This window comes from Corallococcus sp. AB038B, from assembly GCF_003668955.1.
GTDB lineage: Bacteria > Myxococcota > Myxococcia > Myxococcales > Myxococcaceae > Corallococcus > Corallococcus exiguus.
Genome location: NZ_RAWO01000001.1, coordinates 1,909,437 through 1,963,607, shown reverse-complemented (window position 1 = coordinate 1,963,607; position 54,171 = coordinate 1,909,437). Strand labels below are relative to the sequence as shown.

Below are 54,171 nucleotides of genomic sequence, written 5' to 3'. Positions count from 1 at the left end.
TGCCGCGCATCGACTACACGCTCACCGTCACGCAGCACGGGCCGGATCCGCTGAACCGGGCCGTCATCACCGTGGCCCTGCCTCCGGGACTCCAGGCCAGCACCCGGGACTGCCTCATGTCCGCCGGCACGCTCCAGTGCGAGGTGGGACCGATGGCCGTGGGTGACACCGCCCTCCTGCGGTTCTCCGCGCCGCTGCCTCGCTCCAGCGTGGGCCTGTCCTACCGCATCACCGCCACGCGGACGCTCAGCGTCCCCGAGGACCCCCTCTCCGCCAACGATGCCGCAAGCCAGGACTACGTGTCCCTCGGCGGGCTCGCCGCGACGTGGTGGTAGCGGTCCAGCCGGAGCGCCTTCCCGGGAGTGCATCAGCCAACGACGTGGCGAGCCTGGACCGCGTGTCCCTGGGCAGGCTCGCCGCGACGTGGTGGTAGCAGCCCGGCCGGTGCGCCTTCCCTGGAGCGCTTCAGCGCGGGCGCTTCAGCTTGGACCACATGAGCCCGACGAAGGTGTCGGGGGCGGGCTCCGCGGTCATCAACTCTTCGTCTTCATGACCGCGCGCGGGCGGCGGCAGGGGCTTGGGAGCCACGGGAAACGGCAGGGGCTCCGAGGTGTTCAGGCCCTGTGCCTGGCGCTCCATCACCTCCGCGAAGGAGCGCTGGGGCGCGTTGCGCTCCGCCACCGGCGCGGCGCCCTCCACGCTCTGGAGGGCCCGGATGCGAAGGATGACGCTGGCGCCTTCCGCGCGCGAGATGCCCGTCACCCGCCCGATTGGACCTCGCGGCCCGCGTTCCCGGCTCATCGGTTCCCTCCCGGTCTTCGCTAGAACCGTACCGCCTCCGGCCCCCCGCCGGCCACTGCCCGGCCCTCCGGCGAGCCACGGAAAGGCCCGCCCGGCCGGCAGGTCATCGGGGCCCCGCTGTAACCGTTCACCGGTGTCGCGCGTAAGTTGGAATGGCGCCCCTTCTTCCGACGGCGCCCGGAGGCTTCGCGACCCATGTCGTCCGCCCGTGCAGTGCCGTCTCCCACCCCGCGGCCCGTGGCGCACCGGCTGTGGCCCGCCCTGCTGGTGCTGGCCGCCACCCTGAGCGCGTGCACCGAAGCGCGGGGTGCTCCGCCCGGCGAGAAGCCCGCGGCCACCGCGTACGCCCCGCCACAGGACGGCCGCGCGTACACGAAGCCGTCCGACGCGGAGCTGAAGCGCACCCTGTCCCCCCTGGCCTACAAGGTGACGCAGCACGAGGACACCGAGCCTCCCTTCCGCAACGCGTACTGGAACAACCACGACGAAGGGCTCTACGTCGACGTGGTCAGCGGCGAGCCGCTGTTCTCCTCGCGCGACAAGTTCGAGTCCGGCACCGGCTGGCCCAGCTTCACCCGCCCCCTGGACAAGGCCCAGGTGGTGGAGAAGCGCGACAGCACCCTGGGCATGGAGCGCGTGGAGGTTCGCTCGAAGGACGGCGACTCGCACCTGGGCCACCTCTTCGAGGACGGGCCCAAGCCCACGGGTTTGCGCTACTGCATCAACTCCGCGTCGCTGCGCTTCATCCCCGTGAATGAGCTGGCCGCGAAGGGCTATGGCAAGTGGCTGCCCTCCTTCGGCCGCACAGCCCCGAGCGAACCCCAGGGCGCGCTCGCCCCCGCCGCGGGTGCCGTCGTGCTGGCGAAGGCGGCGGTCCCCACGGAGGCCTCGCGCGAGACGGCGTACCTGGCGGGCGGGTGCTTCTGGGGCATGGAGGATATCCTCCGGAAGATCCCGGGCGTCATCGACACGGAGGCCGGCTACACGGGCGGCTCGAAGAAGGACGCCACCTACGAGGACGTGCACACCGGCAAGACGGGGCACGCGGAGGCCGTGCGCGTCGTCTTCAACCCGAAGCTGCTGACGTACGAGGCGCTGCTGGAGCAGTGGTTCTTCCGCATGCACGACCCGACGACGCTCAACCGCCAGGGCAATGACGTAGGCTCGCAGTACCGCTCCGCCATCTTCTACCTGTCGGACGAACAGCGCCGGACGGCGGAGGCGGTGAAGGCCCGCGTGGACAAGTCCGGTAAGTGGTCCCGGCCCGTCGTCACGCAAATCACCGCCGCCAGCGAGTGGGTGCCCGCCGAGGGCTACCACCAGGACTACCTGGTGAAGAACCCCGGCGGCTACACCTGCCACTACATGCGCGACTGAGAGCCCCGCCGCGCCCTCACGCGGCGCGGTCGTGCACTTCGAACGTCATGCCTGCCTTGCGCAGGCGCTCCACCAGCACCATGCCCATGGCGGACGCGGGGGTGAGCACACCGCCCCGCTTGGGGATGGTGTCGAAGGCGAGGCACAGCGCGGACTCCGCGAGCATGCGCGCCGTGGCCGCGTAGCCCGGGTCTCCCTTCGACGCGACCTTGCCCTCCACCTTCACGCGCTGGCCGCTCTTGGGCGAATGGCCCTCGCCCAGGAGCCGCACCTCGAAGAGGCCTCGCTCGCGCACGGTGGCGGACGGGCCCTCGCCCGGCGCGGGCAGCACGTGCTTCTCCAACAGCTCCCGCGCGGGGTCCACGTTCGACAGGAGCATGAAGCCGCCCAGCCCCGCGGTGGTCGCCGCGGCGAGCGCCAGCCCCTTGGGCCCGGGACCGAAGTCGGAGACCTCCGAGTAGAAGAAGTCTCGGCCCCACGGGTAGCCCAGCAGCGCGTTGGAGCGCCGCACGACGCGCGTGTTGACGGAGGCCATCACGAAGGGCGCGGTCCACGTGCCCGTGTCCGGGCTCTTCTTCACCGTGGCCAGGTCGCGCTCCTCCTTCGTGCCTCGGGAGGGCTCCGGGTCCAGCGCGTGGGCGCTGGTCAGCACCTTCTTGAGGGCCGGCTCCGCCTTCACCGCCGCCAGGGTGTCCATCATGCTGGCGATGGTGCCGCCGCTGAAGCCACCGCGCATGCGCGTCAGGTGGAAGCGCACCTGGTCGCAGTGGCCGCCGTGCTTCTCCCGCATGTAGTCCTGGACCATCAGCGTGCCCAGGTCGGAGGGGATGGAGTCGAAGCCGCAGGTGTGCACGATGCGGGCGCCCGTCTCGCGCGCCCGTGCGTCGTGGGCGTCGATGGTCCTGCGCATGAACTGCACCTCGCCCGTCAGGTCGCAGTAGTCCGTGCCGGCGCGGACGCAGGCGTCGACCAGCTCGTTGCCGTAGCGGGCGTAGGGGCCCACGGTGGAGATGATGACGCGTGTGCGCGCCACCATCGCGTCCAGCGAGGCCGCGTCCTTCGCGTCCGCAATCACCACCGGCAGGTCCGCGAACTCCGGCTTCACCTTCGCCAGCTCCGAGCGGACCTGATCCAACTTGCCTTCGTCGCGCCCGGCGATGGCCCACTTCGCGCGGTGCGTCTCCTGATTGCGAGCCAGGTACTCCGCCACCAGGCGGCCGGTGAATCCCGTGGCGCCCCACAGGATGATGTCGAACGCGGGCTTCTTGTCGTGGGCCATGGGGCGGCGCGTAGCCGGACCCTCCATGTGAGCGCAAGCGCGATTCCACGGCCCGTGAACGCCCTGTGCGGGGCACCACATCAGGCGCGCAGGCGCAACCGGATGGGCCCGCGCGCGGTGGAGGGCTCCACCACCCTGCCCCCCTGGACGATGTCCAGCACGCCGCGAGCGACGAGCCTGCGCGCCGCCTCGCGCACGGGCTCTATGCACGCACGCCAGTCCTCGCCGCCGGACGCGCGGGCGACTTCAGAGGGGCACACGGTGGCTCCGCCTGCCCGCTGGGAGAGCAACTCCAGGATGCGCGCCTCCCACGGGGAATCCCGCGCCTGGGTCCGCTTCCCCCGGCACGCCTCCGAGCAGTACCGCACCTGTTCCCAGTCGCGCGCCCACTTGCGGCGCCAGGTGATGGCGCGGCCGCAGACAGCGCAGGGCTTGGGAGGCGGAGGGGACGTCATGCACTCCCATCGATGCGTCCCGCCACGCCGGGTTTCAACCCCTGCCGACGTCGATGACCGGGATGCGTCAGCCCAGCGCCGCCTCCACCTCCACGGCGCGGTGCGCGTACGTGTGCTCGGCCAGCACGCGCTGGAGCGCGGCCTGTCCCATGCGCCGCGCGTCTTCCGGGGTGAGGCGCTTCACGTGCTCGGCGACCTCTTCACCGGAGCGGGCCACCAGGACCTCGCGGCCGGGCTCCAGGAATTGCTCCACGCCCTCGAAGGCATCGGTGATGAGGCAGGCTCCCGCGCCCGCGGCCTCGAACACGCGCGGGGACGGTGAGAAGCCGAAGCGCGCCATGCTGTCGCGGTGCAGGTTGAGCACCGCGCGCGCCGAGCTGTTCAGCGCGTTGTGGTCCTGCGTGTAGACATGGCCCAGGCGCCCGACGTTGGCGGGCACGACGCGCTCCTCCCAACCGTTGCCGCCCAGGAGCATGCGCGAGCGGGGCAGCGACTCCGCGACCTTGAAGAAGCAGGCCTCCACGCGCGCCTCGCGGTCCGGCAACCGGTTGCCCAGGAAGGCCAGGTCACAGGCGAAGCGCGACTCAGGCGCCACGGGGTGGTGCGTGTCCGGATCCACCGCGGGGTGGATGGCCACGCAATGCTTCGCGCCCAGCTCGCGGTACGCGTTCACCACCGGTGCGCCGCCGCCGGACGTGAGGATGTGGTCGAAGCGCGGGATGAGCTGACGGAAGAGGTGGTGGGTGTCCTTCGCCACGTGCTCCAGCGTGGCGGGCGCGCTCATGTCCCAGAACACCACCTGCGTGCCGGAGCGGCGCAGCTCCAGCACTCGCGCATCCAGATACGCGTCGAGGGCCCCCACACCACTGGCCTTCACCACCACGTCCACACCGAAGGCGTCGTCCAGGCACTCGTCCACCGAGCCCAGGTTGTTGGAATAGACGACGACGCGTGCCTGGTCCGGAGCCTGGAGGTCGCGATGCTCCTGCCGGCCGGAGGCATCCGGTTCATAGAAGGTGACCTGGTGTCCGCGCGCGTGCAGGGCGCGGAGCAGGCCCCGGTAGTAGGTGGCCGAGCCGTTCCACCAGGTGGACACGAGGCTGGAACCGAAGAAGGCGAAGCGCAGGCCGCCGCTCATGCGAGGACTCTTTCCGAGGACAGCGGATGGAGGGATTCGCCAGACATCCCCAACTCCTGACAGATGACGAGCAGCGCCTCCACCCGGTGCGCGCAGGTGTGGCGCGACAGTACCGTGCGCAGGCCGGCTTCCGCGAAGGCGTGCCGCATCTCCGCGTCCGCGACCAGCGCGGACAGGTGGCGCCGCATCTGCGCCCCGTCCCGGGCGACGAGGTAGTCCTTCCCCGCGGTGAAGAGCCCGTCCGAGTCCTCCCACGGAGCGGAGACCAGCGGGATGCCGCACGCCAGCGCCTCGAAGGGGCGGATGGTGGGGACGCCGGGCAGCAGCGTGGCGTAGGGCCGCCGGGGGATGTGCACGGTGACGCGTGCCTGGGAGAAGGCCAGGGGCACGCGATGGTTGGGCAGCCAGCCGGCGTACTCGATGCCGGCGTCGAAGAGGGCTCGCAGGGCGGAGACCGGGTAGCGCACGCCATGCACTCGCGCGGTGAGGCCCAGCTCGTGCACCGGCTCCACGAGGAACTCCTGCAGCTCCTTCGTGCGCTCGTCGTCTCCCCAGTTGCCAACCCAGACCAGGTCCCGCACCTCGCGGTTGCGCGGGTGCGGGTGGAACACGCGCACGTCGGCGGCCTCGTGCCAGGTCCACGCCCGCCGCGCCCAGCCCCGCTCCAGGTAGAGGTCCCGGAGCACGTCTCCGGAGGCGAGCACCCCGTCGTACCGGGACAGCTCGTAGCCGGCCATCACCTCCGGCGCGCTTACGCACCGGTGCCAGGTGTCGTGGAAGAGGAGGCGGAAGCGGCCGCCGTCACGCCGGTGCGCTCCGAGGCGGCGCACCAGGTCCGGCGGCGTCCAGGCGTGCACCAGCACCAGGTCCGCGCCATCGAGCACGGCCTCCAGGTCCAGCGTGTCGGGCGCGTACCGCTCCGGACGCACGTGCGGATAGAGGGCACGGACCTCGTTGAGCGCGGCCACACCGTGGGGCTCCTCCAAGAGGCACTGGAAGCTCCCTGAGTCCTCGGGTTCGAACACGCGCACGGAGTGGCCTCGCGCGGCCAGCTCCGTCACCACCCCGCGCAGGAAGTGGGCGTCACCATGGTTCCAGTCCGACAGCAGGGAATGACAGAAGAGGATGACACGCATCGATGGACGACTCCTCGGGCTCCCCGCCGCGTGGCCATGGCCCGGTCGGGAAAACGGTAAACACCCCGCCGTCCGGTTCACCCCTCCCTGATGGCTTGTCTGGGCGTCAGCCCTCGGGGACGCCCTTTCCCCTCCCTCCAGGGTCCCTTGTCCGCGAAGTACGAAAGGCTTCGTTGACACCTACGAAATCGTTCGTATAACTATGCGTAGGAAGCGGTGAGGAGAGAGGAAGCCATGAGCCGAGGAAAGCTGCCGCGCCCCACGGATGCCGAGCTGGCCATCCTGCGGGTGCTGTGGGACGGGGGCACGCGCACGGTGCGCGAGGTCCACGAGACGCTCCAGGATGGGAGCGGCTACACGACCGTCCTGAAGACGATGCAGATCATGACGGAGAAGGGGCTGGTGACGCGCGACGAGTCCCAGCGCGCGCACGTCTACAGCGCCCGGCTCCCTCGGGAGAGCACCCAGCAGCAGCTGGTCACCGACCTGATGGACCGCGTGTTCGGCGGCTCCCCGGCGCGGCTCGCCCTGCAGGCCCTGTCCACGAAGAAGACATCCCCGGAGGAGCTGGCGGAGCTGCGCCAGCTGCTGGATTCGCTCGAGAAGGAGTCGGAGTCATGAACGGTCTCATCCTGGAAGCGGTGGGTTGGGCGCTCGTGCACCTGGTGTGGCAGGGCGCGCTCGTGGCGGTGGCCCTGGCGCTGGCGCTCCGGTGGGTGGGGCGGCGTTCCGCGAACCTGCGCTACGCGCTGGCGTGCGGCGCGCTGGGCATCATGCTGGCGCTGCCGGTGGCCACCGCGTGGCGGCATGCCTCGCGCGCTGTGGAGTCCCGTCCCGTGGTGAGCACGGCGTCCGTCCCTCGGACCGTTGAGCCCATGGCGGCACCGGTGTCCGTTGCACTGACGCAGCTGCCCGCTCCGCGTCACCTGAAGGAGGCCGCGACGCTGCCCCGGCTGGACGGCGTGTTCCAGCAGGTGGGCGAGCACCTGCCCTGGCTGGTGCTGGCGTGGGGCCTGGGCGTGGCGGCATCGTCGCTGCGGCTGCTCAAGGGCTGGATGGGATTGCGCCGACAGGTGGACGAGGCGGTGCACGCGTCGTGGGAATGGCAGCAGCGGCTGGAGGTGCTGGCGCGGCGGCTGAACCTCACGCGTCCGGTGCGCCTGCTGGTGTCGTCGAAGCTGGATGTGCCGTCCACGCTGGGCTGGCTGAAGCCGGTGGTGCTGGTCCCCACCGCCACGCTCACCGGGCTGGCCGTGCGGGAGCTGGAGCTGGTGCTGGCCCACGAGCTGGCCCACATCCGCCGTCACGACTTCGCGGTGAACATGGTGCAGACGCTGGTGGAGACGTTGCTCTTCTACCACCCGGCCGTGTGGTGGATGTCCCAGGTCATCCGCGTGGAGCGCGAGAACTGCTGTGACGACCTCGCGGTGCGCCATGGCCCCGGCGCCCTCCCCTACGCCCGAGCGCTCACCGCGCTGGAAGCGCTGCGGTTGCAGGGCATGGACGCCAGCGGGCCCGCGCTGTCCGCGCTGGGCGGTTCGCTGAAGGACCGCGTGCGGCGGTTGGTGGTGGCGCCCACGTCGCGGTGCTCGTCGCGCTGGGCGGCGGGAGTGTCCATCGTCACGCTGGTCAGCAGCCTGGCGCTGGCGGTGCCGCTGACGGCGCTCGCCGTGCAGCCCATGAAGGCGCCGGAGACGAAGGCCCTGGCGTCTCCTGTCGTCAGCGTTACGCCCCGTCCCCACGTCTCCGTGTCCGCGCCGGTCGCGGTTCCGGTGCTCGCGGTCGTCGCGGCGCCCCCTGCTCCGAACCCCGCTCCCGCGCCGGTCGTCGCGCCGGCTCCGAACCCCGCGCCCTCCGCGAAGGAGAAGGCCCGCGCTGCGAAGAAGGACTCCGATGATGCCGACGAGAAGACCCGCGTGGGCGTGGATCCGCTGAGCGTGGACCAGCTGGTCGCTCTGAAGATCGCGGGCGTCACACCGGAGGTCGTCGACCGCATCACCGCCATGGGCTACGAGCCCACGGTGGACACGCTGGTGGGCTTCCAGCACGCAGGCGTCACGCCGGACTACGCGAAGTCCATGACGGACCGCTTCGGCCGCTCCATCCCCGCCGAGCAGCTGGTGGCCATGAAGCACCTGGGCGTCACGCCGGAGTGGCTGGGACAGATGGCCGCCCTGGGCTTCGACAAGGAGGACTCCGACGACCTGCTGTCCGCGAAGGCGCTGGGCATCAACGCCGCGTGGATCAACGAACTGAAGGCCGCGGGTTTCGGGAAGCTGAGCCTGGATGAAGCCGTGCAGCTCCGTGCACTGGGCGTCGACTCCAGCTACCTGCGCGAACTGGAAGCCGCGGGCGTGAAGCCCGCCACCGTGGATGAATTGGTGCGCCTGCGCGCCGGCGGCGTGGACGCGGACTTCATCCGCCGCATGCAGAAGTCCCGGAAGTAACCCCTCCCTTCCTCTCCCAAGCAGCCCCACCGCGCGCTCCATCCCGAGCGCGCGGAAGGGCCGCGCCTTGCCGAAAAAGGAGTCGCCGTCATGACGTCGCGCCTGTCTCCGTGGCTCACCCTGGTCGTGATGCTCTTCACCCTTCCCGTCCTCGCCGCCGAGGCCCAGCGCACCGGCACGTGGGGCGCGTACGTGAAGGAGCAGCAGTTGCAGCTGTCATTGCAGCCCAAGGACCGTCCTGATTCGCACCACGGCTTCTCCGCGCCGCTCGCCGATTTCCAGGGGCTGTCCACGGCGGAAGGAAGCAGCGCCCCCTTCAAGCTGGTGCGTGAAGCGGGCACGTTCGACTTCGAGGGCCGCTTCAAGGACGGACAGGGCGTGGGCACCTGGCGCTTCACTCCGGACGCAAGCTTCACGAAGAAGCTGGCGGAGCTGGGCATTCCCAAGCCGGACGCGGACGAGCAATTCCTGCTGGCCAGCGTGAACGTCGGCCCGCAGCGCGTCCAGGCGCTCGCGGCGGCGGGCCAGAAGGTGACCACCGTGGAGGAGCTGGTCCAGGTGGGCATCTTCAACGTCACTCCGGAATACGTCCGTGCGATGGCGGCCGAGGGCTACCCGAAGCTGACCCTCGAGCAACTGGTGAGCTGCCGCATCCACAACGTCACGCCGGAGCGCATCCAGGGCCTCGCGGCGCTGGGGTTCAAGGGTCTGTCCCTCGACTCACTCCTGGCCATGAGCATCCACGGCGTGACGCCGGACTTCGTCCGCGAGATGCGCAGCCTGGGCTTCAAGGACCTGAGCGCGGATGACCTGGTGGCCATGCGCATCCACGGCGTCACGCCCGCGTTCGTGAAGGAGATGCGCGACGCGGGCTACGAGAACGCCACCGCGGAAGACTTCGTCTCCATGCGCATCCACGGCATCGACTCCATCTTCGTCCGCTCCATGTCCAAGAAGCGCAAGTAGTCAGACACGGTGTCGTAGGTTTCCCCTACGTCATCCGGCCTACCCCGCTTGTCATGCGAACGCGGCCATGCCGCAATCCGCCAGTGCAAGGCATTGCCGCCTTGCACCGACCGGAGCGTTGCCCATGCGCAGCATGATTCGAGCGTTGTTCGTGATGAGCCTCACCCTGGGCGTCGTCACCGCCTGTGGCCCTGCCACGGGGGCTGACGAAGCCGTCATCCCCAGCGGCGAGGCCCAGGTGGAGCAGGAGATTGGCACGGATCCCAACTGTCCCACCTCGCAGATGCAGTCGATGATCACCTGGCAGGCCGCGTGCCGCACGTCCTGCTCGAACTCCGCCGGGTACGATGAGCCGAACACCACGTACGGCGGCTACGGGTTGCCCGGCACCAAGTACAAGCGCTGCTGCCCCCCGGGCGGCAGCTGTACGACCTGGAAGCTCATCGGCCCGGTCTGCCAGGTCTGCGAGCTCAATTAGCCCACAGCCAGGGCCCCGTCCGACCGAACGCACGGCCGGGCGGGGCCTTGACGTTTGGAGCGCCAGGCCTTAACACTGAACCAAATGGTTCAGTCTCAAGCCGCCCTCGACCGTACGTTCGCGGCGCTGTCGGACCCGACGCGCCGGGCCATCCTCCTGCGACTGGGAGGAGGGACCGGCACGTCCATCGGCAGCCTGTCCGAACACTTCGAGATGACGCTCACGGGCTTCCAGAAGCACGTGCGCATCCTGGAGGAGGCGGGGCTCGTCACGACGGAGAAGGTCGGACGGATCCGTCATTGCAGGCTCGGGCCGAAGCGGCTGGAGGACGTGGCGAAGTGGATGGCCACGTACCGGACCATGTTCGAGCAGCGCCTGGACAACCTCGAGGACTTCCTCGAGCGCACGAAAGGAACGCCATGACGACCCAAGTCGCGAGTGCATCCCCCAAGGCCATCGTCACCCAGACCGCGGAGCGGGAGCTGCGCATCGAGCGCATCTTCAACGCGCCTCGCGAGCGGGTGTGGAAGGCGATGACGGACCCCGCGCTCGTCTCCCAGTGGTGGGGCCGGGGCAACAAGGTGGTCGTCGAGCGCATGGACGTTCAGCGCGGCGGCCACTGGCGCTTCGTCGAACACTCGCCCGAAGGCAGCCACGGCTTCGAGGGCCGCTACCGCGAGGTGAAACCCATGGAGCGCATCGAGCAGACCTTCGAGTGGGACGGCATGCCGGGCCACGTGACGGTGGAGACGATGACGCTGGAGGACCTGGGCGACGGCCGCACCAAGCTCGTCAACATCTCCCTGTTCCACACCGTGGAGGACCTCCAGGGCATGGTCGGCTCCGGCATGGAGCAGGGCCTCAACGAGAGCTACGCGGCGCTGGACAAGCTGCTCGCGCGGCCCAACTGAGGCAGGGCCCAGGACGGGAGGCTCCGGGCCTCCCGCTCCCCGGAGTCCAGCAGGAGCCCCGTCGGATTCCGCACCCGCAAAGGTCCGCTGCCGGATGCTCCGGCGGCGCGGAGTGGTGCGCGCCGCACATCCCTCCCACCCTTCAATCCGTCGTACCTTCCACCCGCTTTTCGGTGTATCCCTGGCTCCCCCTTCAACGGGCTTCCCCCCTGCCCGGCCCATCAGGAGCGAGCCATGCATCACAGCCGACTCAGCACGTTCGTCATCGACTGCAAGGTCGAGGACTTCGACGCCGCCACACGGTTCTGGAGCGCGGCGCTGGGGCGGGCGGTGAAGCCGGTGGATCCGGACTCGCCCACCTACCGCGAGCTGGAGGCGAAGGACACCGAGCCCATGCTCCTCCTCCAGCAGGTGGAGCACGAGAGCCGCATCCACCTGGACATCGAGTCGGATGACCTGGACGCGGAGCTGGAGCGGCTGGAGGCCCTGGGCGCGAAGCGCGTCGCCTACGTGCAGCGTTGGTGGGTGATGGAGGCCCCCACCGGCCAGCGCTTCTGCATCGTCCGTCCGCAGCGCGGTCCCCTGGCGGGCCGCGCCAACGTGTGGGACGGCGAGGGTCGCTGAAGCGCGCCCTACCCCGGGCCCAGCGCGGCCTGGAGCAGGTCCAAGAGCCCCGGCCACTCCTCCGCGGACAGCCACAGCCCTTCCGGCGCGTGCTCCGCGGTCATCCGCAGGGAGGAGGACTCGAAGAGGCGGGCCGCCAGGGCGCCCTCCTTCGGCAGCGCTCCCTCCACCCGGAGCACCTGTCCGTCCCAGGCCAGTCCCGGCGGCAACAGCTTGCGCGCCAGGGCCTGGAGCGCGGCCCTCCCGGCCCCCGTGCGCAGCGCGCCCATCAACAGGGATGACGCGCCGGGGGACTCCTCCAGCTCCACCCGTCCGGGAGTGGCCAGCCACAGCGTGTAGCGCCCCCCGGCCAGCTCCACGCGCTGGGGGGTGGTCTCCACCCGCAGCTTCCAGCCCCGCACGTCCAGCCGCAGGTCGTACACGGACGGAGTGATGTCCCAGGAGCGCAGGGTGAGCCCCTTCACGCGGCCCAGCACGCCCCGCGAAAGCGCCTCCACCCGCGCGTGCGACAGCCGCACCCGCCGGCCGCTCACGTCCACCGCCACCTGGTTGGACAGCCCCGCCGGCAGGGCCTTGGCCCACGCGACCACCCCGTCCAGCATCTCCGTCCACGGCTGCCCCGCCATCACGCGTCACTCCCTGGGGGCCCGTCCGGGGCACCCGTCGGGTGCACAATGGGGGACGCGGGCCCCCCGTGCAAAGCACCCGCGCGGTGCTACGGTGCGCCCCGTGCCCCAGAGCGAGTCCCTGTCAGAGCGGGTGGAGCGGTTGGAGCTGCCCTTCAACGAATACGGTGTCGACCCCTACGGCATCTCCAAGAAGCACCTGAAGCTGGCGCTGGAGTTCTTCGCCTTCCTCTACCGGAACTACTTCCGGGTGCGTTGCACCGGCGTGCAGCACATCCCGAAGAAGGGCCGCGGCATGCTGGTGGGCAACCACTCCGGCGGCGTCGCGGTGGACGGGATGATGGTGCTCACCTCCACGATGCTGGAGATGGATCCGCCCCGCCTGGCGCAGGGCATGGTGGAGCGCTTCATCCACAAGTTCCCCGTGGCCTCGCTGTGGGCCAGCCGCACCGGCCAGTTCACCGGCCTGCCCGAGCACGCCGTGCGACTGCTGGAGGACGACCGGCTGCTGATGATTTTTCCGGAGGGCGCCCGCGGCACCGCGAAGCTCTACCCGGACCGCTACTCGCTGGTGGACTTCGGCACGGGGTTCATCCGGCTGGCGCTCCAGACGCGCTCGCCCATCATCCCCTTCGCCTTCCTGGGCGGCGGCGCGGCCATCCCCACGGTCACCAACGCGTACGCGCTGGGCAAGCTCCTGGGCGTCCCGTACGTGCCGCTGACGCCGTACCTGCTGCCGCTGCCCCTGCCTGTTGGCCTGGAAATCCATTACGGCGAGCCGCTCGTCTTCGAAGGCACGGGTGACGAGGAGGACCACGTCATCCAGGGCTACGTGGACCAGGTGAAGGCGAGCATCCAGCGGCTCATCGAAGACAACCGCGCCGAGCGCAACCTGCGCCGGGCCCGGAGGCTGTTGCCATGAGGGTGTTGATTGCGGGCATCTCCGGCGGCATCGCGCGGAGGCTGGCGCTCAAGCTGCGCGACAGCGGCCATGAAGTCGCGGGCATCGACATCCGCCCGTGGAGGGACGCGCCCAAGGGCATCGAGGTCCACCCGGTGGACATCCGCAAGCGCGCCGCCGAGGACCTCTTCCGGCGCTGGAAGCCGGAGGCCGTGATTCACATGGCCACGGTGACGGCGTTCACCGTGCAGGGCCACGAGCGCGGCCGCATCAACCTGGACGGCACCAAGGCGCTGTTCGACCACTGCGCGGCGCACGGTGTGAAGCAGGTGCTCTTCGTGGGGCGTCACACGTTCTACGGCGCGGCGCCGGACTCGCCGCTGTACCACTCCGAGGACGAGCCCCCGCGCGCGCTGGAGGCCATCCCGGAGCTGGCGGACCTGGTGGCCGCGGACCTGTACGCGGCCACGGCGCTGTGGCGCATGCCGGACGTCAAGACCGCGGTGCTGCGGCTCGTCTACACGCTGGGCACGCCGGGCACCGGCACGCTCGCGAACCTGCTGCGCGGCAAGCGCGTGCCCATGGTGCTGGGCTACGACCCGCTCTTCCACGTGCTCCAGGAGGAGGACGTGGTGACGGCGCTGCAATTGGCGCTGGAGAAGCAGGTGCGCGGCATCTTCAACGTGGCGGGGCCCGCGCCGGTGCCGCTGTCCGTCATCATCAAGGGCACGGGCCGCACGCCGGTGCCGCTGCCGTCGCCGCTGTTCTCCGTGCTGATGGGGCGCGCGGGCTTCCCCCGGCTGTCCGTGGGGGCCACGGACCACCTGCGCTACCCCATCGTGGTGGACAACAAGCGCTTCCTGGAGGCCACGGGCTTCCAGGCCACCTACGACGAGGGCCGCATCCTGCGTGCCTACGCGGACGCGCTGCCGGTGGACCGGACGGGCAATGGTGGCTGACAGCGTGGGTGCCTCGTCCGCCGCCACTCCGGGCCTGCTGCGCCGGGTGGAGGCGGTGGTGTTCTTCACCGTGTTCCTGGACCTGGTGGGCTTCGGCATCGTCATCCCGATGCTGCCCTTCTACGTGCAGTCCATGGGCGGCTCGGCGCGCACGGTGGGCATCCTGTTGGGGTGCTTCAGCTTCACGCAGCTCTTGGCCACTCCGCTGCTCGGGCGCTATTCGGACCGGCATGGGCGGCGGGCGGTCATCCTCCTGAGCCTGCTGGCGAACGCGGTGGCCATGGCGCTGTTCGCGTTGGCCAGCCACCAGCTGATGCTGCCGCTGCTGTTCGCGTCGCGCATCCTGGCGGGGGCGACGTCCGGCAACATCGCCGCGTGTCAGGCGGCGCTCGCGGACGTGACGACGAAGGAGACGCGCGCCCGGGCCATGGGCCGCATTGGCGCGGGCATTGGCCTGGGCATGGTGCTGGGGCCCACGCTGGGCGGCCTGTTCTCCGGCCTGGGCCCGTGGGTGCCGCCGCTGCTCGCCGGAGGCCTGGCGCTGGTGGGCTTCGTGGCCGCGTTCTTCGCGATGCCGGAGACGCACCCGGTGGAGAAGCGCGTGGCGGCGAAATCCCAGACGCGCTGGTCCGCGTTGCAGGACCCGTCCCGGCGCAAGGCATTGGGGATGGTGCTGGGCTTGTTCTTCGCGGTGTTCCTGTCCATGACCACGCTCCAGGTGGCGTTCGCGCTGCTGGTGCAGGCGCGGCTGGGCTGGGGCTCCAAGGAGGTGGGCTACACCTTCGCGGTGGTGGGTGGCCTGGGCATGGTCATCCAGGGCGGGCTGATTGGTCCGCTGTCTCGCGCGGCGGGTGAGTTCAAGCTGCTCATCTGCGGAGCGCTCCTGCTCGCGGGCGGCATGGCGGGGCTCGCGGTGTCGTGGCAGGCGATTCCCATGATGCTCTCCGTGGTGCTGGTGGGCGTGGGGATGGGCTTCCTGCAGCCGTTGATTTCAAGCCAGGCCTCGCAGGTCGCCCCGCCGTCGCAGCAGGGCGCCGTGCTGGGTCTGGCGCAGTCGTGCGGTGGACTGGCCCGCACGGTAGGTCCGGTGGCGAGCGGCTGGATGTATGCGTCATGGAGCACCCAGGCCCCCTTCCTGACGGGCATGGTCTCAGCGCTCGCGGCGGCCGGATTGGGCGTGCTTCTCCATCGGGAAACCGGCGACGACGCAGGGCGGTAAAGCCTTTCAGACCCACCCGGGTCCCTTCCTTCCCGGAATGCCATACCTCCTTTGGGGGGCTTGTCTTCACCCAACCCGTGGGAGCAGTCTTTTGCTCACGAGGGGGCGGTGAAGCCATCACTCCCGGGGGGTAGTGCTTGCCATTGGCGGGTGACGTCGCGCTGCTGGATGCGTTGGACCGCCAGGCCCGGCGCCGGGCGGAAGGCATCGCGACCCTGAGCGTGTTGGAGGGACCGGAGGCCCTGGGAGGGACGCTCTGGAGCCAGTGGGCCGCGAGGCACGGGCTGACGGTGGTGGAGGTCTCCGGGGAGGACCCGCACGAGGCGGCACTGGATTGGGCACGGGCGCTGGCGGCGACCCGGGACCTGGGGGCGGACGCGGAGGCGCTGGCGACGTTCAGCCTGACCGCGGCGAATCCCAGACACACGCCGCGGTTCCAGGGAAAGACAGCACATGAGCGGCGCGTGTTGCTGGAGGCGCTGCCGCCGCCCGTGATGTTGGCGGACGCCACGTGGGCGCTGTGCCGGGAGCTGGTGATTGGCCGTGAGTCGGTGGAGCCCGGAGTGCTCCCGGATGCCGTGCGCACGGCGTTCGCGAAGAACCTGGGCGCGGGGCTGCGTGCGGTGCACGCGCTGGTGCCGCCCGGGCAGGCCCCAGTGGTGCGAATGGCGGTGGGGGAGGCGCCATCGTGCCGGGGGCTCCAGGTGGCGGGGGTGTTGAGCAGCGCGGTGCCAGCGCTCGCGGTGGCGTGCGTGGTGTCCAGCGAGGCGCTGGGGGCGTTCCTGGCGGGCGGGGAGACGCGGCTGAAGGCGTTGGTGCGCGAGGGCGTGGTGGAGGTGCCGGCGGAGCCGTCCGAGACCGCGAGCGCGGTGGCGACGCTCCGGAAGCTGGAGCGCACGGGCGCGTCCGAGAAGCAGCGGGTGAGCGCCGCCGAGGTGGCGCTGGCGGTGCTGACGGGCGCGGGCGAGGCGGGCGCGGACCGGGCGCGGAGCAAGGCGGAGGCGTACCTGCGCGACCGGCTGGAGGAGCACCGGAGCACGGCGGGCCGCTTCGAGCTCAACGCCCGGCTGCACCCCGAGGACAAGCGCAGCTGGGAGGTGGACCTGCTGTGCCGCCCGCTGCGCATCGCGGTGGAGATCGACGGCTATCACCACTTCCAGGATCCGGAGCGGTTCCGCCGCGACCGGCGCAAGGACCTGGACCTGCAGCGCGAGGGCTACTGGGTGTACCGGCTGCTCGCGACGGACGTGCTGTCCCAGCTGGAACACATCCTCCACACCCTCGACACGTTGATTGAAGCCCGCGGGCGCGAGCCTGGCGGGCGGGAGCCACGACATGGACACCGACACTCCTGACACCCGGCTCCAGGGCCTGGCATTGGCCTGGTTGGCGACGCGCTCGGAGAAGAAGGCCGGCACGCGCAACGAATTGGCGAAGACGCTGCACTCGTTCGTGGAACACCGCTGGAGCCGGGGCGAATGGACCGGCCGGTTCGACTCGCTGTTGACGGAGCTGCTGGAGGAGAAGCGGGTGGAGGCCCGGGGCCGTTCTGGGCTGGCGTTGACGGGAGCGGGCCGGCAGCAGGCGTTGAAGTTCCTGCGCGTGGATTCCCCCAAGGGGCTCACCTGGAAGCGCGTGAAGCAGCAGCACCTGCTGGCGAAGGGGCTGGGCCTGCCGGGTTCCAAGTCCGCGCTGGGGCGCTTATCGGACGCGGACGGCGTGCGGGCGCTGGTGCTCAAGCGGGCGCACAAGCTGGAGGGGCCGGAGACGCCGACGCTGGCGCAGGTGCGCGACCGGCTGCTGTGGCGGCAGCTGGGCGTGGAGACGGACGAGGCGTTCACGCTGCGCGCGGTGCAGGCGCACCTGTTGGGCAAGCTGCTGGACCAGGAGGTCCGCGACCCGAAGCGCGGCTTGGAGCAGCTGGCCGCCCGCGCGGTGGGGGCGCCGCGAGTGGACGCGGAGGTGGTGCGGATGGCGGCGATGCGGGAGTGGGTGCTGGCGGAGGCGGACAAGGTTTCCGCGCCCAAGCCGAAGCTCGTGGAGGCGGCCGTGAAGGTTGCCCCCAAGACGCCGCCCACGGACACGGTGTCTTTCGCCCGGCGGGTGCTGGACGCGGCGGGGGCCGTGCCCCCCACGGGCCGCTTCGGTGACAACAAGGTCTTCATCTCCCACGTGTGGAAGGCGCTGCAGCCTGAGTGGGCGGACCGCCCGGCGTTCAACGAGGCGCTGCTCGCGGCCAACCGCGCGCATCAGCTGTCCCTGGGCCGGGCCGACCTGCTGGCGGCCATGAACCCCCGGGACATCACCGAATCCGAAGTGCGTGCCGCCGGCGCCAGCTTCCACTTCGTCGTCCTCTAAGCGGAACCCGTTCGCAGGAGCCTCCCCATGTCCCATGACGCCCGTCTGAAAGCGTTCCTGTCCGATGGCCCCGAGATCTTCAACAGCGTCCAGCAGGGGCAGACGCTGTGGAAGCGGGATCCGTTCGACGTGCCCTCCATCAATGCACCCGCGCGCGCGGCGTTCGAGCGGCTCGTGAAGCGCGCCACCGCGCAGACGCCGCCGGAGGACGGGAGGATCCTCCTCTTGAAGGGGGACTCCGGCAGCGGCAAGACGCACCTGGTGCGAGCCTTCCGCAACAGCGTGCACGAGAGCGGCAAGGGCTACGTCGGCTATCTGCCCATGACCGTCGATGTGACGCACTACGACCGTTACATCCTGTCGGAGGTCATCGACTCGCTGGAGAAGCCGTACGACCACGGACATGTCGAGGACACGGGGTTGATGTTGCTGTCCGAGGCCGTGCTCAAGCGCTGCAAGAACATCTTCGCGGCCCACATCCCGGACGAGGACGTGCTGGAAGACGAGGAGTTGCACGGCAACATCCGCGCGGTCGCGGACGACCTGCACGCGGACCCTGCGTTCCGCAACATCGACGTCAACCTGCTGCGCGCCCTGCTCTGCCTCCAGCGCCGCGAGGCCCGCTTCCACCACCGCATCGTCCAGTGGCTGCGCTGCGAGGAGATGTCACCCGAGGACCGGGCCATCATCGGCAACCTGGTGCCTCGCAACACCGAGGAGTCGCCCAGCCGGATTCTCATCCAGTTGGGTCAGCTCATGGGCATCTTCGGCAAGGCGATGGTCCTCTGCGTCGACCAGGTGGAGGACATGCTCGACTTCGAGCAGAAGCCCCAGATGGAGCCTTCGTTCCGCCGCGCGATGAGCACGCTGGTGGCGCTGGCGGCCCAGGTGCCCTCGGCCATCGTGGTGGTCTGCTGCCTCTCTGACTTCTGGGTCGCGACGCGTTCGCACCTCAACCGCGCGATGCTCGACCGCATCGAGCGCAACCCCGAACCCGTGGACCTGGAGCTCAACGTCACCGCGCAGACGGGGCGCGACATCGCGGCCCGCCGGTTGAAGTCCCTGTACGAACAGCAGGGCATCGTCTTCAACCCGGCCCAGCCCACCTACCCCATTCCGGCCCAGGGCTTCGAGCTGCTGAGCGGACAGCGGACGCGAGACATCCTGAACGCCTGCCACCGCTACCGGGAACAGGCCATCCAGGACGGCAAGCTGCCAGCGGCGTTCCCCCTGCCGGAGAAGAAGCAGCAGACGCCCACGACGGGGGCCACCGTCCTCCCCAAGCCGCCTCCGGCGCCGGACCTGGACCAGGCCTGGACGGACTTCAAGGCCAACTTCAAGACAAGGGTGCCGGAAGGAGACGCGGACATCACCGCGTTGCTCGCCTGGGGCATCAAGGCGAGCGCGGAGGAACTGGGCGACCCCAACCGCTTCAAGGTGAAGACCCGCGATGAAGGGGACTCTCTCGACGTCACGGCCCAGCCCGGCGACGCACAACTGCATGTCGCGCTCTGCAACAACACGCCCAAGGGAGGCTCCCTGGGCAAGCAGATGACCCAGGCCATCAAGACCGCGGCCAGGAAACTCCCCGTGCTGGTGCGCACCACGGAGTTCCCCGGCAGCCTGGGCACGATGGTCGCGGAGCAGACCGCCGTGCTCCAGCGCAAGGGCGGTCGGCGCGCGGTGGTGGCCCCTAGCGACCTGCGGGAGCTGCTCGCGTTGCAGACCTTCCGCAAACAGCAGGTGGAGTCCGTGTTCCTCGGGTGGAGCCGCGTGGCCCATCCGGTGACGCGGCTCCAGGGCATCACGGACCTGCTGGCCCTGGAGAAGCACGCTCCCGCCGCCGTCACGCCTCCTTCGCCCGTGGGGGTCAAGCCCGCCGCCGTGAGTGAATCCGCCGTGTCCGACGGCGAGACCGAGTGGGAGGTGACGCCGGCCAGCCAGATTCTGCCGGTCAAGCCGGACAAGTCCCCCGCCCCTGTCAGCAGGTCGAAGAAGGACGAAGGCCCCAAGGGCCAGATGCGCGTGGGTGTCTCCGAAGGCGTCTTCTCCAACACCGTCTACATCCAGCCGGATGAACTGAAGCAGCACAGCGCCTTCCTCGGAGGGCCCGGCAGCGGCAAGACGACGCTCGCGCTGAACCTGGTCGAGCAGCTGTTGATTCAAGGCATCCCCGCCATCCTCGTGGACCGCAAGGGCGACCTCGCCGCCTACGCGAACGACACAGCGTGGGAGGAGGCATTGGACGACCCGATGATGCTCGAACGCCGCAAGCTGCTGCGGGAGCGCGTGGACGTAGCGCTCTACACGCCGGGCCGCTCGGACGGACGCCCGCTGTCGATTCCGGTGGTGCCCCGAGGGCTCGACAAGCTCTCGCCCGAGGAGCGCGACCAGATCCTCCAACAGGCCGCGGACGCCCTCTCCACCATGCTGGAGTACAGGAGTGGTGCCCGGGACAGGGCCGCGAAGGCCCTGCTGGCCCTGGCGCTGCGGCTGCTGGTGCAGCGTCCGTCCGGCAAGGAGATCACCCTGGACCTCATCCAGCGCTTCGTCGCCGCGCAGGACATGGCGCTCGTCCAGGAGGCGCATGGGCTGGATGACAAGGTCTTCACCAAGCTGGCGCAGGACCTGGCGACGCTGCGACTCAACGCGCAGACCCTGCTCTCCAACAACGGCGAGAAGCTCGACATGAACGAGCTGCTGGGCCTGGGCACCGCGAGGGTGCCGGGCAAGACGCGGCTCACCATCATCAGCACCAAGTTCCTGGGCGGACTGCACAGTTCGCTGTTCTGGGTGTCACAGCTGCTGGTGGAGGCCAATCGCTGGGCCAGCCAGAACCCCTCCCCGAAGCTCCAGGCCGTGCTGCTCTTCGACGAGGCGGACATCTACCTGCCCGCCATGAGCGTCCCCGCCACGAAGCAGCCCATGGAGAACCTGCTCCGGCGGGCGCGTTCGGCTGGCGTTGGCGTGATGCTCGCGACGCAGAGCCCGGGCGACCTGGACTACAAGTGCCGCGACAACGTGCGCGCCTGGTTCGCGGGCCGCGTGAAGGAAGAGGTGGCGCTCAAGAAGCTCAAGCCGATGTTCTCGGAAGCGCGCGTGGACCCCTCGGTGCGGCTGCCTCCACAGAAGACAGGCCAGTTCCACGTCCTGCGTGAAGGCCAGGTGGAACAGCTCAAGGCGGACCGGAACATCATCAAGACGGAGCAACTGTCGGAGGAGGAGATCCTCCAACTGGCGCACCGCTCCGGTGAGCAAGGCATCCGCCACGCGGGGTGAGCCCGGCCTGCGACTCTCGCGAGCAGGACACCTGACGTCCGCCTCACTGGCTCCCCTTCCCCGCGGGCTTCCAGGCCCGCGGGCAGGGGGGCGCTCCCCTTTCGTGGTCGGGACTGGCCCACGAGCGGGGAGTCGTCCTCGCGCGGCTTCGCGCGGCCGCGACTCCCATACTTCCTTCTGGTGATTTTCATGAGGGGGAGTGGAGGAATGGCCGTGCGACAGGGCCACGAACGGACCTCGCTTGAGCGCCCGGCGTCCGAGGCTCCCTCATCCATCCAGGCCCTCGACGCCCTGGAGCGCATCTCGGACGCGGTCTTCGCGCTCGACCGCTCCTGGTGCTTCACCTACCTCAACACGAGCAGCGAGTGGCTGCTGCGCCGCCCGCGTGCGGAGCTCCTCGGGCGCAACGTGTGGGACGAGTTCCCCGAGGCGCGCGGCTCCGTGTTCGAGCAGGAGTACCAACGGGCGGTCACGGAGCAGGTCCATGTCGCGTTCGAGTCCTATTACGAACCCCTCGATGCCTGGCTGGACGTGCGCGCGTACCCCTCCTCGGGAGGCCTCACCGTCAGCTTCCGCGATGTCAGCCCCCGCAAGCGCGCTGAACATGCGCTGCATGCGTCGGAGAAGTTCCTGCGCTCCACGCTCGACTCGCTGTCCACGCACATCGCCATCCTGGATGGCCGGGGTGCCATCATCGCCGTCAACGCCGCGTGGAAGCGCTTCGCGCAAGACAACGGCTGCTCGGACGGAGATGAGCGCTGTGGCGTGGGCGCGAACTACCTGGAGGTGACCGAGAACGCACGGGGCGAGTACGCCGAGGAAGCCGCCGCCGTGGCGCAAGGCATCCGCGACATCCTCGCCGGTCGCAGCGAGTCATTCCTCCTGGACTACCCGTGCCACGAGCCCGCAGGAGGCAAACGGCGCTGGTTCCTGCTGCGCGCCACGCGCTTCGTCGGGTCGGGCCCGCTGCGCGTGGTGATGGCCCACGAGGACGTCACCGCCCGCTACGAAGCCGCCGAGGCACGCAACCGGCTGGCCCGGGAAGAGGCCGCCCGCGAGGAGGCGGAGGCCGCGCGCGAGCGGATGAACGCGGTGCTCGAGCGCATCGCCGACGGCTTCGCCGCGTTCGACCGGGACGGACGCTTCACCTATGTGAACCGGCCCGCGGAGTCCCACTTCGGCCTCAGGCGCGAGGTGCTGCTGGGCCGGCGGCTGGAGGAGGTCTTCTCCGGAGACCACGGCCCGGCCATGGCGGCCCTGGTGCGACGGGCGACGGCGACGCAGCTCCCCGTGGAGGAGGAACAACCCTCGCTCGTGGACAACCGCTGGCTGCGCGTCGTGGCGTACCCGTCCCCGGAGGGACTCTCCGTCTACTTCCGGGACATCACCGAAAAGCGGCGCGTCGAATTGTGGGGCCGCTTCCTCTCCGACATGGGCACCGCCAGCACGCGCTCGCTGGACTGCGGAGAAGTGGTCCGCACCGTGGTGACGCTCGCGGTGCCCACGCTCGCGGACGGCTGCGCCATCTCCACGCGGAGCGGCTGCCTGGATGAGGAGGTCTCCACCGAGGTCGCCGCCGTGACACACGGATTGGCGGACGCGCTGCGAGCGGCGTGCACCCCCGGAGCCGAATCCGCGTTGGCGCGGACCGTGGCGCAGGCGCTGCGCACGGAGTCGGGAGTGCTCCTGCCGGGGCCCTCCGCGGACAGCCCCGGAGTGGAGTCCGCGGTGGCCGTGCCGCTGGCCCTCCAGGACCATTCCCTGGGGGTGATGCTGCTGGTGTCCGCGCACACGGGCCTGCGTTACGGCGTGGAGAGTCTTCCCCTGGTGGAGGAGCTGGCGCGGCGGACCGCGCTGGCGCTGGAGAATGCGCGGCTGTACCGCACCGCGAAGCAGGCCGTCGCCGAGCGCGACGAGACGCTGGGCATCGTCTCCCATGACCTGCGCGCGCCGCTGAACACCATCACCCTCCTGTCCCGCTCCGCGGAGCGCAGCCTGGTCCGGACGCACGAGGAAGCGCATGCCACGGAGGCCCTGCGCAAGGTCCGCCTCGTGGTGGGCAACATGGAGGGGCTCATCGACGACCTGCTGGAGGTGGCGCGCGTGGAGTCGGGGCGCACGATGCTGGACGTGGAGCCGCTGGACGTGCCCCGGCTGCTCCACCAGGTGCAGGCCTTGAATGAGTTGTTGGCGGCGGACAAGGCGCTGCGGCTCGAAGTGGAGTCCGGGCCGGACCTCCCCCAGGTGCGCGCGGACCGGGCGCGCATGGTGCGCGTCTTCCAGAACCTGGTGGGCAACGCCATCCGCTTCACCCCGGCCGGGGGCCACATCCTCCTGAAGGCCGAGCGCCGGGGAGAGCACGTGTGCTTCCGCGTGGTGGACTCGGGGCCGGGCATCGACGCGCAGTCGCTGCCCCACGTGTTCGACCGCTTCTGGCAGGCCATCCACACGCGCAAGGCGGGCGCCGGATTGGGGCTCGCCATCGTCAAGGGGCTGGTGGAGGCCCACGGCGGCCGCGTCTGGGTGGAGAGCCAGCCGGGCCACGGCGCCGCGTTCTTCTTCACGCTACCCGGCATCCCTGCCGCCTCCGCGAGCCTCCAGCTCGGCGACGCAGCCAGCCCGTGACGCCTGGCGCTGGCCTAGAATGCGGCCATGCACCCGCAGCCCGCTTTTCATCTGCCGCCGTGGCTCTTCTTCGTCATGTTCCCGGTGATATTCGTGCTCGTCTCGTACGTCCTCGCCGCGATGGGAGGCTGGCGGCGGCTCGCGCGGGACTACCGTCTGGACAAGGGCGGAGGCTTTCCGTGCAGATCCTTCGTCTCCGGCGAGGTGGGCGGGGTGTCGTACGGCAACTGCCTCACCCTGGGCGGCGACGCGCGGGGGCTCTACCTCGCGGCGTTCTTCCTCTTTCGCCTGGGCCATCCGCCGCTGTGCATTCCCTGGGCGGACGTCCATGACCGCGTTCGCGAGCGGCGATTGTTCCTCTTCTCCTGGGACACCTTCAGCGTGGGACCCGACCGGGTGAAGCTGCGCATCCCGAGCAGCGACACGGCACCGCTCGACAGCTACCTGCCCGCCATCCGCCAGGCCTGATCATGTTCTCCACCGTCTCCGTCGATGGCGTCGTCCAGCGCTGGGAGGACCTGCGCCTGCACGACTTCTCCCAGGGTTTCTTCTTCGGCGCGGGCTTCTTCACCACCTTCCGCATCGACGCCGGACAGCCGAGGTTCCTCGCACGGCACCTGTCCCGCCTGCGAGGAAGCCTGGACGCATTCTCCACGGCGGTGCGCGCTCCGGCGCCCGCGATCCTCCGCGAGGACGCCGTGCGGGAAGCCCTGCGCCGCTGTCTCACCGCGGACGCGGCGATGGGGCCCCGCTTCACCGGCGTGGGCAAGCTCGCTGTCAGCGACGGTCACGTGCTGTGCACCTTCCGGCCCTTCCCCACGGAGCTCGAAGCCCTGCACCGGCAGGGTCGCGAACTGGAAGGCGTGGAGGCCGGGGCCTACCGGCGCGCGGAACGCACGGTGAACCACAAGGGCCTGGCGTACTTCCGCCAGCACGCGCTGCTGCCGTGGATGCCCATCCTCACCAACGAGGCGGCGGAGGTCTGCGAGCTGCCCACCGCCAACCTCTTCGTGCAGCTGGACGGCGCGCTCGTCACCCCGCCGCTGTCCGCGCCGTGCCTGCCGGGCATCGCGCGCGCGGTGCTGCTGGCCATGGCGTCCGTGGACGGCCTGCCGGTGGTGGAGCGCGTGCTGCCGCTCGCGGACCTGTCGCGGGCGCAGGCGTGCTTCTACAGCAACGCGGTGGCGCTGGCCGTGGGCGTTCCCAGGCTGCTGGGCCGGGAGCTTCCCGACAGCCTCCGGCTCGCGGAGCGGGCCCGTGCCGCGCTCGAGGCCCGGGCCATTCGCGAGGGCTGAGTCCGTGTCCCACCCCCACCCCCTGGAGTGCCGCGGGGCACAAGGCGCTTTCGTGGAGGCCGGGAGCCATTAACCTGGGGCGCATGTCCGCACCCTTCGTCTCCCGCGTCCCCTTTGAAACGGTCCACCCGAAGACCCTGGCCGTGTACTGCTCGGACGGGCGCTTCACCGAGGCCGTGGAGGACCTGGCCCGGCACCTGGGTCACCCGCGCATCGACACGCTCACCATTCCTGGCGGCCCCGCGCTCCTCAACCGCTGGGCGTCGGACTACCTGGAGAGCGAGGGCTTCACGAAGGCCGCCCGCTTCCTCATCGAAGGCCATCACATCGAGGACGTGCTGCTGCTGGCGCACGCGGGGTGCGGCTACTACCACGCGAAGCACAGCGCGCTGGGTCCGGACATCGCCGTGGAGCAGCAGCTGAAGGACCTGCACTTCGGCGCGAAGGAGCTCCAGACGGCATACCCGCACCTGCGCATCCACCTCTATTACGTGCGCCCCCACGGGAAGACGATCGAGTTCGAGCCCATCCCCCGCGAGGGATGATCAGCGCTGGACGAGCTCGACGCCCGCGAGCGCGAGCTCCCGTGCGAACCCGGCGGGGGCCGGGGCGTCCGTCACCAGCCGGTCGATGAGGGAGAGCGGTCCGACGACATAGGGAGCCGTCGTGCACAGCTTCTCCCCCGCCGCGACGACGATGACCTCCGTGGCCGCGGCCACCATGGCGCGCTTCACCTCCGCGTCCTCGTGGCTGAACACGCCCAACCCCAGCTCCGGGTGCACGCTCGCGGTCCCGAGCACGCAGAGGTCCGCGCGGAACTTGCGATACCCCTCCACGGTCTCGGGCCCGGCCAGGGAGAGGGAATCCTTCAGCAGCCGCCCTCCGAGCAGGATGACATCCACCAGCGGGTGCTCGGCGAGCACGGAGGCGACGGGAAGGCTGTGCGTGACGACCGTCAGCTTCAGGTCCGCCGGCAGCTGGGACGCGACCGCCGTGGCCGTCGTCCCCGCGTCCAGGAAGATGAGCTGTCCGGGGCGGAGCAGGCCCGCCACGGTGGCGGCGATGGCGCCCTTGGCCGCCACGGACTCCTCCCGCCTTCCCGCGTAGGTGGGCGAGATGGGAGTGCGGGGGACCGCCCCGCCATAGACGCGACGGAGCAGCCCCTCTTCGGCCAGCTCCCGCAAGTCACGGCGGATGGTGTCCTCGGAGACGCTGAACTCCTCGGCCAACGCGGACGCGGCAACACGTTGGTCCCGGGCCAGGAGCTCGAGGATCCGCTTGTGCCGCTCCTGGGTGACCATGCGTCCTGCCTCCATGCCTGATTCGGCGCCGGGATACCGACTCCGGCTCGCTTTATTGCAAACGCGAGCCTGATTCGGCAGATACATGCCGAATCGTGCAGATTTCATTCACGGAAGACAAAGTCCAGGGCGGCAACCCATGAAGCAGCAAGACGTAGGAAGGGCGCTCCTGGCGCTGTCCCTGGGTGGCTTCGGCATCGGGACAACCGAGTTCGCCACCATGGGCATCCTCCCGCAGATCGCGAGCGGGCTGGGGACGACGATTCCCCGGAGCGGGCATGTCATCGCCGCCTATGCGCTGGGCGTGGTCGTGGGAGCGCCGCTGGTCGCCATCGTGACGGCGCGGATGTCGCGTCGGGCGTTGCTGCTGCTGTTGATGGTGGCGTTCACCCTGGGCAACACGGCCTCGGCGCTGGCGCCGACCCTCGACTCGCTCGTCGTGGCCCGGTTCATGGCGGGCCTGCCGCACGGCGCCTACTTCGGGGTGGCCTCCGTCGTGGGAGCCGAGCTGTTGGGAGCCGGGCGCAAGGGACGCGCGGTGGCGTTGATCATGGCCGGACTCACCGTCGCCAACATCATCGGCGTCCCGGTGGCGACGTTCCTGGGGCAGCAGCTGGGCTGGCGGAGCACGTTCCTGCTGGTCGGTGCCATCGGGCTGTTGACGCTCGCAGCCCTGTGGCTGTGGGTGCCGCACGTGGCATCACTGGGAGGAAGCAGCATCCGTCAGGAGTTGTCCGCGCTGAAGCAGCCGCAGGTGTGGTGGACGTCGCTGGTGGGCGCGGTGGGCTTCGGAGGGCTGTTCGCGGTCTACAGCTACATCGCGCCGACGCTGACGTTCGCGTCGGGCTTGCCCGAGTCGGCGCTACCGTGGGTGCTCGCCCTCTTTGGCGTGGGCATGACGGTGGGGGCGATGATGGGAGGCCGTCTGACGGACCATTCGGTGTCGCTCGCGATGTGGGTGGGGTTTGGCGCGACAACGCTGGTGATGGCCCTGTTCGCGCTCACGGCGACGTCGCCCTGGGCGGCTGTCCCGCTCGTGTTCCTCATCGGCATCTCGGCGCAGTTCCTCGCGCCCGCGGTGCAGGTGCGGCTCATGGAGGCTTCGCCCGGTGCGCCTTCGCTGGCCGCCTCGATGTCGCACTCCGCCCTGAACATCGCCAACGCCGCGGGAGCATGGCTGGGCGGCGTGGTCATCGCGGCCGGGTATGGATACCTCGCGCCGGCCTGGGCCGCCGTCGCGCTCACACTGGTCGGAGCTGGGATCTTCGCGGTCTCGAACCGTGTCGGCGGCCGTCCCGCGCCGGCACAAGTCGAGCACGCGTAGCCATCCGAGGCAGCGCGGCCGTCGCGAGGACAGCAGCGCTCAGCGCGTCCCGCCCTCACGGGATGCCGCGTCCTGGAGCCCGCTCCGGAGCGCGTCCAGCAGCGATGGCGGGTCACCCATGCGGAAGGCCTGGAGCCCCGCGTCGAAGTCCGCGCGAGCGCCCGTGACATCGCCACGCTGAAGCCTGAGCACGCCCCGCTCGTGCAGCAGTTCGGGATCCACCGCGTCACCGACCTGGGACGCGAGTGCTTCAGTGAGGTCCGCTTCCGCGGCATCCATCCGCCCCGCGCGGGCGCGGCTCTGGGCCCGCTGCTGGAGCAGCCACGGATTGCCCCGGTCCTCCGCCAGGGCCGCCGTCCAGTCCGCCTCCGCCTCCGTCAACCGCCCCAGCACGCCGAGCGACTCCGCGCGCTTCATGTGCAGCACCAGCGCCTTGCGGAACCCCGCGGCCTCCACCTGCGCGAACTCCTCCACCGCCTCCGCGTGCCTGCCCAGCCGAGCGAGCGTGAGCGCCCGGTGGTAGCGCGTGGCCACGTGGCCAGGTGCCAGCTCAAGCACGCGGTCGAACCAGGGCAGCGCCTCCGACGGCTGGCCGCCCCACACCCCCAGCGTCAGCCCCACCTCCACCAGCACCCGCACCTGCGTCGGATGCGCCTCCGCCAGCGTCCGCGCCAGCGCGAGCGCCGACGTGTAGCGGCCTCCCCGGCGCAGGCGGTCCACCTCGCGCAAGGGCTCGGAGAGCTCCGGGGGCCACGCCTGTCGTCCGTTGCGTTCCATGGGGTGGGGGCGGTCGTCCGCATTTCGCAGGCACGTCCCGGGGTGTCAAGGCGGCGACTTGACCCGGAGGCCCGGTCGCGCGAAGAGCGCTGGCATGAAGCCCTGGGAAACAGTGGAGCGAGCGCAGTTGCCGGATGTGGGCGAGGTCGTGCTCGCCAAGCGGGACGATGAGTACGTGCTGCGCGTGCGCGGCCAGACGTTGATGTCCAGCCGCCAGCATGGCTCTGAGATGGCCATGGCCGACGCCGGCTGCGCGAACTTCGCGGCGGACGCGCCCGCCCGGGTGCTCGTGGGCGGGCTGGGCTTCGGATTCACGGTCCGCGCGGTGCTCGACCGCCTGGGACCGGGTGCCCGCATCGTTGTCGCGGAGCTGATGTCCCCGGTCGTGGAGTGGAACCGGGGTGTGCTCGCGCCGCTGGCGAACGCGCCGCTGGAGGACCCGCGCGTCACCGTGGTGGAGGGTGACGTGGGCAAGGTGATGCGCAGGCAGCAGGGCGCCTTCGACGCCATCCTGCTCGACGTGGACAACGGCCCGAAGGCCCTGACCCACCCGGACAACGACAGCCTCTACGACCTCACCGGCGTATCGCACGCCTTCAACTCCCTGCGCTCCAACGGAACGCTGGTGGTGTGGAGCGCCGGGCCCTCGCCCGCGTACGTGAAGCTGCTGGAAGAGGTGGGCTTCACCGTCAACCTCCTCCACCCCACGGCGCACGGCACCAAGGGGCCGAGGCACACCCTCTTCGTCGCCCGGCGCGTGCCCAAGGCGAAGTCGTCGTCCTCGTCGTCCCGTTCGCCGTCCCGGCGCTGAAGCACCCGAGCATTCATCCCTTCCAGAGGTGGCAGCCCATGCGGTGTGTCCGTCTGTTCCTGCTCGCCGTCGTCCTTGTCAGCGGCGTGGCCCATGCCGCTGAAACGGAGCCGATGCCTCCGCACGCGACGTTCACGCTGCCGTCGAAGAAGCTCCGGGAAACGCGGCGCATCAACGTCTACACGCCACCCGGCTATGACGCGGCGAAGGGCGTGCGCTACCCCGTCCTCTACATGCCCGACGGCGGCGAACAGGAGGACTTCCCGCACGTCGCCACCATGGTGGACACCGCCATCCGCGCTGGGGAGATGCGGCCCGTCATCCTGGTAGGCATCGAGAACACCGAACGGCGCCGGGACATGACCGGCCCCACGCAGGTCGCGAAGGACAAGGAGATCGCCCCACGCGTGGGTGGCTCGGCGGCGTTCCGCGCATTCCTGCGCGACGAGCTGATGCCCCACGTCCGCCGCAAGTACCGCGCCACCGACGAGACGGCCATCATCGGCGAGTCGCTCGCGGGGCTGTTCATCATGGAGACGTTCTTCCTCCAGCCCGGGATGTTCGGCACATCCATCGCGCTGAGCCCCAGCCTCTGGTGGAACAACGAGGAATGGGTACGCAAGGCCGGCGACCAGCTCAAGGCAAGGCCGGGCCTGAAGGCCACGCTGTACATGGCGTCCGCCGGCGACGACGTAGCGGCCGAAGCCGGACGCCTGGCCGAAGCGTTCCGCGCGAACGCGCCCACGGGACTGAAGTGGAAGTACGAACCCCATCCCGACCTGCTCCACGCCAACATCTACCGTTCGCTGGAGGCGAAGGTACTGCGAGAGGCCTTCGCGCCCGCCACCACCAAGGCCGTCCCTTGAGCAGCTAGCCAGACGCAAATCGCCCCAGGAACACCAGAGGACGCAGGGGCTGTCGCCACTCACGAAGCAGGCAGCCCCAGGGTCACGGCAATGAATCGCCAGAGGCGAGCAGCCCACCGGCCCAGGGGCCCCCGGCCACCGTGAAGCGGACCGGTGTCCGTGTGCACCGCCCCCTGAGAGAAACCGCGAGAGCCACTGGGCGAAGTCCCGGGCAAGAGTCGCGCCTCCACGCCCAAGGAGGCAGGACCTGTCCGACAACAGGACACGTTGCCCAAGGCCGCGCTCACCGAATCCCCGGCACACGCCCCACCTGGCTCACAGGGTACGAGCCCGATGGCGGCTGAAGACAGTAGCGGCCCGCTGGTCTGCTCCACGCGGAAGCCGTGCTCCTGGCCGAGCCCCTCACTGCTCTCGACTGCTGGGGCGGGACAGTCAAGGCCACGCTCCTCCACGCCGGGGCATGCTTCCGTTGCATTGACCTGCGCGGCGGCTGACGCAGGGGCAGGGGGGATTTCCTCCTGCGCGCGGTCGTCCTGAGAAGATGGGCGCCCCTGCGAGATTGGGGCGAAGGCGTCCAGCACGTGCTCATCGCGAGCCTTCAGCAGTGCTGGTAGCTCATGCTGAAGTGCCTGCACGTCGCGCTCGCGCAGAATCGCCATCACGCGGAAGGCCCACTCGCGCAGCGCCTCTCCGCCCATGAGCGGCAGCAGTTGGGCGGCTCCTCCCAGGAATGCCCGCTGCAGGGACTGAACGAGGAGCACGTGCCCCGGACGTGCCGCCACCCGCGCCGCATGCCGCAGCAACTCGAATTCCGCCTGCGCGCAGACTTCCCCCGACTCCCAGCGCGCCGCGTCCTGGAGCTGGAAGCACGTGCTCCCCAGCCGGTCCAGGTCGAGGTCCGAGGCCCTCGCGCAGCAGTCGGCCAGAAGCTCCACCAGCACCTGCCGCTTGAGGCTGAAGTAGCCCTCCAGAAGCCACCGGGCATCCGGGTTGCTCGCGTCATGCAGCGCCAGCCCCAGGTTCTCCAGCGTCAGCGATTCATCCAGCGGCACCGCGCGCGTCTTGCGTCCGGGGCGCTGAACCACCAAGCCACGTGCGGCCAGCCGCCGCAGCGCCTCGCGGATGGTTCCCCGGCACACCTCATAGCGGCGCGCCAGCTTCGCTTCGGAGCCGAATTGCCCGCTCGGATGCAGCAGCCCCAGCGCGATATCGCGCTCGATTTGCGCCTCCACATAAGCCACGAGTCCTCGCCGTTCCATCCCCATCCCCCTCCTCGTCCCAGCATCGCCATCCAACCACAGGGGTCTGACATGGACGTGCGGGCCCACCCTCCTCATTGCCAGCCAGGGGGCCACTCTCCGGGCCCGGTCGGAGAAAAACCTGTCCGACTGTCGGACAAGTTCGCGGGCCGCATGCGGCGAATCCCTGTCCGACTGTCGGACAGGTTTTGAGGCAACCGGCCCCGGGCGGGGGCCGCTGTCCGTGCCCCACCATCGGTGCCGCGCACGGCCCACGACCGTGGCCCACCACCGAGGTTGGGGCTTCATGCGGCGCATCCCTGTCCGACTGTCGGACAGGTTTTGAGGCAACCGGCCCCGGGCGGGGGACCTCTGTCCGTGCCCCACCTTCGTGTCCGCGTATCGCCACGACCGCGGCTCACCATCGAGGTGGGGCTTCATGCGGCGCATCCCTGTCCGACTGTCGGACAGGTTTTCGGAAAGCGTGCCCGGTGGGCGGCGCTGTGCTCCTCGCGGAGAACTTCAGGCCGTGGGATTGGCCAACCCCTGTGCAAGTCGCTGCACGTCCGGGCGCAGGAAGGACGGGTGCTGGAGTTCGTGACGGCTGAGGGCGCCATCGACACGGCGCACTGGCTCAACCGGCCTTGATGGCCTTCCGTGGTGGCTTCAGCCCTTCGGAGCTGGCGGGCTTCGTTCGTCTTCACTGGCGAGTGGGTCCCGCGCAGCGAGGCCTTCTTCCAGCTCACCGACGCGCAGCTCGCCTCGGCCCTGGACTCATCCACGCCGCCAGTGCCGAAGCGGCGTCCGGCATCCTGAGCCTGCGCGTCCCCGCTACGGCGCGAGCCGCGTGGTGCCCGTGCCTACCGCCCCTGGAGGCCGCATCATCCCGGCCGCCACGCGCAGGCCCAGCCAGCGCGGCGTGAAGCGCGTCAGGTTCGCCTGCATCCAGTTGCGCCACCCCGGCACCACCGACGCGCGGCCCTGGTCCAGGGCCTTGAGGGCGTGCAGCACCACCTCCTCCGCCGTCGCCATGGGGCCGACCGCAGCCTGCTGGGTGCCCACCACATCGAAGAAGGCCGTCTTCACGGGGCCCGGGCAGAGGGCGAGCACGCGCACGCCGCGCTCGCGCGTCTCCTCCGACAGCGCCTCCGTGAAGGACAACACGAACGCCTTGCTGGCCGCGTAGATGGCCATGTACGGCACCGGCTGGAAGCCCGCGATGGACGCCACGTTGAAGATGCCGCCCACGCCGCGCGCGAGCATGTCCGGCAGGAACAAGTGGCTGGTGTCCGCCAGCAACGTGACGTTGAGCATCACCTGCTCGTGCTGCCGCGCGAACGGCGCCGCGTCGAAGGCCCCGTGCGTGCCGAAGCCCGCGTTGTTCACCAGCAGGTCCACCCGCAGGCCCTTCTCCTGGCAGCCCGCGTACAGCTCGCGGCCCGCGCCCTCGCGGCCCAGGTCCAACGCGATGACCTCCGCCTGGATGTGGTGGACCTCCTTCAGCTCCGCCGCCAGCGCGCGCATCCGGTCCTCGGAGCGGGCCACCAATATGAGGTCCATCCCTCGCGCCGCCAGCTCGCGGGCGAACACCACCCCCAGGCCGGACGACGCGCCCGTCACGAGCGCGCGGCGGCCTGCGTAGGGGAAGGCCTTGCCCCTCGGGGCGGACGGCGAGACAGACGAACGAACAGGGGACTGGGACGAGGTCGTTTGCATGGGGTTAGAATGTGAGCGGTCGCTCACGTTCTCAACTCGCGTGGTGCTCACATTCCCTCGAGGAGGCCTCATGCCCCGCCGTCCCCCTCCCTCCCGTCGCAGGGCGCCCCGCCAGGAGCGGGCGCAGGCCACGGTTGACGCCATCCTCACCGCGACTGCTCGCGTTCTGCTCAGGGACGGCTACGAGGCCGCGAGCACCAACCGCATCGCCCAGGAGGCGGGGGTGAGCGTGGGCTCGCTCTACCAATACTTTCCCAGCAAGGAGGGGCTGGTGACGGCGCTGATGGAGCAGCACCGCGCGCGGTCGCTGGCGGACTTCGAGTCCGGGCTGGTGCCGCTCGCCGGGCAGCCGCTTCCGGTGGCGATGCGCGCCATCATCCGGCAGGTGCTCGCGGTGAAGCGGGAGAACCCTCGCCTGCAGCAGGTGCTTCACGAGCTGATGCCGCGGATGCGGCAGTGGGGCCTGTCGGATGCGTACTCGCAGCGGCTGCACCGGCTGGTGCGTGCGTTCCTCGCGCCCCGCTTCGAGGACCTGCGCCCCCGGAACCTGGACATGGCGGTCTTCATCCTGGTGAACACCGTGGAGGCGCTGTGCCACACGGCGCTGACGGACCGGCCGGACTACGTGGAGGACGATGCGTTCGTGGATGAAATCGCCGCGCTCGCGGTCGGCTACCTGCGTCCGGAGCCGGCCCAGGCGCGTCCAAGGCGCGCGACACGGGAGCGCGTGGCCCGCGTGTGAAGGGCACAACGTCCTTCCGCGAGGAGGGTCCAACGCGTGGCCTTGGAGGGGCGTTCTCGCGCGTGGACACCCTCCTCGCGGGAGGAAGGCCGTGTGTCAGGGCGGCGCGGGTGCGCGGCCCAGGGGAATCACCAGCGGCCCGGGCAGGTCCGGCCGCGACACCACCTCCACCTGCAACCCGAAGGTGCCCGCGATGAGGCCTGGCGTCAGCACGCCCGAAGGCGTGCCCGTCTCCACGCACCGGCCCTGGTCCAACACCGCGATGCGGTCCGCGTACCGCGCGGCCAGGTTCAGGTCATGCAACACCGCGAGCACCGCGCCGCCGTCCTGCGCGAAGGCGCGGGCACGCTCCAGCACCAGGTGCTGGTGGGACAGGTCCAGGCTCGCCGTCGGCTCGTCCAGCAGCAGGTAACGGTGGCCGTGCGCGGGCGGCGTCCACAGCTGGGCCAGCACGCGGGCCAGTTGCACGCGTTGCCGCTCGCCACCGGAGAGCGTGGTGTACGCGCGCGACGCCAGGTGCTGCGTGTCCGTGGCATCCAGCGCCGCGCGGGCGATGTCCAGGTCGGACGCGTCACCGCCACGCCGGGCATGCGGGCTGCGGCCCAAGGCCGCCACTTCCAGCGAGGTGAAGCCGAAGCCCAGTGAGGACTCCTGCGGCAGCACGCCCAGCCGCTGCGCTCGCTCCAGGTAGGGCCACTGATGCAGCGCTCGGCCCTCCAGGTACACGTCGCCCGTCTTGCAGCGCAGCTCGCCCGACAGCGCCGCGACCAGGGACGACTTGCCCGCGCCATTGGGGCCCACCACGGCCAACACCTCGCCGGGCTGGACCTCCAGCGACAGTGGGCCGGCCACCCTGCCCCGCCCGCGCCACACCTCGATGCCGCGAGCTTCCAGGCTCATGCCGCCCCCTTGCGCGCGAGCAGCCCGATGAAGGCGGGCACGCCCAGCACCGATGTGAGCGCGCCCACCGGCAGCTCCGACGGGGAGGACAGCGTGCGCGCGAGCAGGTCCGCCGCGAGCAGCAGCGAAGCCCCCGACAGCGCTGACGCGGCCAGCAGCCTGCGGTGGTCCGGACCGAGCGCGATGCGCAGCAGCGCCGGCACCAGCAGGCCCACGAAGCCAATCATCCCGCAGAACGACACCGCGGCTCCCACGCCCAGCGCGGCGGCAAGGATGAGCTTGCGCTTGAGCCGCTCCACGTCCACGCCCAGGTGCCACGCCTCACGCTCGCCCAGGAGCATCAGGTTGAGCGCCCGGGCCTCGCTCAAGAGCAAACCCAGCGTCACGACCAGCGGAATCGCCGCGGCGCCCACGGTCTCCCACGACGCGCCGCCCAGGCTGCCCAGGCTCCAGAAGGTGATGGTGCGCAGCTGCGCGTCCGACGCGGCGTGCGTGAGCAGGCCCATGCCCGCGAACGCGCCCGCGCTCACCGCCACGCCCGCCAGCAGCACGCGCGGCGTGTCCGTACGCCCACCTCCCGTGCCCAGCCGCAGGGCGAGCACCGTCGCCGCCAGCGCGCCCAGGAAGGCCGCCCCCGGCACCACCAGCATCCGGAGGGGCCCCACGTGCGCGGCCAGCGTCACGTCCAGCACGATGGCCAGCACCGCGCCCAGCGCCGCCCCGCTGGAGGTGCCCAGCAGGCCGGGCTCCACCAGCGGATTGCGGAAGAGGGCCTGGAGCGCGGCGCCCGTCGTCGCCAGCACCCCGCCCACCATCACGGCCATCAGCACGCGCGGCAGGCGCAAGGTGAACAGCACCGCGCGCTGCATGGAGTCCATCCGGTGGGAGGCCTCGCCCAGGCCCAGCGCCTCCCAGAGACTTCCGAGGATGGCGGACGGCGGCACCGTCATGGAGCCCACCGCCAGCGACACCAGGACCATCAACGCCAGCAGCAGTCCCAGCGTCACCCAGGGCCCCGCGCCCAGCAGCCGTGAAGGCACCGGACGGGACGCGGGCACGGGCATGGCCTCCGAGGCGCTCATTTGCCGCTGCCCTTCGCCGGAGCCTGGGCCGGAGCCGAGGCCGAAGCTGGGGCCAACGCGTCCTGCACGCGGGCGACCGCCTGGCCCAGGTTGGGCCCCAGGCCCATGAAGTCCACGTCCTCCACGGTGACGAGCTTCCAGCCCTTCACCTGCGACAGCCCGGGCAGCTTCGCCAGCCCCTCCGCGCCGCCCACGGACGGCACCGAGCTCGCGGGCAGCAGAACGAATTCCGGCGCCGCCGCCACCACGGCCTCCGCGCCCAGCGGCTTGTAGCCCGGCAGCGAGTCCGCCGCGTTCATCCCGCCCGTCAGGCGGATGAGCGTGTCCGCCACGGTGCCCGAGCCCGCCACCATCATCGTGCCCGCGCCACGCGCGTAGATGGCGAGGATGCGCGGCGGCTTCGTGCCCTTCACCTGCGTCGCGCGGTCCGCCGCCTTCTTCAGGTCCGCGTCCAGCTTCGCCACCAGCGCCTTGCCCTGCTCCGGCGTGCCCAGCCGCTCCGCGATGCCCTGGATGCGAGCGCGCGCGCCCTCCACCGTGGGCTCGTTGGCGAACGTCTCCACCTTCATGCCCGCCTGCTTGAGCTGCTCCAGCACCGGCGGAGGCCCGGCCTCCGCGGAGCCCAGCAGCAGGCCCGCGCCCAGCGACAGCACGCCTTCCGCGGACAGCGCGCGCTGGTAGCCCACCGTGCGCACCTTGGATGCCTCCGGCAACGCCGCGCTGGAGTCGTCCACGCCCACCACCCGGTCGCCCGCGCCCAGCGCGAACACCGTCTGAGTGATGGCGGGTCCAATGGTGATGAGCTTCGGCGCCGGTGCGGGCTTGGGTGCGGGAGGCGCCGCGTGCGCCGCCAGCGCGAACAGGGCCGTGGCGAGGCCCCACCTCCAGGCCGTCCGCCTCATGACGCCACCTCCACCGCGGGCAGCGTCCGGACCAGTTCCTCCATCAACGTCCGCCACGCGGGGGACTCCAGCTCGCCCGGCTTCCGCTTGCCGAACAGCAGCGCGATGTTCTCTCCCGCCTTGTCGAACAGCTCCAGCGAGGTGACGTCACCGTCGCGCGTGGGCTTGCGCACCACCCAGGCGGTGTGGACGTGGTCCGCGCGGACGTGCAGGTTGAAGCCCGGGTCCATCACGTTCATCCACGGCCCCATGGGCCGCACCGTGCGCACCGGGCCGGTGTGGATTTGAATCGCGCCCGGGTTGCCCACGAACACCATGATGGGCAGCTCGCTCGCCGCGGCGCGCTCCAGCGTCCAGCCCAGCGAGTCCGGCGTCACCGGCTTCGCGAACTCCGTCCCCGCGAGCCTCAGCGCCTGCGTGCGCGCCACCTTGAACTTGCCGAGCAGCGCGAAGAACTCGTGCGTGTCCTGAAGCGCGCGCCAGCCGGCCTTGAGCCCCAGCGCGTCGATCTCCGAATCCGGCCGCGGCTCGGCGGGAGGAGACACCGGCACCACGTCCAGCACGTGGCGCTGGTCCTCGTGCTGGAGCTCGCGCACCAGCCCCTCGAAGGCGGCGACGTTCGCGTCGTCCTGGAGGTAGATTTTGTGCACCGCCGTGCCGGCGGCGTCGAACACCTGGAAGCTGCGGCGCACCGTGCCGGAGAGGTCCTCGCGCAGCGCGAAGACGAAGCACCAGCGCGACAGGAACAGCCGCAGGTCGATGTCCTCGTCCAGCACCAGCGCCCGGGCGCCGTGCAGCTCCACCTTGCGGTAGATGCCCTTCTTCTCGTGCACCGCGGACGCGTTGCGCGTGAGCGCCATCACCCGGCCCAGCGACTCCAGGCGGGGCAGCAGCACGTCCAGGCGCGGCTCCAGCCGCACCAGCTCGCCGTTCAAGCCGGTGGCGAGCAACTCCGCCTCGCTCACGCCAAGCTTGTCCGCCGCGTCGCGGATGCGCATGCGCGGCTCGGACTCACGCAGGGCCACCCAGCGCTCTCGCAGCGCGGCGAGCGGGCTCCCCTCCTCCGTGCGGCCCATCACGGCTGCCCCCCGGCCGGCGCGGCCACCTGCGCCCAGAGCAGCTTCATCATCGCGGGCGTGCCGGCGGCGTCGTAGTACGACTGCACCTGCACCTTGAAGTACGTCCCGGAATCCGAGCGCACGACATAGAGCTGCTCACGCGGCGAGAGCGTGTGGGTCGGCAGGTCGTAGACGTACCAGCCGTCCCCCAGGTTGAAGACGGTGTCCGGGCTGTCGCCGGTGTCCGGGCCGTCCGCCGCGTCCGTCATGTAGCCGGACGCGGGCGCCTGGGTGAGCGCCGCGAACGTCGTGCCCGGCACGATGGCCACCTGCACATTGCCCGTGCCGCTGACGCCGCCGCGCGCCTTCACCGTGTAGCGCTGGAAGGCCAGGTCCCAGACCGCGTCCTCGGTCGCGCTCACCTGCTTGCCCGTGTCCAGATCCACGCCCACCCACGCTTCCGCGTTGGTCGCGTCGACGACGGAGGTGAATGACCCGTCGCCGTTGTCGTGGTGCTTCAGGTTCGCGCCGTCCTGCGGCGTGACGACGGGGTTCTCGTCCTCAGGCCCTGGCGTGGGCTGGAGGTCGTCACCGCATGCGGTGCCCAGACCCGCGATGAGCAGCGCCGCGCAGGCGCGGCCCAGGAAGCCGGGACGGAAGGGAATGAGGAACATGCGGACTCCTTCAGTGTGCAGGTGTGAAGAATCAGAACCGGGTGGAGACACCGGCCTGGAGGGTGCGGGGTGGGATGGGCAGGTCCGTCGGATTGCCCGCACCGGTGAGGTTGCTGCCCACTACGAAAAGCTGGAGCCCGCCCGCTGGCATCAGCCAGGCGACTCGGGCATCCAGGGAGACGGTGGGGCTGGCACGGTAGGAATCCGCCACACCGTCTCCGTTGGTATCGGGATAGAAAGGACGCTCGCCCGTGAGCGCGCCGCGCAGGTTGGCCTCCAGGCCCCACTCGCGGTGGCGCCACGTGGCCTGCGCGGTGAGCCGGTGCCGCGCCTGACCTTCCAGCGCGCGGTCCAGTTCCTGGTCGGTGCCGTCGGTGAGCGTGTAGCCCAGCTCCACCTGGATACGGCCGGGCAGCGTCTGGCGCAGGCCCAGCTCGCCGCCGCGCACACGCGCCCGAGCGATGTTGATGTACGAGTAGCGCAGGAAGTCGCCCTCGGACTGCAGCGACGCGGAAATCATGTCGCGCAGCGAGTGCTGGAACAGGCCCACCCACACCACGGAGTCGCGCGTGGGGCGCGTCTCCACGTTGAAGCTGAAGCTGCGCGAGCGCTCCGGCTTCAGGTCCGGGTTGCCGCGCACGGTGTAACCCACGGAGGGGTTCTCGAAGTCGATGAGCAGGTCCTGGAAGCTGGGCGCGCGGTAGCCCCAGCCGTAGCTGCCGCGCACGGTGAGCCACGACAGGGGGTCCATCTTCAGCGCGAAGCGGGGCGTGAGCGCGAGCCCGAACTGCGAATCCACATCCACCCGTCCGCCGCGCATCGCCACCAGCCCCTTGCGCTCCCACAGCGTCCAGCTGTCCTGCGCGTACAGGGAGCCACGGCCGCGCCGGCCGCGTCCGCCGTCCAGCCGGTCCGACTGCAGCCATTCACCCAGGTACTCGGTGCCGATGACCAGCGCGTGGCCGCCGCCGGGACGCGCGTCCATCTGCGCACCCACGCGGGCCTGCTGGTCGCGCGTGTCCTCCACGGTGTCCAGCGCGGAGGCGTTGCGCTGGTCGCGCAGGTAGCGCCGCTCGTAGTGCCCATAGGACACGTCCGCGCGCAGGTTCACCTTCTCCCCCAGCCGCCAGGACGGGGACAGGCGCGAGGCGAAGGTGTTGTCGCGAGTGGCCCGGTCGAACACCGCTCCCGCGGCGCCCTGGTCCACGCCGCGCTGGATGCGGTGTGAATAGGAAGCGGTGCCCTCCAGCGACATCGCCTCCGAGCCACGCCAGTCACCGCGCGCGGACAGGTCGTAGCCACTCAGCGTGCTGCCCGTGGTGCCGATGTCCGTGGTGTCCAGGTCGTAGGCGTCGCGCCGCTGGAGTCCGGCGCTCATGCGCAGGCCCCACGCGTCGCCGCGCGTCTCACCGGTGGCGTCCAGGTCCAGACGCCCGAGCGTGCCGTACGCGGCGCGCAGGTCCGCGCCCAGGGTGCGCTGCGCTCGGCGGGTGATGAAGTTCACCACGCCCGCCACCGCGTCGCTGCCGTAGAGCACGGACCCGGGGCCCTTCACGATTTCGACCTGCTCGATGTCCTCCAGCGACAGGCGCGACAGGTCGATGTTGCCGTCCACCTTGCCGGTGACGCGCTCGCCGTCCACCAGCACCAGCACGTACTCCGGGGCCAGGCCCTGCATGGACAGCCCGGAGCCCGAGAAGCCCTGCTGCACCACGAAGCCCGGGCGCGCGTTCAACAACTCCGACGCGTCTCGCGCGCCGCTGGCGACAATCTCCGAACGGGTGATGACCTCGGTGGCCACCGGCGTCTCGCGCAGACGCTCCTGCGTGCGAGAGCTCGTCACCACCGTCTGGAGCGCGGGAGGCTCCTCCACCGGAGGCGTGGCCTCCACCGCCTGAACGGGCTTCGCGGGCACGGCCTCCGCGGACACGGAGGCAGCGCCCTGCTCCGACGAGGCCGCAGGCTCCGATGACGTGGCGGCCTCCGCGGACACGGAGGCAGCGCCCTGCTCCGACGAGGCCGCGGGCTCCGCTGACGTGGCGGCCTCCGCGGCTGGCGCGGACTCCTGCCCCGGCGTCTCCGGCGCGGGCTCCGCGTCAGATGGCGACGCGGACTGCGCCACGCCTCCGTTCGCGGACGACGCGGACTCCGCCCTGGCCAGGCCGGACACGGCACTCCACAGCAGCGCGCACAGCCACCAACGCCCGGACATCCTACGTCCTCCCGGCACGAAAGCCGGGGGCCTCCGCTCACGGGAAGCCTGTCGGGCGCTGGGCTCAAGGGCCTCGGGCCTCAGGAAACACACTGCCGCGAGCCCCTCAGGAGGCCCGTTCCGTCAAAGCGTCTCAGCCGCCATTGCCTCGGGGAGCACCGCCGCCCCGTGGCTCCGCCGACGAACCCGGCTCCAGCGGCACCACCTGCGTCCGGTGACACCGGCGGCACTTCAACTCCACGCCGCCCGGCACCAGTCGCGCCAGCAGGCTGCCGCACATGCAGCGCAGCTCTCCGGCACTTCCCTGTGGCCCGCATCCCTCGTGCATCGCGGCTCCCTGCGTTTGATGGGGCCGGACGATATTGATACTGACTATCAAAGTCAAAAGACTTCCAGTGAACGCTCCAGGTAGGCGTCTGGAGGAGGACCGTCTACTTCGTCCCCGTCTTCGCCTCGGGGCGCGGGGCGGGCGCGGCCTTCGGAGCAGGGAGCAGGGGCACCCGGCCTTCCGGGTAGAGCGCGGTGAGGCGGTCGCCGCGCAGCTCCAGCGCGGCCAGGTGGCGGCCGTAGTGGGTGCTGAGGCCGGTGTCGATGACGATGACGCGGCCGCCGAAGCGGACGGAGAGCCGGCCATCCTTCGACGGTGTGTGGCCCATCACCATGCGGCGTGCGCCGAAGCGCTCCAGCACCTGGGTGAGGCCCGCGTCCCACTTCGCCTCGTCGTCGATGGCGTAGCCGCGGAACCACACCGGGCCCTGCGGATCCACGCCGCCGCCCGGTGCCTGCCCCGGCGTCAGGTCCTGCCACACCCAGCGGTTCACCTCCTCCAACGTGGTGCCGGGGACGGTGGGCGCCAGGCCGCCGTGGAGGAAGAGCGTGTCGTTGATGCGGATGACGGCGGGGTGCGAACGCAGCCACTTCCCGTAGCGACCGTCCGCGGCGTAGGCAGCGGCGTGGCCGTGAAGACCCTTGGGCTCGCCCGGGCCGTCAGCGACGGAGGACTGGTCCGCGAAGGAGGCGAACTCGCCGGGCGTGACGTAGCGCAGGTCTCCGCGCATGTTCATCAGCTCGTGGTTGCCCAGCAGAGGGTGCACGCGGCCGCCGGCCTTGCGCGCCTCGGTCTCCAGGCGCATCAGCAGTTCGAAGGCGTCGCGGGTGTGGTCGCCCCGGTCCGGCAGGTCCCCGGTCTGCACCAGGTGCGCCTTGCCTCCAATCCAGCGGTCCTTCGCGTCGATGAGGCCCGCGAGCCGCAAGACTTCCTTCAGCGCGTCCACGTCGCCGTGCACGTCCGCCACGGCGACGATGCGCTCCACGCCCGTGAAGACGAAGGAGTCCTGGGCCTTGGGGGCGGCGGCACCCGCGAGCGCGGGCAGGAGCAACAGGGACAGGAGAACGGGACGCACGGGCTTCCTTCCTTCGAAGAGGGAGGAAGCCTAACGCACGTCCCGCCTGGGCCTACGCGTTCGCGGCGGCGTAGATGTCCAGCAACGTGATGCCCGCGACAGCGCCGGTGGCGGCGAGCAGGCGGCCCTTGCGCACGCCGGGCTCGCGCAGGCCCTTGCCCATGGTGGCCAGGTCCAGCGCGTCACCGGCCACGCGCGCCCACAGCCACGGACGCTTGTTCGCGGGGCTCAGCAACGCCACACCGGCGGCGAGCTCCCGGGCGCCGTAGGCCCGCACCCACCTGTCGCCGCGCGAGATGCCGAAGAACCGGAGCAGGTTCCACGCACCCAACAACTCCGTGACGCCCAGGCCCACGCTGAACCACCCCAGCGCGCGCGGCAGCTTGCTCATCGCCTTCGCCATGTCCCCGTCTCCTCGAGCAGAAAGGTCCGGTGGAAAGCTGAGGGTGTCCCCGGCGCGCGCCAAGGCCATTGGCTGTCCGGGCGCTGACGCATGCTGGAAGGCAGGCAGGCGACGGAGCCCCTGCCCTATGGGGAATTGCCGCGGAAGCGGGCCGGAATGGCGCGCAGGAACTGCGGATCCTTCCAGTCCCAGACGCGCTCCGTCGCGAAGTCCACGTCCACCGGCACGGAGTTCCACGCGTGCACGTCGTAGGAGGTGGAGGCACGCCAGTGGAAGACGACGCTGAACGCGGCCGTCGCGGCGAGCACGCCCGCCAGAACGCGATGCTGGCGGGGCGCATCCACCGCGAGCTGCACGGGATACGCGAGGAAGACGACGAGATAGGGAAGCACGTCCGTGAAGAACCGCGGCCCCACGGAGTGCCCCGCCCACCAGATGGGGAACGCGGAGATGGCCACCCAGTGCAGGAGCACGATGACGGCGAAGGCCTTCTCGGAGGGCGTCAAATCCCTGCTCCGCCACCGCTGGACGAACCCCACCCCGGCGAGCACCAGGAACGGCGAATAGAGGAGCAGCCCACGCGACGGGCTCACCAGGTTCGCGGCCAGCGCCATCACGAACCGCGAACCCATCACGTCCAGCGGATGCGTGTAGTACGGCGACAAAATCGAGCCGTAGAGGTGCAGGTTGTACCCGCAGAACGGCAGCGCCACGAGCGCCGCGCCGGCGAAGTACGCGAGCAGCAGCCGGTGGAAGCGCAGGACGAAGTACGCGGTGACGACGACCACGGAGATGGAGTGCGTGGGCCGGCACACATACGCGAGCGCCACCGCGAGCCCGGCGAGGAACGCGGTGCGCCGCGTCTGCTCGGGCCTCGCCAGCAGCAGCACGACACAGGCGATGGCGAGCAGCCCGGGGCCGTGCTGCCAGAGGACGCGGCTGGCGGTGGAGTACGCCGTCGTCCCCAGCCCGAAGAGCAGAACGGTGACGAGCGCGGCGCGAGCGGACACGCGCCTTCGCAGCGCGACGAGCAGCACGCCCGCGGCGGCGCACACGTAGAACGACCCGATGAGCTGTTCGGTGCGGTGGAAGGAGCCCAGGTCCACCTTGCCAGTGCTCCGGAACAACTCCAGCCACGCCAGCGCATCCGCGCCGGGAGTCCCCAAGTGCGCGAGCACCGGCCGGCCCAGCGAGAACAGCCCCTCCGCGGCCGCCAGGAACGGGAGCGCGGCGACCATCACCCCGGGCGGATACTCGTAATAGGTGCGGCCGCCGTAGACGCCTCGCGCGTACGCGGTCGCCGGGGTGAACGACGGCGCGTACTCGTCCAGGTCGGCGTTGCCCTCGTGGAGGATGCTGGCCGCGGAGGGGATGGACCACAGCGAGTCCGTCTGCATCTGCACCTGGCTCGCGGTGTAGACCGCGAACAAACCCAGACACAGCAGCCAGGCCGCGAGGGTCGAGGCCGCGAAGTCGCGAGGGGACGGAGAGGACGCCGGAAGCATGACGCCGCTTCTAGCGAATCCCCGCCCGGAGCGCGCGGACTGACGTCACTCAGCCTCTCCTTGCAACGGAGAGGGGGCTCAGGGCAGCGACGAAAGAACGGGGGCGCAGGATTGCTGGCGGTTGCGCCAGTACGGCGCTCCAGGCCAGCGGCGCTCCAGGCGGTAGTAGCCCTCGCGGATGCGCAGGTGCTCCTGGAACTCGTGCCGCGTTCGCACCTCGTGGAGGCGCAGCGCGGCGGAGTCACCCCGGAGGTAGCGGCTCACCACGTCGGCGGCCTGATTCGCGGTGCGCAGGGCCTGGGACGTGCCCTGCGAGGACAGCGGATCCAACATGCACGCGGCGTCGCCCACCGCGAGCCAGTCCTCGCCGTGCAGCCGGTCCAGGCAGGCGACGTTCGCGGACACCACGCGCAGGGGTTCGCCGGTGAAGACACATGCCTCCAGGCGGCGGCGCGTCTCGGGCGCGCGCTCCATCCGCGCACGCCATGCCTCGGCGTCCTCCGGCATCAACCCCTGGAGCGAATCCTTGTCGCCCATCAGCCCGAAGACGACCTGGTCGCCGGGCATCCGCGCGGAGTACCACCAGCCGTCCTCGCACGACTCCACCAGCGTGAGCGCGTCCACGGTGCGGCCGGGCTGGAGCGCGAACGTGCCGCACAGGCCGAAGGCGCGGTCCACCGTGTGACGCCGGGCCCCCTGCGACGTGGCGAAGACGGCGCTCCGGCCCGTGGCGTCCACGACGAAGCGCGCGTCCACGAAGTCACGGGGCGCATCGCCCTCCGTGGGAACGAAGAGGCGGTGGCCGCCGGTCTCCAGGGGCGTCCAGTCCGTCACCGCCGAGCCGATGCGCACGTCGACGCCGAAGCGCAGGGCCTCGTCCGCGAGCATCCGGTCGAAACGGGAGCGGTCCAGGTGCCAGCCCGTGCCCCACGGTGAGCGCAGGTGATCATTGTCGCCCAGCGCGGAGTCTCCCCAGCGCGAGCACGAGCCCATGGAGCGCAGGTGGCCCTGACGCGCGAAGGCCTCCCAGACGCCCAACCGCGCCAGCAGCCGCCGGCTGTCCGGAGGCAGTGTCTCGCCCAGGTGGGGCTGCGCGTACGTAGAGCGCTCGAACAGGACGACGCGCAGGCCCGAATGCCTGCACAAGGCCAACGCCAGCGCCGCGCCCGCGGGACCGCCGCCCAACACGGCGACGTCATACCGGATGGTGTCCAAGGCTCAGGCCGTCCCGTCCGCGTGTGCCAGCGGCCGACGCTCGACCTCCAGGAATTGGGGCATGCCCGCCCCACTGCACCCGGCGTACCAGCAGGCGACAGATGACTGCCTGTGCGGTTCGCGAGGCGCGGTGGCCGCCGGACGCGTCAGGGGGTGCGTCCGCGACGTGTCAGCCTGGGGGATGACGCGTCAACGCGCCTGACCCGGGCGGGACAATCAGCGAGGATGGTCCGCATGAAAATCTGGGTCGATGCCGATGCGTGTCCGGGGCCCGTGCGGGACATCCTTCTGCGCGCCGTGCAGCGCGTGAAGGTGCCCATCGTCTTCGTGGCGAACAAGCCGCTGGCGCTGCCGCGCCTGGCGTACGTGTCCACCGTGCAGGTGGGCGCGGGGCTGGACGTGGCGGACCGGCACATCGCCACGTCCGCGGAGGCCGGGGACCTGGCCGTCACGCAGGACATCCCGCTGGCCGCGCTGCTCGTCCCCAAGGGCGTCGTGGTGATGGATCCGCGAGGGGAACTCTTCACGCCGGAGACCATCGACGAGCGGCTGTCGATGCGGAACTTCATGCAGGAGCTGCGCGACAGTGGCGTGAACACGGGCGGCCCCGGCGGCTTCTCACCGCAGGACCGCCAGCAGTTCGCGGCCACGCTGGACCGCGAACTGACCCGGCTGGTGAAGCCGCAGGGCTGAAGGGGACAGAGCCTAATGGCCGGCGCCGCCGCTGCCCTCCGCGGGAGGCGTGCCGGTGGACGGCGCCACGGGGCTCGTGCCGATGCCCTTGTTGCGGTTCCAGGCCTCCGGGATGATGTCCAACCGCGCGCCAGGGTTCTGTGACGGCACGACTTCCGGGGCCAGGTTGTCCACGCCGCGCATGTCGATGCCGCCTGAGCCACCCGTGCCCACCTCGTTGGCGTCCACGCATTTGAAGTCCTCCGGCTTCGAGGACTTCTTGATGCCCGTGCCTCCGGTGGCTTCGGCGTTGGCCTGGGCCTCGGCGCCCACGGTTCCGTAGAAGTTCAGGTCATGCTCGCGCAGCATCTCCTGCGTGCGAGGCGACTCCTCCGAGTCCCAGGACATCTCGTCGCTGGCGAATGCCTCGGACGGGGACTCCTGTGGAACGGACGCGGTCTGCGTGGCACAGCCGCCCAGCAGGAGCGCGGTCATCGAGGCCATGAGCGGAAGCTTCATCGGGATGTCCTTTAGAAGTGTCGTCCGCCTCTCAAGTTGGAGGCACTCGCGGCGGGGGCAAGCGACGAGGAGCCGGCCGGGCCAGCGACCCCGTTCCAGTCCGGGGCCGCTCTCAGTGGTCCACGGACGCATCGCCCGCGTGCAGGCAGACCAGCGCCGCCACGGTGAGTGACTCGCAGCCGCCGCGCAGCGAGCCCTCGCGGTCCGGGGCGTAGCCGCCGGAATGTGGCCCCGGCACGTGCGCCATCTTCTCCTGCGGCGTCGCGCCCGGTGCCTCCTCCCAGGCCTTTCGCGGCGTGATGCCCATGAACCAGTACGCGGTGGGCACCGGATGTTCCGGCCCCTGGGCGAAGAAGGGGAAGTCCTCGCTCGCGGTGACGAGCACCCCCGGCACCAGTGCGTCGCGCCCGAACCATTCCGCGTGCGCGTCCCGGACGCGGCGCATGAGCTCCGGGTCGTTGCGGTTCACCGGCCCGCGGTTCAGGACCTCCACCTGGGGAGCCCTCGGCGCGCCCGACGCCGCGGCCTCGCCCTTCGCGATGCGCTCGATGGCCGCGAGAACCCGCTCCTGCACCGCGGCATCCTCCGTGCGCACCGTCAGCTCCAGCAGGGCTTCGTCCGGAATCACGTTGGCGCGAGTCCCCGACTGGAAGGCCCCTACCGTCACCACCGCGGCCTCCAGCGGCGACAGCGCGCGCGACACGATGGTCTGCAGGCGCATCACCACGCTGGCCCCCAGCACCACGGGGTCCACGGACAGCTCCGGCTGCGCGCCATGCGCTCCCCGTCCGAAGAGGCGCAGGCGCACGTGCGCGGAGCCCATCATCGTCACGCCCTCGCGGTGCATGAAGGTGCCCACCGGCAGCGGCGCCGTGTGCTGGCCCAGCACCACGTCCGGCGTGCCGAAGCGCGAGTAGAGCCCGTCATCCAGCATCGCCTTCGCGCCCTGGAGGGTCTCCTCCGCCGGCTGCCCCACCACCATCACTGTGCCGCGCCACGCATCGCGCGAGCGCGCCAGCACCGCCGCAGTGCCCACCAGGCACGCGGTGTGGACGTCATGGCCGCACGCGTGCATCACCGGCTCGCCATCCTCCGTCCGCACGCGGCTCGCGTAGGGCAGCCCCGTCTTCTCCTCCACGGGCAGCGCGTCCATGTCCCCGCGCAGGAGCACCGTGGGCCCGTCGCCGTTGCGCAGCAGGCCCACCACGCCGTGGCCGCCCACGTCCCGACTCACCGCGTAGCCCTCCGCTTCCAACCGGTGCGCCACCTGGGCGGCCGTGCGCGCTTCCTGGCCGGACAGCTCCGGGTGTTCGTGCAGGTCTCTGTAGAGCGCGTCCACGTCCGGCAGCACCGCGTCCAGATGCGCAAGGACGCGCCGGGCACGGGCCTGGAGGACAGAAGGGGTGGATGGGCCCGTGACGGGCTGGGGATGGGCGGCGTCGTTCATGGCGGTGTGCTCCCGTCCCGGACGCGAGGGGGAGATACCGAGGGCATCCGGGTACGGCTCAAGGTGGAAGCCGCTCGCGAGGCATCACAGGGGATGGGCGGGGAGGCAGGCAGGGGCCCGGCCTCGTGCGCCGCCTCCCCCACCCTCCGGGGGACCGTGGGCCTTCGGGGTACCGCCTGTCCGTTCGTTGTTCGCCCCTCCCCCCAAGGGCACCTTCTGGATGCGCACACGACACATGAAGGGAGCGGTCATGAGGCGAAGCATCGCGTTGGGGCTCTGCCTGGCAGGACTGACGGGTGGCGCCGCCAGGGCCCAGGACCCACCGTCGGACGCGCCCACGCGGATGGGACGGGTGGATTGGCGGGGCCCCTACTTCCTCCTCGGATTGGGCGTGGAGGGCTACACGGGCAAGCTCGCGCCCAACCTGGATCCAGGGCCGTCGTATGGCGTCGTCGTCGGCTACCGCGCCAATGACTACGTGGGCCTGGAGCTGGGCTACAGCGGCGGCGTGAGCAGCCTGTCCGTCGCGGACAGCTCCAACTTCTTCGGCACGCCGGACCTCGTGCGGAACGGAGCGCAGGCGGCGCTCACGATTGGCTTCACCCCCACCCGGCTGCAGCCCTATGTGCTCGGGGGCATCGGCGTCGAGCGCTACTCGGTGCGCGAGGGCAGCTTCTTCCGGTTCTTCGACGACACCGGGGGCTACGCGCCCGTGGGTGCGGGCGTGCGCTTCAAGCTCAACCCCCAGCTCACAGCCGAGGTGCGTGGCACCTACAGCTTCCTCTTCGGGCAAAACTTCGCGCCCTCGCAGGACATTGGCGCGGGGGACGGCCGCTACTCGGGCCTGCTGATGATTGGCGGCAGCTATTGAGGCACGCATGCCCGTCACGCTGATCGACCTCCTCGACGAGCGAAGCCGCCGTCCTCCGGATCCACGCCTCGACACCTTCCTGGGAGTCTGCCGAAGACGTCCAGCGGCAAGGTGCAGCGAAGGGCCACGCGGGAGTTCCGGGTCCTGGCACGCGTGCCAGCGCGCTTGCGGGCAAGGGTGGAGGACCTGGATTCCCAGACGCCCTGACGCCAGGGGGCCGGGCGCCCTCCGAAGCATGAAGCCGAGAGCGCCCACGCTCCCGGCCGACACAGCCTCAAAACCTGTCCGACTGTCGGACAGGTTTTTTCGGTGCGCCTCTGACGGGCGCCTCCAAAGGGTTCTCACCTTCTCATCCCAATGGAGCGCATCCGTCTCCGAGGGCCTGACGCCTGGGCGGTCGGGCCTTGGGGCGCAGCCGGGCGGAAGACCTGCGCGAACTCGTGGCCGGCGCGTCTGGCCCGGCGAGTCCCGAACGGGTTGAGCGGCGTGTCACTGGCGGCCCGTACGCACCTTGCTAGCATCGGGCGCACTCCCCCCGCTGAAAGCCGACTCCGCTGAACGCCACCGAACCGCGCCATCTGGCCGGCCTGGACCTGCTCCGGGGCCTGGCCATCCTCGTCGTCGTCGTCTACCACTACCCCCGCCCCCAGGGTCACGAGGCCTTCCAGGCGTTCGCCAACTTCGGCTGGACGGGCGTGGAGCTGTTCTTCGTACTCAGCGGCTTCCTCATCGGCTCGCAGCTCCTGGAGCCGGTGTCGCGCGGTGAGACGCCGTCACTGCGGCGCTTCTACCTGCGGCGCTCACTGCGCATCCTTCCGTCCTTCCTCGTCGTGCTGGGCCTGTACCTCTTCGTGCCCGCCTGGAGCGAGCGGCCCCTGGTGACGCCCGCGTGGCGGTTCCTCACCTTCACGCAGAACTTCGGCCTGCGCATCAACGGCTTCTCCCACGCGTGGTCCCTGTGCGTGGAGGAGCACTTCTACCTGGTGCTGCCGCTCACCGTGCTCGCGCTGCGGGGACGCCTTCGCGCGCCGTCCCTCATCGCGCTCGCGGTGGCCGTGATGGGCGGAGGAATGCTCCTGCGCGGCGGGCTGTGGCTCCACCACTTCTCCGCGCTCGGTCCCGCGGATCCGGGGTGGCGCGACTTCGACATGCTGCTCTACTACCCGACGTACGCGCGGCTCGACGGGTTGACGTGCGGCGTGCTGCTCGCGGCCTTGCGCGTCTTCCGGCCACAGGCCTGGGAGCGCTGGACCCGCGGCGCCCACGCGCGGGGGATGGCCGTCGTGGGACTCGCGTGTCTGGGCGGCGTCCTCTTCATCAACGAGGAGCACTTCCGCTACCTCCCCTATGTCCTGCTGTCGTTCCCCCTGGCCGCGCTGGGCTTCGCGGCGCTGGTGATGGCGCTGGCGGGCCCCGCGGCCTCGCGCGTCTGCGCCCGCATCCCGGGCGTGAAGACCTTCGCGGTCCTGAGCTTCACCGTCTACCTCACGCACAAGGCCGTGCAGCACGGCGTGCGGGACGCGCTGGCGCCCCATGGGATGGACGCGTTCCACGTCGTCACGGTGTTGGGCGGCGCCGTGGCGGTGCTGCTCGCCTCGCTCGCGCTGCACCATGGCGTGGAGCGGCCCGCGCTGAAGTGGCGGGAGCGGCTGGAGCGGGGGCTCACCTCCCGGAAGCCCCAGGCACGGCCCGCCGTTCCCTGAAGGCGGCCCGCGCTTCTGCGCGACAGAAGCCGCGCAAGGGGGCGGACCTGGGCCCGGGTGTCGCGTGCGCGCTAGACCTCGCGCATGCGCCCCTTCCTGACGGCGACGTGGCGGTACCTGCTGATGCTCAACTACGAGGTGGATCCGGCGGTGCTGCGGCCCCTCGTCCCCCGTGGCACGGAGCTCGACGCGTGGCAGGGCCGCACGTTCGCGAGCATGGTCGGCTTCCGCTTCCTCGACACGCGCGTGCGGGGACTCGTGGTGCCGTTCCACCGGGACTTCGATGAGGTGAACCTGCGCTTCTACGTGCGCCGCCTGGGCCCTGAAGGCTGGCGGCGCGGCGTGGTGTTCGTGCGCGAAATCGTGCCCCGGCTCGCCATCGCCACCGTGGCGCGCGTCCTCTACAACGAGCCCTACGTCGCGCACCCCATGCGCCACGCCGTGAACATGGACGGCGCGGACACCGGCGCGCCCGGCCACGTCGAGTACGCCTGGAAGTCCCACGGCCGCTGGCACCAGCTGTCGGCCCGGACGCTCGGCACGCCGTCCGAGAGCGCCCCCGGCTCCCAGGAGGAATTCATCACCGAGCACTACTGGGGCTACACCGCCCAGCGTGACGGCGGTTGCGCCGAGTACCGCGTGGAGCATCCCCGCTGGACCGTCTGGCGCGCCCAGGAGACCGCCTTCGACTGCGACGTGGCCCGCTTCTACGGCCCCGCCTTCTCCGAATGCCTCCGAGGCACGCCCCACTCCGCCTTCGTGGCCACCGGCTCGGAAGTGTCCGTCTTTCCTGGAAATGAACTCCCGCCCTTGCCAGTGCCGTAGAAATCAATATTCTCAAACCCGAAATTGATTTTCTGAAGAACCCACCATGACGACCTTCAAGTCCACCTGGCCCGTGCCCACCCGCTGCCCCGTCTGTGGAGGCGGCACCGTCATCGAACGGGTTCGCTGCGACGGGTGCGCGTCCGCGGTGGAGGGGCGCTTCACGACGGGCTGGGTGCAGCAGCTGTCGCCGGAGCAGCTCGCGTTCGTGCGCGTGTTCATCGCGTGCCGGGGGAAGATCAAGGACGTGGAGCAGGCGCTGGGCCTCTCCTATCCGACGGTGGTGGCGCGGCTGGACGACGTGGTGGAGGCCCTGGGCCAGGCGCCCGGAGGCCCGCCGCCTCCCGCGCCTCCTCCTCCGCCACCTCCACCCCGGGAGCGCGGCTCTCCGCGCCGGGCGCAGATTCTCGATGACCTCGCGGCCGGGCTCATCGACGCGGACGAGGCCGCTCAACGTCTCAAGAAGGCACGGGAGTAACCACCCATGATGGACCCTGAAGCCACGCCGTCCTCCGACGCCTCGTCTTCCTCGCGCGACGGAACCCAGCGCCACGCGATTCCGTGGGGACAGCACGCGGAGCTGGTGCTGCACGCGCCCGCCGCCACGCTCGTCGTGTCGCCGCTGCCGGAGGGAGAGAAGCCCTACCTGGTGACGCACGGCCGGGTGGAGACGCGCATCCAGGAGCACGGCCGGGTGACGAAGGTGGAGCTGTTGCCGCGCGAAGCGGGCTTCCTGTCCCTGTTCTGGCGTCACGGCGGACAGGCGGAGCTGTTCGTGCCGCCCGACGTGCGCGCGAAGCTCCTGCTGGACGCGGGCGCGGTGCGCATCTCCGGCTTGAAGGACTGCGAGCTGGAGCTGAACACCGACGCGGGCACCGCGAGCCTGCGCGACGTGCACGGCAAGCTGACCCTTCGCACGGGCGCGGGCCGCATCATCGGCGAGCGCGTGGGAGGCACCCTCCACGTCCACGCCGCCGCGGGCGCGGTGAAGCTGGACGTGGACGCGCTGGACGTGGGCGAGCACCGCATCGGGACGCAGGTGGGCGCGGTGGAGCTGCGCCTGGTGCCCGGGCTGGATGTGAACATCTCCGCCCATACGTCGCTGGGCTCGGCGCAGACGCGCTACCCGTCCAACCCCCAGGCGGCGACGACGATCCTGCTGGAGACGGAGCTGGGCTCGGTGCGCATCCGCGAGTCGGGCCGTTCTCGCGGCGAGGACGCGGAAGCCTGGGAGGAGGACTCCATGCGCTGGCAGCGTCAGGCGGAGCGCTGGCAGCGCCGCGCCGAGCGCCACGCGAACCAGTGGGCCCACGCCTGGGCGAACTCGTGGGGCGCGCCGCCCTGGGCGGGCCAGGGGGCACAGCACCACCGGCCTCGGCCGCCCGCACCGCCCCCTCCGCCCCAGTCCCAGGGCATCCCCGATGAGGAGATGCGCCGCGTGCTGGACCTGGTGGAGGCCGGCAAGCTCAGCGCGGAGGACGCCCAGAAGCTGCTCAAGGCGATGCAGCGGTGAGGATCATCCCTCACGCGCCCATCCCCAACTCTTCCATTCCGCGTGCGCCGGGCCCTTCACGACTGCTGTACGAGGTGCCCGACGGCAGGTGGGGCTGGGACTCCCTCCTTGCGGCGATGGATGAGACGATCCGCTGGTGCGCGCCCCGGGCGACGTTGGACGCGCCAGCCACCTGCCTGCGCACGCCTGCCTTCCAGCCTCGGGTGATGGTGGATCCGGATCGCTTCAATCTGATGGATCGGATCATCAGCAGCCGGCACCACGCCCTGCGTGGCAGCCCGCCGCTGTCTCCGCCGCTGAGCGGAAGGGAACGTCTTCAGGGAGGTCGGCTGCTCGTGTTCTTCCCGGATGACACCCTTTCCGACGGCGTGTCCGACCAGGTGACCCGGGGATTCTTCGACGAGCACAACGTGCCGCCCTGGGACACCTGGGTCGGCATGTTCCGCGAGGACCCCGAGTCCGACACCCAGTCGGCGGACTACCTCATCGCCTGGGTGCCACCGGTGTTCCTCGACTCCGTGGCTCAGGGCATCTTCGTGAACCCCGAGCAGTGCATCCAGTGGCTGGAGGACTCCACCACGATGATGGCGCAGCGGCTGAAGGACCTGACCACGCCCTGAAGCCGCTCAGGCGCCCTGGGTGAGGAAGCGGAACGGACGCACGCAGTCCTCGCGCGTGCAGCGGAAGAGGTAGCCCCGGCCGTTGTCGCCGAAGTCCAGGCCGAACGGCATCGCGGCCAGCTGCGCGACGAAGCGCATGGGCGCGTCACAGCACTCCGGCGTGGCCTCGCCGTTGAGCCACCCGGGCACGCCGCCCACCTTGCTCTCCGGCGCCTCCGCCTGCGCGCGGTCCAGCGCCAGGAGTTGCTCCTCGGTGGCCTCGTTGACGTCCACCGACAGGGCCTCGGTGTCCTCGGTGGCGGGCTCGAAGCCGAGCGTCCACTCCGCGTACGGCTTCACCGGCCCCGGCGGCGCGCTCACGGACGGCGCGCCCGCATTCACCGGCACGGCCGCGTTGGCCCCCTCCTCCGGGTCCCAACGGAAGCAGACGGTGTCGGGGTTCTCGCACTGGAAGACGTGGACCGACGCGTGCGGCGCCAGGTCCAGCCGTCCTTCGACGTGCGGCAACTGGAAGAGGAAGCGCTGGGGCCCGCCGCACATCGCGCAGGCGGGCCACTCCAGGGGTCCCGGCGCCTCGGGCGTGCCCCCCACCTTCAGCAGGGGGACACCGGTGCGGCCAGGGACGAGCGCCCACAGGGGCGCGAGGGGACGGGACATGCCCCGGACTCTAGAAGTCCGCGATGCGGTCGGCCAGCGACGCGTCGTCCACGAAGGGGTTGCGGTTCTGCTGGTAGGTCTCGATGGCGTCGTTGCGCGCGACTTCCGCCGCGTCCACCTTGTCCAGCGTGTTCCACTGCTTGAGCACGGCCTCGTCGTCCGCGGGGATGTGCTTGTTGTAGACGGTGGAGAAGTAGAACAGCGCGCGCGCCACGTTGCCCTTGTGCTCGTCGGGCGGCTCGAAGACGGTGCGGCCCTTCTCGTCGGTGCCGAACTTGGCGCCGTTCTCCTCCCACTTCACGTTCTTCACCGTGCCGAAGGGCCAGTTGCCCCGGATGGAG

56 protein-coding genes (2 of these 56 running past the window's edge) are annotated in these 54,171 nt (G+C 70.7%); 31 read left to right on the top strand and 25 right to left on the bottom strand.

What is annotated here, in order from left to right:
- Positions 1–335, top strand: the final stretch of a protein-coding gene (locus tag D7Y04_RS08240) for an FG-GAP-like repeat-containing protein (RefSeq protein WP_121758852.1). Its footprint begins 1,171 nt before the window's first position; the window shows 335 of its 1,506 coding nt (coding positions 1,172–1,506); its start codon lies off the left edge, out of view; its stop codon occupies positions 333–335.
- A 130-nt stretch (positions 336–465) separates the two neighbouring features.
- On the opposite strand, the gene D7Y04_RS08235 is transcribed toward D7Y04_RS08240, so the two are convergent.
- The gene (locus D7Y04_RS08235; RefSeq protein ID WP_139918121.1) at positions 466–801 is read right to left on the bottom strand and encodes a hypothetical protein; all 336 of its coding nucleotides are present in this window, start codon (positions 799–801) and stop codon (positions 466–468) included.
- Between the two features lie 195 nt (positions 802–996).
- Between D7Y04_RS08235 and D7Y04_RS08230 the strand changes: the two genes are divergently transcribed.
- Positions 997–2,178, top strand: coding sequence for a bifunctional methionine sulfoxide reductase B/A protein (locus D7Y04_RS08230; RefSeq protein ID WP_121758850.1), 1,182 nt, complete (start codon positions 997–999; stop codon positions 2,176–2,178).
- Positions 2,179–2,194: 16 nt separating this feature from the next.
- Here the strand turns inward: D7Y04_RS08230 and D7Y04_RS08225 are convergent, their stop codons facing one another.
- The 4 genes from D7Y04_RS08225 to D7Y04_RS08210 form a co-directional block, all read right to left on the bottom strand.
- Positions 2,195–3,457: a trans-acting enoyl reductase family protein gene (locus tag D7Y04_RS08225; RefSeq protein WP_121758849.1), complete on the bottom strand. Its 1,263-nt coding sequence runs from the start codon at positions 3,455–3,457 to the stop codon at positions 2,195–2,197.
- A gap of 80 nt (positions 3,458–3,537) precedes the next feature.
- A complete protein-coding gene (locus D7Y04_RS08220; RefSeq protein WP_121758848.1) occupies positions 3,538–3,912 on the bottom strand; it encodes a DUF2256 and DUF3253 domain-containing protein in 375 nt (124 codons plus the stop codon).
- A gap of 67 nt (positions 3,913–3,979) precedes the next feature.
- On the bottom strand, positions 3,980–5,050 hold the full coding sequence (locus tag D7Y04_RS08215) for a glycosyltransferase (protein ID WP_121758847.1): 1,071 nt from the start codon (positions 5,048–5,050) through the stop codon (positions 3,980–3,982).
- Positions 5,047–6,186, bottom strand: coding sequence for a glycosyltransferase (locus D7Y04_RS08210; protein ID WP_121758846.1), 1,140 nt, complete (start codon positions 6,184–6,186; stop codon positions 5,047–5,049). Before D7Y04_RS08210 ends, D7Y04_RS08215 begins: the two co-directional genes overlap by 4 nt.
- A 234-nt stretch (positions 6,187–6,420) precedes the next feature.
- Between D7Y04_RS08210 and D7Y04_RS08205 the strand changes: the two genes are divergently transcribed.
- The 7 genes from D7Y04_RS08205 (at position 6,421) to D7Y04_RS08175 (ending at position 11,612) form a co-directional block, all read left to right on the top strand.
- Entirely contained in the window at positions 6,421–6,807 is a 387-nt protein-coding gene (locus D7Y04_RS08205) for a BlaI/MecI/CopY family transcriptional regulator (RefSeq protein ID WP_120598257.1), read from the top strand.
- Complete coding sequence (locus D7Y04_RS08200; protein WP_121758845.1) at positions 6,804–8,633, top strand: M56 family metallopeptidase; 1,830 nt, start codon at positions 6,804–6,806, stop codon at positions 8,631–8,633. Before D7Y04_RS08205 ends, D7Y04_RS08200 begins: the two co-directional genes overlap by 4 nt.
- Before the next feature lie 90 nt (positions 8,634–8,723).
- Positions 8,724–9,599 carry a 4-hydroxy-3-methylbut-2-enyl diphosphate reductase gene (locus D7Y04_RS08195; RefSeq protein WP_121758844.1) on the top strand — a complete coding sequence of 292 codons (876 nt, stop codon included), beginning with the start codon at positions 8,724–8,726 and terminating at the stop codon, positions 9,597–9,599.
- Positions 9,600–9,723: 124 nt separating this feature from the next.
- Positions 9,724–10,077: a hypothetical protein gene (locus tag D7Y04_RS08190; protein WP_120598260.1), complete on the top strand. Its 354-nt coding sequence runs from the start codon at positions 9,724–9,726 to the stop codon at positions 10,075–10,077.
- An 84-nt stretch (positions 10,078–10,161) separates the two neighbouring features.
- On the top strand, positions 10,162–10,500 hold the full coding sequence (locus D7Y04_RS08185; RefSeq protein WP_120598261.1) for a helix-turn-helix transcriptional regulator: 339 nt from the start codon (positions 10,162–10,164) through the stop codon (positions 10,498–10,500).
- A complete protein-coding gene (locus D7Y04_RS08180; protein ID WP_120598262.1) occupies positions 10,497–10,988 on the top strand; it encodes an SRPBCC family protein in 492 nt (163 codons plus the stop codon). The genes D7Y04_RS08185 and D7Y04_RS08180 overlap by 4 nt, the downstream gene beginning before the upstream one ends.
- Positions 10,989–11,222: 234 nt before the next feature.
- Complete coding sequence (locus tag D7Y04_RS08175) at positions 11,223–11,612, top strand: VOC family protein (protein ID WP_120578359.1); 390 nt, start codon at positions 11,223–11,225, stop codon at positions 11,610–11,612.
- A gap of 8 nt (positions 11,613–11,620) precedes the next feature.
- Here D7Y04_RS08175 and D7Y04_RS08170 read toward each other — a convergent pair whose 3' ends face one another.
- Positions 11,621–12,238, bottom strand: coding sequence for a hypothetical protein (locus tag D7Y04_RS08170; RefSeq protein WP_121758843.1), 618 nt, complete (start codon positions 12,236–12,238; stop codon positions 11,621–11,623).
- Between the two features lie 94 nt (positions 12,239–12,332).
- Between D7Y04_RS08170 and D7Y04_RS08165 the strand changes: the two genes are divergently transcribed.
- The 10 genes from D7Y04_RS08165 to D7Y04_RS08115 all read left to right on the top strand — a co-directional run bounded on the left by D7Y04_RS08165 (position 12,333) and on the right by D7Y04_RS08115 (position 25,419).
- Positions 12,333–13,160, top strand: coding sequence for a lysophospholipid acyltransferase family protein (locus tag D7Y04_RS08165; protein ID WP_120578361.1), 828 nt, complete (start codon positions 12,333–12,335; stop codon positions 13,158–13,160).
- Positions 13,157–14,098, top strand: coding sequence for an SDR family oxidoreductase (locus tag D7Y04_RS08160; protein ID WP_120598265.1), 942 nt, complete (start codon positions 13,157–13,159; stop codon positions 14,096–14,098). Before D7Y04_RS08165 ends, D7Y04_RS08160 begins: the two co-directional genes overlap by 4 nt.
- Complete coding sequence (locus D7Y04_RS08155) at positions 14,088–15,317, top strand: MFS transporter (RefSeq protein WP_120598266.1); 1,230 nt, start codon at positions 14,088–14,090, stop codon at positions 15,315–15,317. The genes D7Y04_RS08160 and D7Y04_RS08155 overlap by 11 nt, the downstream gene beginning before the upstream one ends.
- A gap of 137 nt (positions 15,318–15,454) precedes the next feature.
- Positions 15,455–16,672, top strand: coding sequence for an endonuclease domain-containing protein (locus D7Y04_RS46360; RefSeq protein WP_158627464.1), 1,218 nt, complete (start codon positions 15,455–15,457; stop codon positions 16,670–16,672).
- The gene (locus D7Y04_RS08140; RefSeq protein ID WP_120599059.1) at positions 16,653–17,675 is read left to right on the top strand and encodes a hypothetical protein; all 1,023 of its coding nucleotides are present in this window, start codon (positions 16,653–16,655) and stop codon (positions 17,673–17,675) included. Before D7Y04_RS46360 ends, D7Y04_RS08140 begins: the two co-directional genes overlap by 20 nt.
- 27 nt (positions 17,676–17,702) lie before the next feature.
- Complete coding sequence (locus D7Y04_RS08135) at positions 17,703–20,954, top strand: ATP-binding protein (RefSeq protein ID WP_121758840.1); 3,252 nt, start codon at positions 17,703–17,705, stop codon at positions 20,952–20,954.
- A 207-nt stretch (positions 20,955–21,161) separates the two neighbouring features.
- Positions 21,162–23,579: a PAS domain-containing protein gene (locus D7Y04_RS08130; protein ID WP_158627463.1), complete on the top strand. Its 2,418-nt coding sequence runs from the start codon at positions 21,162–21,164 to the stop codon at positions 23,577–23,579.
- Positions 23,580–23,606: 27 nt separating this feature from the next.
- Complete coding sequence (locus D7Y04_RS08125; protein ID WP_120599055.1) at positions 23,607–24,047, top strand: hypothetical protein; 441 nt, start codon at positions 23,607–23,609, stop codon at positions 24,045–24,047.
- Positions 24,048–24,049: 2 nt separating this feature from the next.
- Positions 24,050–24,874 carry an aminotransferase class IV gene (locus D7Y04_RS08120; RefSeq protein WP_121758838.1) on the top strand — a complete coding sequence of 275 codons (825 nt, stop codon included), beginning with the start codon at positions 24,050–24,052 and terminating at the stop codon, positions 24,872–24,874.
- 83 nt (positions 24,875–24,957) lie between these two features.
- Positions 24,958–25,419 carry a carbonic anhydrase gene (locus D7Y04_RS08115; RefSeq protein ID WP_120599053.1) on the top strand — a complete coding sequence of 154 codons (462 nt, stop codon included), beginning with the start codon at positions 24,958–24,960 and terminating at the stop codon, positions 25,417–25,419.
- Here the strand turns inward: D7Y04_RS08115 and D7Y04_RS08110 are convergent, their stop codons facing one another.
- Positions 25,420–26,175: a DeoR/GlpR family DNA-binding transcription regulator gene (locus D7Y04_RS08110; RefSeq protein WP_233601301.1), complete on the bottom strand. Its 756-nt coding sequence runs from the start codon at positions 26,173–26,175 to the stop codon at positions 25,420–25,422.
- A gap of 139 nt (positions 26,176–26,314) precedes the next feature.
- Between D7Y04_RS08110 and D7Y04_RS08105 the strand changes: the two genes are divergently transcribed.
- Positions 26,315–27,499: an MFS transporter gene (locus D7Y04_RS08105; RefSeq protein WP_121758836.1), complete on the top strand. Its 1,185-nt coding sequence runs from the start codon at positions 26,315–26,317 to the stop codon at positions 27,497–27,499.
- A 39-nt stretch (positions 27,500–27,538) separates the two neighbouring features.
- Here the strand turns inward: D7Y04_RS08105 and D7Y04_RS08100 are convergent, their stop codons facing one another.
- Positions 27,539–28,276 carry a tetratricopeptide repeat protein gene (locus tag D7Y04_RS08100; RefSeq protein WP_121758835.1) on the bottom strand — a complete coding sequence of 246 codons (738 nt, stop codon included), beginning with the start codon at positions 28,274–28,276 and terminating at the stop codon, positions 27,539–27,541.
- Positions 28,277–28,370: 94 nt separating this feature from the next.
- Here D7Y04_RS08100 and D7Y04_RS08095 point away from each other — a divergent pair, with 94 nt between their 5' ends.
- On the top strand, positions 28,371–29,087 hold the full coding sequence (locus D7Y04_RS08095) for a hypothetical protein (protein ID WP_121758834.1): 717 nt from the start codon (positions 28,371–28,373) through the stop codon (positions 29,085–29,087).
- A 38-nt stretch (positions 29,088–29,125) separates the two neighbouring features.
- The gene (locus D7Y04_RS08090; protein ID WP_121758833.1) at positions 29,126–29,953 is read left to right on the top strand and encodes an alpha/beta hydrolase; all 828 of its coding nucleotides are present in this window, start codon (positions 29,126–29,128) and stop codon (positions 29,951–29,953) included.
- A 59-nt stretch (positions 29,954–30,012) separates the two neighbouring features.
- Here the strand turns inward: D7Y04_RS08090 and D7Y04_RS08085 are convergent, their stop codons facing one another.
- On the bottom strand, positions 30,013–31,218 hold the full coding sequence (locus D7Y04_RS08085) for a FadR/GntR family transcriptional regulator (RefSeq protein WP_121758832.1): 1,206 nt from the start codon (positions 31,216–31,218) through the stop codon (positions 30,013–30,015).
- A gap of 633 nt (positions 31,219–31,851) precedes the next feature.
- Between D7Y04_RS08085 and D7Y04_RS44380 the strand changes: the two genes are divergently transcribed.
- Positions 31,852–32,007: a hypothetical protein gene (locus tag D7Y04_RS44380; protein ID WP_158627462.1), complete on the top strand. Its 156-nt coding sequence runs from the start codon at positions 31,852–31,854 to the stop codon at positions 32,005–32,007.
- Positions 32,008–32,022: 15 nt separating this feature from the next.
- On the opposite strand, the gene D7Y04_RS08080 is transcribed toward D7Y04_RS44380, so the two are convergent.
- Entirely contained in the window at positions 32,023–32,907 is an 885-nt protein-coding gene (locus D7Y04_RS08080; protein ID WP_121758831.1) for an SDR family oxidoreductase, read from the bottom strand.
- Positions 32,908–32,977: 70 nt separating this feature from the next.
- Between D7Y04_RS08080 and D7Y04_RS08075 the strand changes: the two genes are divergently transcribed.
- Complete coding sequence (locus D7Y04_RS08075) at positions 32,978–33,649, top strand: TetR/AcrR family transcriptional regulator (protein WP_120580940.1); 672 nt, start codon at positions 32,978–32,980, stop codon at positions 33,647–33,649.
- A 96-nt stretch (positions 33,650–33,745) separates the two neighbouring features.
- Here D7Y04_RS08075 and D7Y04_RS08070 read toward each other — a convergent pair whose 3' ends face one another.
- The 11 genes from D7Y04_RS08070 to D7Y04_RS08020 all read right to left on the bottom strand — a co-directional run bounded on the left by D7Y04_RS08070 (position 33,746) and on the right by D7Y04_RS08020 (position 45,003).
- Positions 33,746–34,549, bottom strand: coding sequence for a heme ABC transporter ATP-binding protein (locus tag D7Y04_RS08070; protein ID WP_120580939.1), 804 nt, complete (start codon positions 34,547–34,549; stop codon positions 33,746–33,748).
- Entirely contained in the window at positions 34,546–35,631 is a 1,086-nt protein-coding gene (locus D7Y04_RS08065; protein WP_120597554.1) for an iron ABC transporter permease, read from the bottom strand. Before D7Y04_RS08065 ends, D7Y04_RS08070 begins: the two co-directional genes overlap by 4 nt.
- A complete protein-coding gene (locus D7Y04_RS08060; protein WP_121758830.1) occupies positions 35,628–36,533 on the bottom strand; it encodes a hemin ABC transporter substrate-binding protein in 906 nt (301 codons plus the stop codon). Before D7Y04_RS08060 ends, D7Y04_RS08065 begins: the two co-directional genes overlap by 4 nt.
- Positions 36,530–37,609: a hemin-degrading factor gene (locus D7Y04_RS08055; RefSeq protein ID WP_121758829.1), complete on the bottom strand. Its 1,080-nt coding sequence runs from the start codon at positions 37,607–37,609 to the stop codon at positions 36,530–36,532. The genes D7Y04_RS08060 and D7Y04_RS08055 overlap by 4 nt, the downstream gene beginning before the upstream one ends.
- Positions 37,609–38,265: an HmuY family protein gene (locus D7Y04_RS08050; protein WP_121758828.1), complete on the bottom strand. Its 657-nt coding sequence runs from the start codon at positions 38,263–38,265 to the stop codon at positions 37,609–37,611. Before D7Y04_RS08050 ends, D7Y04_RS08055 begins: the two co-directional genes overlap by 1 nt.
- 31 nt (positions 38,266–38,296) lie before the next feature.
- Complete coding sequence (locus D7Y04_RS08045; RefSeq protein WP_121758827.1) at positions 38,297–40,477, bottom strand: TonB-dependent siderophore receptor; 2,181 nt, start codon at positions 40,475–40,477, stop codon at positions 38,297–38,299.
- A gap of 133 nt (positions 40,478–40,610) precedes the next feature.
- Entirely contained in the window at positions 40,611–40,757 is a 147-nt protein-coding gene (locus D7Y04_RS08040) for a hypothetical protein (protein WP_233601300.1), read from the bottom strand.
- A 151-nt stretch (positions 40,758–40,908) separates the two neighbouring features.
- Positions 40,909–41,880 carry a metallophosphoesterase gene (locus D7Y04_RS08035; RefSeq protein ID WP_121758826.1) on the bottom strand — a complete coding sequence of 324 codons (972 nt, stop codon included), beginning with the start codon at positions 41,878–41,880 and terminating at the stop codon, positions 40,909–40,911.
- Between the two features lie 52 nt (positions 41,881–41,932).
- Positions 41,933–42,283: a hypothetical protein gene (locus tag D7Y04_RS08030; RefSeq protein WP_120597548.1), complete on the bottom strand. Its 351-nt coding sequence runs from the start codon at positions 42,281–42,283 to the stop codon at positions 41,933–41,935.
- 125 nt (positions 42,284–42,408) lie between these two features.
- Entirely contained in the window at positions 42,409–43,788 is a 1,380-nt protein-coding gene (locus D7Y04_RS08025) for a hypothetical protein (RefSeq protein ID WP_121758825.1), read from the bottom strand.
- Positions 43,789–43,866: 78 nt separating this feature from the next.
- A complete protein-coding gene (locus D7Y04_RS08020; protein WP_121758824.1) occupies positions 43,867–45,003 on the bottom strand; it encodes an NAD(P)/FAD-dependent oxidoreductase in 1,137 nt (378 codons plus the stop codon).
- A gap of 234 nt (positions 45,004–45,237) precedes the next feature.
- On the opposite strand from D7Y04_RS08020, the gene D7Y04_RS08015 reads away from it, so the two are divergent.
- Positions 45,238–45,696 (top strand): YaiI/YqxD family protein, encoded by a 459-nt coding sequence (locus D7Y04_RS08015; RefSeq protein WP_120597545.1) that lies wholly within the window; start codon positions 45,238–45,240, stop codon positions 45,694–45,696.
- 12 nt (positions 45,697–45,708) lie between these two features.
- Here D7Y04_RS08015 and D7Y04_RS08010 read toward each other — a convergent pair whose 3' ends face one another.
- Positions 45,709–46,194, bottom strand: a complete 486-nt coding sequence (locus D7Y04_RS08010) for a hypothetical protein (protein ID WP_121758823.1) — start codon at positions 46,192–46,194, stop codon at positions 45,709–45,711.
- Positions 46,195–46,306: 112 nt separating this feature from the next.
- Positions 46,307–47,641, bottom strand: coding sequence for an amidohydrolase (locus D7Y04_RS08005; RefSeq protein WP_121758822.1), 1,335 nt, complete (start codon positions 47,639–47,641; stop codon positions 46,307–46,309).
- 250 nt (positions 47,642–47,891) lie between these two features.
- On the opposite strand from D7Y04_RS08005, the gene D7Y04_RS08000 reads away from it, so the two are divergent.
- From D7Y04_RS08000 to D7Y04_RS07970, 6 genes are all read left to right on the top strand, one after another.
- Positions 47,892–48,512, top strand: coding sequence for an outer membrane beta-barrel protein (locus tag D7Y04_RS08000; protein WP_121758821.1), 621 nt, complete (start codon positions 47,892–47,894; stop codon positions 48,510–48,512).
- A 554-nt stretch (positions 48,513–49,066) separates the two neighbouring features.
- Positions 49,067–50,215: an acyltransferase family protein gene (locus D7Y04_RS07990; protein WP_368666415.1), complete on the top strand. Its 1,149-nt coding sequence runs from the start codon at positions 49,067–49,069 to the stop codon at positions 50,213–50,215.
- 84 nt (positions 50,216–50,299) lie between these two features.
- Complete coding sequence (locus D7Y04_RS07985; protein ID WP_121758819.1) at positions 50,300–51,040, top strand: YqjF family protein; 741 nt, start codon at positions 50,300–50,302, stop codon at positions 51,038–51,040.
- Positions 51,041–51,086: 46 nt separating this feature from the next.
- Positions 51,087–51,518: a DUF2089 domain-containing protein gene (locus D7Y04_RS07980; protein ID WP_120597539.1), complete on the top strand. Its 432-nt coding sequence runs from the start codon at positions 51,087–51,089 to the stop codon at positions 51,516–51,518.
- A gap of 6 nt (positions 51,519–51,524) precedes the next feature.
- Complete coding sequence (locus D7Y04_RS07975) at positions 51,525–52,553, top strand: hypothetical protein (RefSeq protein WP_121758818.1); 1,029 nt, start codon at positions 51,525–51,527, stop codon at positions 52,551–52,553.
- 116 nt (positions 52,554–52,669) lie between these two features.
- Positions 52,670–53,173, top strand: coding sequence for a hypothetical protein (locus D7Y04_RS07970; protein ID WP_233601299.1), 504 nt, complete (start codon positions 52,670–52,672; stop codon positions 53,171–53,173).
- A gap of 6 nt (positions 53,174–53,179) precedes the next feature.
- Here the strand turns inward: D7Y04_RS07970 and D7Y04_RS07965 are convergent, their stop codons facing one another.
- The gene (locus D7Y04_RS07965) at positions 53,180–53,830 is read right to left on the bottom strand and encodes a hypothetical protein (RefSeq protein ID WP_120597537.1); all 651 of its coding nucleotides are present in this window, start codon (positions 53,828–53,830) and stop codon (positions 53,180–53,182) included.
- A 10-nt stretch (positions 53,831–53,840) separates the two neighbouring features.
- Positions 53,841–54,171 carry the 3' portion of an endonuclease I family protein gene (locus tag D7Y04_RS07960; protein ID WP_121758817.1) on the bottom strand. 497 nt of this gene lie beyond the right edge of the window, so 331 of the gene's 828 nt are visible here — the last part of the coding sequence; its start codon lies beyond the right edge, outside the window — the gene reads right to left on this strand; its stop codon occupies positions 53,841–53,843.

Coding starts and splice junctions, on each gene's coding strand:
- D7Y04_RS08235 (WP_139918121.1), bottom strand. CDS start 801: ATGAGCCGGGAACGCGGGCCGCGAGGTCCAATCGGGCGGGTGACGGGC.
- D7Y04_RS08230 (WP_121758850.1), top strand. CDS start 997: ATGTCGTCCGCCCGTGCAGTGCCGTCTCCCACCCCGCGGCCCGTGGCG.
- D7Y04_RS08225 (WP_121758849.1), bottom strand. CDS start 3,457: ATGGCCCACGACAAGAAGCCCGCGTTCGACATCATCCTGTGGGGCGCC.
- D7Y04_RS08220 (WP_121758848.1), bottom strand. CDS start 3,912: ATGACGTCCCCTCCGCCTCCCAAGCCCTGCGCTGTCTGCGGCCGCGCC.
- D7Y04_RS08215 (WP_121758847.1), bottom strand. CDS start 5,050: ATGAGCGGCGGCCTGCGCTTCGCCTTCTTCGGTTCCAGCCTCGTGTCC.
- D7Y04_RS08210 (WP_121758846.1), bottom strand. CDS start 6,186: ATGCGTGTCATCCTCTTCTGTCATTCCCTGCTGTCGGACTGGAACCAT.
- D7Y04_RS08205 (WP_120598257.1), top strand. CDS start 6,421: ATGAGCCGAGGAAAGCTGCCGCGCCCCACGGATGCCGAGCTGGCCATC.
- D7Y04_RS08200 (WP_121758845.1), top strand. CDS start 6,804: ATGAACGGTCTCATCCTGGAAGCGGTGGGTTGGGCGCTCGTGCACCTG.
- D7Y04_RS08195 (WP_121758844.1), top strand. CDS start 8,724: ATGACGTCGCGCCTGTCTCCGTGGCTCACCCTGGTCGTGATGCTCTTC.
- D7Y04_RS08190 (WP_120598260.1), top strand. CDS start 9,724: ATGCGCAGCATGATTCGAGCGTTGTTCGTGATGAGCCTCACCCTGGGC.
- D7Y04_RS08185 (WP_120598261.1), top strand. CDS start 10,162: ATGGTTCAGTCTCAAGCCGCCCTCGACCGTACGTTCGCGGCGCTGTCG.
- D7Y04_RS08180 (WP_120598262.1), top strand. CDS start 10,497: ATGACGACCCAAGTCGCGAGTGCATCCCCCAAGGCCATCGTCACCCAG.
- D7Y04_RS08175 (WP_120578359.1), top strand. CDS start 11,223: ATGCATCACAGCCGACTCAGCACGTTCGTCATCGACTGCAAGGTCGAG.
- D7Y04_RS08170 (WP_121758843.1), bottom strand. CDS start 12,238: ATGGCGGGGCAGCCGTGGACGGAGATGCTGGACGGGGTGGTCGCGTGG.
- D7Y04_RS08160 (WP_120598265.1), top strand. CDS start 13,157: ATGAGGGTGTTGATTGCGGGCATCTCCGGCGGCATCGCGCGGAGGCTG.
- D7Y04_RS08155 (WP_120598266.1), top strand. CDS start 14,088: ATGGTGGCTGACAGCGTGGGTGCCTCGTCCGCCGCCACTCCGGGCCTG.
- D7Y04_RS08140 (WP_120599059.1), top strand. CDS start 16,653: ATGGACACCGACACTCCTGACACCCGGCTCCAGGGCCTGGCATTGGCC.
- D7Y04_RS08135 (WP_121758840.1), top strand. CDS start 17,703: ATGTCCCATGACGCCCGTCTGAAAGCGTTCCTGTCCGATGGCCCCGAG.
- D7Y04_RS08130 (WP_158627463.1), top strand. CDS start 21,162: ATGGCCGTGCGACAGGGCCACGAACGGACCTCGCTTGAGCGCCCGGCG.
- D7Y04_RS08125 (WP_120599055.1), top strand. CDS start 23,607: ATGCACCCGCAGCCCGCTTTTCATCTGCCGCCGTGGCTCTTCTTCGTC.
- D7Y04_RS08120 (WP_121758838.1), top strand. CDS start 24,050: ATGTTCTCCACCGTCTCCGTCGATGGCGTCGTCCAGCGCTGGGAGGAC.
- D7Y04_RS08115 (WP_120599053.1), top strand. CDS start 24,958: ATGTCCGCACCCTTCGTCTCCCGCGTCCCCTTTGAAACGGTCCACCCG.
- D7Y04_RS08110 (WP_233601301.1), bottom strand. CDS start 26,175: ATGGTCACCCAGGAGCGGCACAAGCGGATCCTCGAGCTCCTGGCCCGG.
- D7Y04_RS08105 (WP_121758836.1), top strand. CDS start 26,315: ATGAAGCAGCAAGACGTAGGAAGGGCGCTCCTGGCGCTGTCCCTGGGT.
- D7Y04_RS08100 (WP_121758835.1), bottom strand. CDS start 28,276: ATGGAACGCAACGGACGACAGGCGTGGCCCCCGGAGCTCTCCGAGCCC.
- D7Y04_RS08095 (WP_121758834.1), top strand. CDS start 28,371: ATGAAGCCCTGGGAAACAGTGGAGCGAGCGCAGTTGCCGGATGTGGGC.
- D7Y04_RS08090 (WP_121758833.1), top strand. CDS start 29,126: ATGCGGTGTGTCCGTCTGTTCCTGCTCGCCGTCGTCCTTGTCAGCGGC.
- D7Y04_RS08085 (WP_121758832.1), bottom strand. CDS start 31,218: ATGGGGATGGAACGGCGAGGACTCGTGGCTTATGTGGAGGCGCAAATC.
- D7Y04_RS08080 (WP_121758831.1), bottom strand. CDS start 32,907: ATGCAAACGACCTCGTCCCAGTCCCCTGTTCGTTCGTCTGTCTCGCCG.
- D7Y04_RS08075 (WP_120580940.1), top strand. CDS start 32,978: ATGCCCCGCCGTCCCCCTCCCTCCCGTCGCAGGGCGCCCCGCCAGGAG.
- D7Y04_RS08070 (WP_120580939.1), bottom strand. CDS start 34,549: ATGAGCCTGGAAGCTCGCGGCATCGAGGTGTGGCGCGGGCGGGGCAGG.
- D7Y04_RS08065 (WP_120597554.1), bottom strand. CDS start 35,631: ATGAGCGCCTCGGAGGCCATGCCCGTGCCCGCGTCCCGTCCGGTGCCT.
- D7Y04_RS08060 (WP_121758830.1), bottom strand. CDS start 36,533: ATGAGGCGGACGGCCTGGAGGTGGGGCCTCGCCACGGCCCTGTTCGCG.
- D7Y04_RS08055 (WP_121758829.1), bottom strand. CDS start 37,609: ATGGGCCGCACGGAGGAGGGGAGCCCGCTCGCCGCGCTGCGAGAGCGC.
- D7Y04_RS08050 (WP_121758828.1), bottom strand. CDS start 38,265: ATGTTCCTCATTCCCTTCCGTCCCGGCTTCCTGGGCCGCGCCTGCGCG.
- D7Y04_RS08045 (WP_121758827.1), bottom strand. CDS start 40,477: ATGTCCGGGCGTTGGTGGCTGTGCGCGCTGCTGTGGAGTGCCGTGTCC.
- D7Y04_RS08040 (WP_233601300.1), bottom strand. CDS start 40,757: ATGTGCGGCAGCCTGCTGGCGCGACTGGTGCCGGGCGGCGTGGAGTTG.
- D7Y04_RS08030 (WP_120597548.1), bottom strand. CDS start 42,283: ATGGCGAAGGCGATGAGCAAGCTGCCGCGCGCGCTGGGGTGGTTCAGC.
- D7Y04_RS08025 (WP_121758825.1), bottom strand. CDS start 43,788: ATGCTTCCGGCGTCCTCTCCGTCCCCTCGCGACTTCGCGGCCTCGACC.
- D7Y04_RS08015 (WP_120597545.1), top strand. CDS start 45,238: ATGAAAATCTGGGTCGATGCCGATGCGTGTCCGGGGCCCGTGCGGGAC.
- D7Y04_RS08010 (WP_121758823.1), bottom strand. CDS start 46,194: ATGAAGCTTCCGCTCATGGCCTCGATGACCGCGCTCCTGCTGGGCGGC.
- D7Y04_RS08005 (WP_121758822.1), bottom strand. CDS start 47,641: ATGAACGACGCCGCCCATCCCCAGCCCGTCACGGGCCCATCCACCCCT.
- D7Y04_RS08000 (WP_121758821.1), top strand. CDS start 47,892: ATGAGGCGAAGCATCGCGTTGGGGCTCTGCCTGGCAGGACTGACGGGT.
- D7Y04_RS07985 (WP_121758819.1), top strand. CDS start 50,300: ATGCGCCCCTTCCTGACGGCGACGTGGCGGTACCTGCTGATGCTCAAC.
- D7Y04_RS07980 (WP_120597539.1), top strand. CDS start 51,087: ATGACGACCTTCAAGTCCACCTGGCCCGTGCCCACCCGCTGCCCCGTC.
- D7Y04_RS07975 (WP_121758818.1), top strand. CDS start 51,525: ATGATGGACCCTGAAGCCACGCCGTCCTCCGACGCCTCGTCTTCCTCG.
- D7Y04_RS07970 (WP_233601299.1), top strand. CDS start 52,670: ATGGATGAGACGATCCGCTGGTGCGCGCCCCGGGCGACGTTGGACGCG.
- D7Y04_RS07965 (WP_120597537.1), bottom strand. CDS start 53,830: ATGTCCCGTCCCCTCGCGCCCCTGTGGGCGCTCGTCCCTGGCCGCACC.